48 protein-coding genes and 1 tRNA gene (2 of these 49 running past the window's edge) are annotated in these 57,671 nt (G+C 50.6%); 33 read left to right on the top strand and 16 right to left on the bottom strand.

Going from position 1 to position 57,671, the window contains the following annotated elements; genetic code table 11:
- Both C7T94_RS02255 and bla read right to left on the bottom strand, forming a co-directional pair.
- On the bottom strand, positions 1-722 hold the 5' portion of the coding sequence (locus C7T94_RS02255) for an MFS transporter (protein ID WP_107213229.1). The gene continues 520 nt to the left of window position 1, outside the view; the window shows 722 of its 1,242 coding nt (coding positions 1-722); it begins with the start codon at positions 720-722; its stop codon lies beyond the left edge, outside the window.
- Between the two features lie 203 nt (positions 723-925).
- Positions 926-1,792, bottom strand: coding sequence for a subclass B3 metallo-beta-lactamase (gene bla / locus C7T94_RS02250; protein WP_107213227.1), 867 nt, complete (start codon positions 1,790-1,792; stop codon positions 926-928).
- A 180-nt stretch (positions 1,793-1,972) separates the two neighbouring features.
- On the opposite strand from bla, the gene C7T94_RS02245 reads away from it, so the two are divergent.
- Entirely contained in the window at positions 1,973-2,203 is a 231-nt protein-coding gene (locus C7T94_RS02245; RefSeq protein ID WP_107213225.1) for a hypothetical protein, read from the top strand.
- 214 nt (positions 2,204-2,417) lie between these two features.
- On the opposite strand, the gene C7T94_RS02240 is transcribed toward C7T94_RS02245, so the two are convergent.
- The gene (locus C7T94_RS02240) at positions 2,418-3,998 is read right to left on the bottom strand and encodes a PQQ-dependent sugar dehydrogenase (protein WP_107213224.1); all 1,581 of its coding nucleotides are present in this window, start codon (positions 3,996-3,998) and stop codon (positions 2,418-2,420) included.
- A gap of 147 nt (positions 3,999-4,145) precedes the next feature.
- On the opposite strand from C7T94_RS02240, the gene C7T94_RS02235 reads away from it, so the two are divergent.
- The 4 genes from C7T94_RS02235 to C7T94_RS02220 all read left to right on the top strand — a co-directional run bounded on the left by C7T94_RS02235 (position 4,146) and on the right by C7T94_RS02220 (position 6,074).
- Entirely contained in the window at positions 4,146-4,733 is a 588-nt protein-coding gene (locus tag C7T94_RS02235) for a TetR/AcrR family transcriptional regulator (protein WP_107213222.1), read from the top strand.
- A gap of 46 nt (positions 4,734-4,779) precedes the next feature.
- On the top strand, positions 4,780-5,241 hold the full coding sequence (locus C7T94_RS02230) for a hypothetical protein (protein ID WP_107214629.1): 462 nt from the start codon (positions 4,780-4,782) through the stop codon (positions 5,239-5,241).
- A 40-nt stretch (positions 5,242-5,281) separates the two neighbouring features.
- The gene (locus tag C7T94_RS02225; RefSeq protein ID WP_107213221.1) at positions 5,282-5,596 is read left to right on the top strand and encodes a DUF3817 domain-containing protein; all 315 of its coding nucleotides are present in this window, start codon (positions 5,282-5,284) and stop codon (positions 5,594-5,596) included.
- 199 nt (positions 5,597-5,795) lie between these two features.
- The gene (locus tag C7T94_RS02220; RefSeq protein ID WP_162618515.1) at positions 5,796-6,074 is read left to right on the top strand and encodes a hypothetical protein; all 279 of its coding nucleotides are present in this window, start codon (positions 5,796-5,798) and stop codon (positions 6,072-6,074) included.
- A gap of 47 nt (positions 6,075-6,121) precedes the next feature.
- Here the strand turns inward: C7T94_RS02220 and C7T94_RS02215 are convergent, their stop codons facing one another.
- Together C7T94_RS02215 and C7T94_RS02210 are read right to left on the bottom strand one after the other, a co-directional pair.
- Positions 6,122-6,622, bottom strand: coding sequence for a GNAT family N-acetyltransferase (locus C7T94_RS02215; RefSeq protein WP_107213217.1), 501 nt, complete (start codon positions 6,620-6,622; stop codon positions 6,122-6,124).
- A gap of 166 nt (positions 6,623-6,788) precedes the next feature.
- Positions 6,789-7,412 carry a GyrI-like domain-containing protein gene (locus C7T94_RS02210; protein WP_107213215.1) on the bottom strand — a complete coding sequence of 208 codons (624 nt, stop codon included), beginning with the start codon at positions 7,410-7,412 and terminating at the stop codon, positions 6,789-6,791.
- Between the two features lie 248 nt (positions 7,413-7,660).
- On the opposite strand from C7T94_RS02210, the gene C7T94_RS02205 reads away from it, so the two are divergent.
- Positions 7,661-8,080: a VOC family protein gene (locus C7T94_RS02205; RefSeq protein WP_107213213.1), complete on the top strand. Its 420-nt coding sequence runs from the start codon at positions 7,661-7,663 to the stop codon at positions 8,078-8,080.
- A 53-nt stretch (positions 8,081-8,133) separates the two neighbouring features.
- On the opposite strand, the gene C7T94_RS02200 is transcribed toward C7T94_RS02205, so the two are convergent.
- Positions 8,134-9,126 (bottom strand): helix-turn-helix transcriptional regulator, encoded by a 993-nt coding sequence (locus C7T94_RS02200; RefSeq protein ID WP_107213211.1) that lies wholly within the window; start codon positions 9,124-9,126, stop codon positions 8,134-8,136.
- A gap of 108 nt (positions 9,127-9,234) precedes the next feature.
- Here C7T94_RS02200 and C7T94_RS02195 point away from each other — a divergent pair, with 108 nt between their 5' ends.
- Both C7T94_RS02195 and C7T94_RS02190 read left to right on the top strand, forming a co-directional pair.
- Positions 9,235-11,613, top strand: coding sequence for a TonB-dependent receptor plug domain-containing protein (locus C7T94_RS02195; protein ID WP_204353193.1), 2,379 nt, complete (start codon positions 9,235-9,237; stop codon positions 11,611-11,613).
- A gap of 13 nt (positions 11,614-11,626) precedes the next feature.
- Positions 11,627-12,874: a hypothetical protein gene (locus C7T94_RS02190; RefSeq protein ID WP_239494905.1), complete on the top strand. Its 1,248-nt coding sequence runs from the start codon at positions 11,627-11,629 to the stop codon at positions 12,872-12,874.
- A gap of 92 nt (positions 12,875-12,966) precedes the next feature.
- Here the strand turns inward: C7T94_RS02190 and C7T94_RS02185 are convergent, their stop codons facing one another.
- From C7T94_RS02185 to C7T94_RS02175, 3 genes are all read right to left on the bottom strand, one after another.
- Positions 12,967-13,467 carry a cupin domain-containing protein gene (locus C7T94_RS02185; protein WP_107213206.1) on the bottom strand — a complete coding sequence of 167 codons (501 nt, stop codon included), beginning with the start codon at positions 13,465-13,467 and terminating at the stop codon, positions 12,967-12,969.
- A gap of 117 nt (positions 13,468-13,584) precedes the next feature.
- Positions 13,585-16,062, bottom strand: coding sequence for a TonB-dependent receptor (locus tag C7T94_RS02180; RefSeq protein ID WP_239494904.1), 2,478 nt, complete (start codon positions 16,060-16,062; stop codon positions 13,585-13,587).
- A 61-nt stretch (positions 16,063-16,123) separates the two neighbouring features.
- The gene (locus C7T94_RS02175; protein WP_107213204.1) at positions 16,124-16,954 is read right to left on the bottom strand and encodes an AraC family transcriptional regulator; all 831 of its coding nucleotides are present in this window, start codon (positions 16,952-16,954) and stop codon (positions 16,124-16,126) included.
- A 210-nt stretch (positions 16,955-17,164) separates the two neighbouring features.
- Between C7T94_RS02175 and C7T94_RS02170 the strand changes: the two genes are divergently transcribed.
- From C7T94_RS02170 to C7T94_RS02160, 3 genes are all read left to right on the top strand, one after another.
- Positions 17,165-18,013 carry an NAD-dependent epimerase/dehydratase family protein gene (locus C7T94_RS02170; RefSeq protein WP_107213202.1) on the top strand — a complete coding sequence of 283 codons (849 nt, stop codon included), beginning with the start codon at positions 17,165-17,167 and terminating at the stop codon, positions 18,011-18,013.
- Positions 18,014-18,256: 243 nt separating this feature from the next.
- A complete protein-coding gene (locus C7T94_RS02165) occupies positions 18,257-19,261 on the top strand; it encodes an aldo/keto reductase (protein ID WP_107213200.1) in 1,005 nt (334 codons plus the stop codon).
- 8 nt (positions 19,262-19,269) lie between these two features.
- Positions 19,270-20,157 (top strand): helix-turn-helix domain-containing protein, encoded by an 888-nt coding sequence (locus tag C7T94_RS02160; protein WP_107213198.1) that lies wholly within the window; start codon positions 19,270-19,272, stop codon positions 20,155-20,157.
- 218 nt (positions 20,158-20,375) lie between these two features.
- Here the strand turns inward: C7T94_RS02160 and C7T94_RS02155 are convergent, their stop codons facing one another.
- Complete coding sequence (locus C7T94_RS02155; protein WP_107213196.1) at positions 20,376-20,756, bottom strand: hypothetical protein; 381 nt, start codon at positions 20,754-20,756, stop codon at positions 20,376-20,378.
- Positions 20,746-21,933: an FAD-dependent oxidoreductase gene (locus C7T94_RS02150; protein WP_107213194.1), complete on the bottom strand. Its 1,188-nt coding sequence runs from the start codon at positions 21,931-21,933 to the stop codon at positions 20,746-20,748. Before C7T94_RS02150 ends, C7T94_RS02155 begins: the two co-directional genes overlap by 11 nt.
- Positions 21,934-22,019: 86 nt before the next feature.
- Here C7T94_RS02150 and C7T94_RS02145 point away from each other — a divergent pair, with 86 nt between their 5' ends.
- A complete protein-coding gene (locus C7T94_RS02145) occupies positions 22,020-22,976 on the top strand; it encodes a helix-turn-helix domain-containing protein (RefSeq protein ID WP_107213192.1) in 957 nt (318 codons plus the stop codon).
- A 1,194-nt stretch (positions 22,977-24,170) separates the two neighbouring features.
- Here the strand turns inward: C7T94_RS02145 and C7T94_RS02140 are convergent.
- Together C7T94_RS02140 and C7T94_RS02135 are read right to left on the bottom strand one after the other, a co-directional pair.
- Positions 24,171-24,261 (bottom strand) — tRNA-Ser (locus tag C7T94_RS02140).
- Between the two features lie 92 nt (positions 24,262-24,353).
- Entirely contained in the window at positions 24,354-25,895 is a 1,542-nt protein-coding gene (locus C7T94_RS02135) for a trypsin-like peptidase domain-containing protein (protein ID WP_204353192.1), read from the bottom strand.
- Positions 25,896-26,049: 154 nt separating this feature from the next.
- Between C7T94_RS02135 and dapF the strand changes: the two genes are divergently transcribed.
- The 11 genes from dapF (at position 26,050) to C7T94_RS02080 (ending at position 40,960) form a co-directional block, all read left to right on the top strand.
- The gene (gene dapF, locus C7T94_RS02130; RefSeq protein WP_107213188.1) at positions 26,050-26,844 is read left to right on the top strand and encodes a diaminopimelate epimerase; all 795 of its coding nucleotides are present in this window, start codon (positions 26,050-26,052) and stop codon (positions 26,842-26,844) included.
- A 156-nt stretch (positions 26,845-27,000) separates the two neighbouring features.
- Positions 27,001-27,576, top strand: coding sequence for a TetR/AcrR family transcriptional regulator (locus C7T94_RS02125; protein WP_107213186.1), 576 nt, complete (start codon positions 27,001-27,003; stop codon positions 27,574-27,576).
- A gap of 17 nt (positions 27,577-27,593) precedes the next feature.
- Entirely contained in the window at positions 27,594-28,763 is a 1,170-nt protein-coding gene (locus tag C7T94_RS02120; protein WP_107213184.1) for an efflux RND transporter periplasmic adaptor subunit, read from the top strand.
- 25 nt (positions 28,764-28,788) lie between these two features.
- Complete coding sequence (locus tag C7T94_RS02115) at positions 28,789-31,968, top strand: efflux RND transporter permease subunit (protein ID WP_107213182.1); 3,180 nt, start codon at positions 28,789-28,791, stop codon at positions 31,966-31,968.
- 11 nt (positions 31,969-31,979) lie between these two features.
- Positions 31,980-33,380 (top strand): efflux transporter outer membrane subunit, encoded by a 1,401-nt coding sequence (locus C7T94_RS02110; RefSeq protein WP_107213180.1) that lies wholly within the window; start codon positions 31,980-31,982, stop codon positions 33,378-33,380.
- A 136-nt stretch (positions 33,381-33,516) separates the two neighbouring features.
- A complete protein-coding gene (locus C7T94_RS02105; RefSeq protein ID WP_107213178.1) occupies positions 33,517-36,414 on the top strand; it encodes a DEAD/DEAH box helicase in 2,898 nt (965 codons plus the stop codon).
- A 94-nt stretch (positions 36,415-36,508) separates the two neighbouring features.
- Entirely contained in the window at positions 36,509-36,748 is a 240-nt protein-coding gene (locus C7T94_RS02100) for a YtxH domain-containing protein (protein WP_107213177.1), read from the top strand.
- Positions 36,749-36,823: 75 nt separating this feature from the next.
- Positions 36,824-38,215, top strand: a complete 1,392-nt coding sequence (locus tag C7T94_RS02095) for an MBL fold metallo-hydrolase (protein ID WP_107213175.1) — start codon at positions 36,824-36,826, stop codon at positions 38,213-38,215.
- Between the two features lie 63 nt (positions 38,216-38,278).
- Positions 38,279-38,974, top strand: a complete 696-nt coding sequence (locus C7T94_RS02090) for a class I SAM-dependent methyltransferase (protein ID WP_107213173.1) — start codon at positions 38,279-38,281, stop codon at positions 38,972-38,974.
- Positions 38,967-39,866 carry an arginase family protein gene (locus C7T94_RS02085; protein WP_107213170.1) on the top strand — a complete coding sequence of 300 codons (900 nt, stop codon included), beginning with the start codon at positions 38,967-38,969 and terminating at the stop codon, positions 39,864-39,866. Before C7T94_RS02090 ends, C7T94_RS02085 begins: the two co-directional genes overlap by 8 nt.
- A gap of 92 nt (positions 39,867-39,958) precedes the next feature.
- On the top strand, positions 39,959-40,960 hold the full coding sequence (locus tag C7T94_RS02080; protein WP_107213168.1) for an LLM class flavin-dependent oxidoreductase: 1,002 nt from the start codon (positions 39,959-39,961) through the stop codon (positions 40,958-40,960).
- A 149-nt stretch (positions 40,961-41,109) separates the two neighbouring features.
- On the opposite strand, the gene C7T94_RS02075 is transcribed toward C7T94_RS02080, so the two are convergent.
- The 3 genes from C7T94_RS02075 to C7T94_RS02065 form a co-directional block, all read right to left on the bottom strand.
- Positions 41,110-42,270: a M28 family metallopeptidase gene (locus C7T94_RS02075; protein WP_107213167.1), complete on the bottom strand. Its 1,161-nt coding sequence runs from the start codon at positions 42,268-42,270 to the stop codon at positions 41,110-41,112.
- A gap of 64 nt (positions 42,271-42,334) precedes the next feature.
- On the bottom strand, positions 42,335-44,746 hold the full coding sequence (locus tag C7T94_RS02070; RefSeq protein WP_107213165.1) for a TonB-dependent receptor: 2,412 nt from the start codon (positions 44,744-44,746) through the stop codon (positions 42,335-42,337).
- Between the two features lie 11 nt (positions 44,747-44,757).
- Positions 44,758-47,133 (bottom strand): TonB-dependent receptor, encoded by a 2,376-nt coding sequence (locus tag C7T94_RS02065; protein ID WP_204353191.1) that lies wholly within the window; start codon positions 47,131-47,133, stop codon positions 44,758-44,760.
- 516 nt (positions 47,134-47,649) lie between these two features.
- On the opposite strand from C7T94_RS02065, the gene C7T94_RS02060 reads away from it, so the two are divergent.
- The 10 genes from C7T94_RS02060 to C7T94_RS02015 form a co-directional block, all read left to right on the top strand.
- Positions 47,650-48,351, top strand: a complete 702-nt coding sequence (locus C7T94_RS02060) for an N-acetyltransferase (RefSeq protein WP_107213163.1) — start codon at positions 47,650-47,652, stop codon at positions 48,349-48,351.
- Positions 48,352-48,357: 6 nt separating this feature from the next.
- On the top strand, positions 48,358-49,548 hold the full coding sequence (locus C7T94_RS02055) for an argininosuccinate synthase (protein ID WP_107213161.1): 1,191 nt from the start codon (positions 48,358-48,360) through the stop codon (positions 49,546-49,548).
- Between the two features lie 91 nt (positions 49,549-49,639).
- On the top strand, positions 49,640-50,632 hold the full coding sequence (gene argC, locus C7T94_RS02050) for an N-acetyl-gamma-glutamyl-phosphate reductase (protein ID WP_107213159.1): 993 nt from the start codon (positions 49,640-49,642) through the stop codon (positions 50,630-50,632).
- A gap of 358 nt (positions 50,633-50,990) precedes the next feature.
- Complete coding sequence (locus tag C7T94_RS02045) at positions 50,991-52,142, top strand: aspartate aminotransferase family protein (RefSeq protein ID WP_107213157.1); 1,152 nt, start codon at positions 50,991-50,993, stop codon at positions 52,140-52,142.
- A gap of 56 nt (positions 52,143-52,198) precedes the next feature.
- Positions 52,199-53,155, top strand: a complete 957-nt coding sequence (locus C7T94_RS02040; protein ID WP_107213155.1) for a Rossmann-fold NAD(P)-binding domain-containing protein — start codon at positions 52,199-52,201, stop codon at positions 53,153-53,155.
- Between the two features lie 18 nt (positions 53,156-53,173).
- Complete coding sequence (argB, locus tag C7T94_RS02035) at positions 53,174-53,968, top strand: acetylglutamate kinase (protein ID WP_107213153.1); 795 nt, start codon at positions 53,174-53,176, stop codon at positions 53,966-53,968.
- Positions 53,969-54,139: 171 nt separating this feature from the next.
- On the top strand, positions 54,140-54,943 hold the full coding sequence (gene proC, locus C7T94_RS02030; RefSeq protein WP_107213151.1) for a pyrroline-5-carboxylate reductase: 804 nt from the start codon (positions 54,140-54,142) through the stop codon (positions 54,941-54,943).
- A 39-nt stretch (positions 54,944-54,982) separates the two neighbouring features.
- Positions 54,983-56,050 (top strand): M20 family metallo-hydrolase, encoded by a 1,068-nt coding sequence (locus C7T94_RS02025; RefSeq protein WP_107213149.1) that lies wholly within the window; start codon positions 54,983-54,985, stop codon positions 56,048-56,050.
- An 11-nt stretch (positions 56,051-56,061) separates the two neighbouring features.
- Positions 56,062-57,393: an argininosuccinate lyase gene (argH, locus tag C7T94_RS02020; RefSeq protein ID WP_107213147.1), complete on the top strand. Its 1,332-nt coding sequence runs from the start codon at positions 56,062-56,064 to the stop codon at positions 57,391-57,393.
- 9 nt (positions 57,394-57,402) lie between these two features.
- On the top strand, positions 57,403-57,671 hold the 5' portion of the coding sequence (locus tag C7T94_RS02015; protein WP_204353190.1) for an endonuclease/exonuclease/phosphatase family protein. The gene runs 514 nt beyond the window's last position; only the first 269 of its 783 coding nucleotides appear in the window; its start codon is at positions 57,403-57,405; the stop codon falls past the right edge of the window.

The raw sequence follows: 57,671 nt of genomic DNA, 5'->3' as shown, positions 1-57,671 counted from the left end.
AGAATACCGATGACGTACCAGGTAGGCAAGCCAATGCCAATGCACTTCATGTATTTGCGAAAGCGGCTGCCGTCAGTAAAAAAAGAGAAGAAATTTCCGCGGCTTACATGATCTTTAGTCTTCATGTCTTTGAACATGCCCGATTCGAAAATGCCGATGCGCAGCAGCAAAAGCAGGATACCCAGTCCGCCGCCGGTAAAATAAGCATAACGCCAGCTGAACAGCTCAACGGTAAAATAGGCTGCCACTGCGCCAAGCAAACCCACCCCTGCCACAACAGAGGTTCCGAGTGCCCTTAGTTTTTTGGGAAGACTTTCAGACACAAGTGTAATGCCGGCACCCAGCTCGCCGGCAAGGCCTACCCCGGCAACAAAACGCAACAATTTGTACACGGTTACGTCCTGTACAAATCCGCAGGCAAAGTTGGCAATCGAGTATGTAATAATTGAACCGAAAAGCACCGATAGCCTTCCTTTTTTGTCGCCAAGTACGCCCCAAAGAATTCCTCCGATGAGCAAACCGCTCATTTGCCAGTTGAGAATGCTGGCACCTTCGACACTCCTGGCGGTTTCGTCCAGGCCAAGTTCGGTCAGGCTCGGAATCCGCACAATGCCAAAAAGGAGGAGGTCATAGATGTCTACAAAATAGCCGAGCGCAGCTACGATTACAGGGGCACTCAGCAGGTACTGCCAGGCTTTTTTATCAGGTGTTGTCAGGTCCATTGGTTTAACTGTGTCCGTTCGGTCCGGCTCATGGTCAGTGCTGCCGGGACCGTTAAGATACGTTTTTTCTGGTTGCAATGTCAAGGCACCGTTGTCCGGTTGCAGGCAGGAAGTCGTTTGTTACCGCATGCAAAGTCTCGCAGGCAGGCACGCTGCAACCGCGCCGGCTTGGTAACTGCCAGCAGGAGCGATGTTCGAAGGAACTATTTCCCGGTTAACTTCTTCTGTACGGCGGCTTCCAGCGTCTTCAGTGCCGCGTCGTAACCGGCACGGTCAGCGAAGCGTGCCGGATTATAGCGATCGCCGGGTTTCCGTTTTTCATGGAGACCGAACTGGCTGGCATGAGAGGCCACCCAGATATCGAATCGTAGCGCTCGCATGTCGTGCAGTGTATGCTGGTAATCTGTAGCAATTTCAGGGTATTCCGGAATGGCATTGAACGGCTTATCGGTAACTACGCTTGGCATGTTTGCAATAAGTATGGTATAACTTTGTTTTCCGTCTTTCGTTTTCAGCAGGTAACTTGCTGAGCCCTTTGTATGGCCGGGATGGTGCAACATCTGCAATACTGTGCCGCCAAGCGTAATTATTTCCCGGTCGCGAAGCAGGCGGTCGGCGTTTACCGGCAGGTAACTGACTGTTCCGCCGAGCGCGTAATCTGAAGCGCCACCATCGGCAAGGACTGCGGCATCTGCCTGGTTAACGAGCATCTTCGCGCCGGTCTCCTTTTTAATCGCCGCCATGGCTGCAACGTGATCGAAATGTGCCTGCGTGGTCAGCAAAATTTTAATGTCAGACATTTCGAAGCCCAATTGTTTCATGCTCCGGGCAATCAGCGCTTTCGAGTCGGCAAGGCCGGTGTTGATCAGCATATGCCCTTTCGGTGTGGCAACGAGGTAGCACGCCAGATCATGAGTCCCGACATAATACAGGTTGCCGGCTATGCGAAAAGGTTCTGTCGGCGCCGACCATTCGGCCGGGCTTTTCGGTTCTGAGACCTGCTGCGCCATAAGGGCCGTTGCCGAAAACATCAGGCAGATCCAGGTCACTAGTCTCTTTTGAAAGTTCATAGGGCAGAAGTTTTTGCGAAGATACGTATTTGCTAAAAACCCCTGCGATTGCAAGTCTTGGTTATGCCCGGTCGGGACCGCCTGTGCCTGTAATAATGAGGGGCAGCAGGCTGTTGCACAGGTGTGAACCCAACTGCCCGAGCAGCCCTCATAACAAGAGACTGCGCGTGTCAGGGCCTGATGAGTAAAATGAAGTCGCGTATGCTGCGCGGTCCGGAGCAGATTAAAGTGAATTTCGGTGCCCGTCCACTCATCTTGATCAAAAAAACGCAGGTAACTATCGGCAACCAGCCGGGTAATCCCCTTGTTTACCTCATACCTGGTAACCTGCTGGCTGGGGCGTTGCAGGTCATTATGCAGGTAGATAAATTCATCGACCTCTTTTTCGACCCTTCCCTGCAGCCTTTCTGATCACCATCCGCATACATTCTTTATTGCTTTGAAGACAACTTCTGGTGTTTTGTTGTCCTTAAGCGTGATGGAAAAGACCTACGCATTCATACCCGTTTTTAATTGCAAGATCGAGCCATTCCTCAGCCAGGTGCGATTAGGATAAATGGACAAGGTCTTGCAGACGGTTGTGATGACAGGGGGCGGTTCGGCAGATTCGTTGCCCAAATTTATCCTATCTGCGGCCCGCCCGGGCAGGAGGTGCCTGATTGTTACCGGGCCGGGTTTGGCTACCCGGTTGCCCCGTGCCCGAACCCGGGTTCGCCTGTTTACCAGCCGCCATGCCCTGGTACGTAAACTCCATGATCGAGCCGGGATGATAAATAGCTTCAGGATTTTCTTTTGCCGGGTTTGACGAGGTGGCCGTGCTGTCTATTGCCAGGTATATTTTTTTGCCGTCAGCCGAAATGGCTATGTCCCGGTAACGTACCTTGTTCTTAAAGTAACAAATGGTATCACCACTCAGGCGGTCGCCCTGTTCAGACAGTTTAAGCCTGATCAGTTTATTCCCTTTCAGCGTCGGCAAAAGGAGGGAATGCTGCCAGCCCGGAATCGCGGTGGCGGTATAAACAGCAATGCTGCTGGGTGCCTCCGAAGGCCACTGCTGGTCTTCTTTTCCGGCTAACCGCTCTTCGTATAATTTGGTCAGGAGTGCGCGGCTGTTCGGATACAAGGAACCGATGGGATCCCGGTAATCCGGACCCAACTGTGTGGCAGTTGCTTTTTCGCTGCTTATCAGTGGATAAGTGGTGTTCCACTGCCCGGGAAGTGCGGTGTGGGCACTGGCACTTGCCGCAAGCCCGTCATAATTCCCGTCTGCAAAACCGATGACCAGCGGGTGCCCATAATTTTTGCCTTTTTCAATGATGTTGATCTCATCATCTGAAAAGGGCCCGTGCTCGCTTTGATACAGGTAGCCTTTGCCATTCACATCGGCGTAAGCAAGCCCCTGCGGGTTGCGATGGCCGGTGCTCCAAACGGCATTCTGGCGGCCAGCATTAAACGGGTTGTCGTTAGGGATCCATTTGTTACCGGCATCAGCGTCCCGGTCAGGTTCGGTATTGAAGCGCAGCACTTTACCTTCGTAAGATTCGCTCAATTGTGCGCGGTTTGGCTGGCCTGCATTGCCAAACTGCCCCGCGCCCATATCGCCGGTGCTGTAAAAAAGATAAAGCTTCCCATTAACCGGTGCCAGTGCAAGCCTGCCGCCATTGTGGTCATTGCTTTGAGGAATGCTGTCGCACAAGGTAACCGGACTGTCGAGCTTTTTTGCCGCTGTGTCATACACATACCGTACAATGCGCCCTCTGAAACGGCAGCCACCAAAGTTACCGATACAGCCGCTGCCAGACTGGTCTGCGCCTTCAAAGCGATACACATACATCAGGTATACAAATGGTTTTCCCTGCAGCAACTGAGGGTGCAAAGCCATGCCCATCAGTCCGCCCTGCGGCCAGGGTTTGCCGCCGGCCAACTTCCCCATCTTGTCATAACGGGGAAATTCCCGCCGGGTATTCAGATCCAGCACGGTCGTCTGAACGCCGCCAATCGGGTCAATTCGACTTACCCTGTAACCCTTTGACTCGGTAATCCACAGGTGGTTGTCTGGTCCGTAAGTTATTTCCCAGGGATCACTCAGTTTACTCGCAATAACCCGTGTGCTGAACCGCTCCCCCAGCGGACCTGTAACGGTTTGCGCACTGAGCACATTTGCGCCGAAAATCAGCATAACAAGGAGGGTAGGTTTTTTTTCCATACAGCCATAACACCGCCCGGCCCTAAGTAGTTCTGCACAAAGCCTCGGGAAAAAAAAACCGCATGCAGAGATATTGTCATAAATACAACCTCCTGCTGGTTTTTTTGAATTAATCAGTATGTTTGCAAAACATACTGATTGGTATTTATGTCGAAAGCGCAAACAACGCGGTCAAATATTTTGCTTCAGGCATTTGGGCTGATCTACCGGCAAGGTTACCAGGCAACCAGCATAGATGACATCATTGCGAAGACCGAGGTCACAAAAGGTGCATTCTTTTATCACTTTAAGAACAAGGAAGAAATGGGCCTGGCCATTGTGAACGAGATCATGTACACCGGCCTGATACCCTATATGAAAGATATCCTGGACCGCCCAGGCAATGTTCGGGTCAATCTTTACCAGATGATGGAAAACCTCCTGCACAGCGACGTTTTTTTTAACGTGGAATATGGCTGCCCGGCAGTTAATTTGATAGACGAAATGGCCCCGCTCAACAAATCGTTTCATCAGGCGCTTTCCAGGATCATGAAACAATGGCATGAGGCTATTGCGGCAGCCATCGTAAGAGCCCAGCGCAACGGGCAGCTAACTGATGCGCATCGGCCCGGGCACCTGGCCACCTATATCATTGCGAGCTACTCAGGTATACGAAATACGGGAAAGATTATGGGTAAAGCAGCCTATGCAGCCTTTCTGGATGAATACGAAAAATTTTTAAACCAATTAACCTGATTTTTTTTTCACTAAAAACATACCATTTGGTATGTATCTTAATTTTATGTACGCTACCCTTCTCATTCTTCATTCACTATGGCGCTGGGCCGTTGTCATTAGCCTGTTAACAACCATTGTCATGGCTTACCGGGGCCGTTCAGGCAAGGTGCCTTTTACGCCCGCGGCGAACAACTGGCGGCACTGGACGGCGACAATACTTCATCTGCAAATGCTTTTGGGCATGGCGCTGTATGTGCAAAGTCCGGTTCTGACGGTGCACATGGCCAGCCATCCTGGTAAGCTGTTGAGCGAGCCTGTGTTTTTCAGGTATCTTCACCTGGGCATGATGTTGCTCGCTACCGTTCTGGTAACGATTGGCTCGGCCAAAGCGAAGCGCATGCAAGGTGATGAAGCCAAGTACCAAACCATGCTAACCTGGTTTAGCCTCGGTCTCGCAGTGATCATAATTGCCATTCCCTGGCCGTTTTCCCCCTTATCAGGAAGGCCGCTTTACCGGACCTTTTGAAAAGCACGGAGGCCTTCATCTATTTAAATTAATTAATATCATGTATAATTTGTTAAAAACCCCGCTGGGGCGTCTGCGCCTGGCAGGTTACCTGGAAGGAACGTCCCTGGTCGCCTTGCTGTTCATCGGCGTTCCGCTTAAATACCTGGCAAACGAGCCGGCGCTAGTCAGGGCGCTGGGGCCTGTGCACGGCCTGCTGTTTCTCTGGTTTATAATTAATACCATCAGCGTAGGTACAGAACAACAGTGGAAGTTCAGGCAAACCACCATGAAGGTGTTGTTTGCCTGTTTGATCCCATTTGGGACCTTCTACATTGACAGGCAGCTATTAAAACCGCTTCACAGGCCGGCCTGAGCGGCGACCTATTCAGTGTTTTTTAACTGCATTAAAGGGAATAGGCACCCCGGGTAACAACCTGTTTCCCTTTCAGGCCATCGGCAGAAACAGCGGTCAGGCCATTTTCTCCTGGCCCCTTTTGCACCGGGGGTACTGGCACAGCAGCCCCGCCGGGGAGGAGAAGTGGCCGCACATTCTTGAACGCTATAACCACCTCATGATGGAAGAATATGCACCGGTCAGGGCGTTGAATCGTGCGTATGTTTACGCCAGGGTTCATGGTTATAGTGCGGGTATTGAAGAGGCAGAAAAGCTGCGGCTGTCAGAAAACCACCATTACCACGGTTTGCTGGCTGAGCTCTACAGCAAATCGGATATGCAGAAAGCGCTGTTTCATTGTGCCGAGGCGATTAAATTATGCAAATCTGCCGTCGCAAGGAACCTGCTTCAAGCCAGGCTGGAAAGCCTCAGATTTTCGGCAAACAGCAACAGTTAAAAAGCATGCCCGGGTCGCAACGAAACGTCGGGCCGCCCAACAAAAACTTACAGGACCAGGTCGTAGCGCAACTCCACCAATGATTTTCCAAATGCTGCTGACGGTTTTTCTTCGGCCAGACAAAAGCCCGCCTTTTCGTACAGCCTGACCGCCTGCAGTTGCTCATTGGTTGTCCAGAGATATGCCTTTTTATAACCCCGTTCCTGCATAAAGGCCAGGAAAAGGTCCAGCAACTTTTTTCCCAACCCAATGCCGCGGTAAGCTGGCAGAAGGATAAAAAACCGCAGTTGAAACCCGTCCTGCTGCTGCACCCCCGCAAGCGAGCCGACGATGCCGCCCTCATGTTCACAGACCCAGACGCGGTCTTTTCCCGCAACGGATGCCGCGGCCAACTCGGCCAGGCCCTGCAGCACGTATTTTTCAAACGGCAGCCCGTAACCGCATTCCTGCCGGTAAAGCTGGCCATGGAGGTAGGCGATATAGCCCAGGTCTCCAGCCTGTAAATCGGTGCGGACCTGCACGTCCGCTAATTGTAGTGTTCTGTTCATCAAATTTTTAAAATGGGCTGCAGGCTGTATTGGAAACCAGCATGTAAAGCGGTCGTTGGCGCAAAGCGGTCGACAGGACGACTGCCGGGGTTTAGTTGCGCAAATATCGCAAATGCCCCGATTGTGCGAAAAAAAAACCTGGTGAGAACCTGCAGCAGGATGCCTGTTACCTGACCGGTTCCCTGAGAATGGTCTTCAGCTTGTCGGGTGCGGTTCTTCTGAAGTCTGAAAGGTAGATTTCATGGTGCAGGCCATTTTTTGCAAACCCTTGTTCCTGAATCACGCTGGTAATCTCCTTTAACGTTTCCAGTTCTGTAGCGAACGGTCCCACGTGCAGCATCTGGACACATTTACCTTCGTGCAGGCAGCAAAATTCAACATTATGTATAAGTGGCAACCGTTTTTTGCGAAATGCCGCTTTAACGGCACTCTTTACATCATTTTCTGTAACATATTCGGGCAGCCGGATCAGCAGGCGGTAACCCCATTCACTTCTGGGAATTTTGCCTGGCGCCTCCCAAATGGCAGGCCGACCGAACCTGTCCTCATCAAACCACCATAACCCTTCGAGTTTAGAAACAGCAAAGTCCTTTCCTTCCGTTTTAAAACGGGCTTTAATGGTATAGGCAGTTATATATAAGGCCTTGATGTGCTGTGTAAAGGCTTCGTCTGAGGGGTCACCTTTGCCGGTCAGCGAGATAAACTGTGCCGGTTCGATCTGTACAATTTCGGGTTCACTCACTGCGCTGAAGTAAGTTTTATACCTTTTTGTTAAATCCAGTTTTTCCATATCTTCTTATCGCTTTTGGTTGGCAGAATTCGCCGCAGGGCAAAAATGGAGCGGGCAACTGACAACGGTATGTCAGCGGCAGAAAACCGCATCGCGTGTTTATTTGATTAACCATACAAAACAGCCGGCGCCCATTCAGGCTATTTTCAGACTGCACCTGGCCGATTTTTGGCGATATTGCGTTCTTTAGCTAGGCGCTTTAATAAACGGGAGTTTTCCGCCCGTGACCTGAAAAGAACAGCAACAACATGAGCCAGAGAATTGCACACGTGACACTGTTGGTCGGTGATTATGACGAGGCCATTGAATTTTATACGAAAAAGCTTGACTTCGTATTGCTGGAAGATACCCGGTTGTCTGAAGAAAAAAGATGGGTTCTGCTTGCTCCCAAAGGTGCCAGGGCGTGCTGCCTTTTACTGGCGAAAGCGGCAACTGCAGCGCAAACGGCAAGAATAGGCGACCAAACGGGAGGCAGGGTATTCCTGTTTCTCTTTACCGACAACTTCTGGCAGGATTACCACACACTGCGTGACCGGGATGTCAGGTTTGTCCGGCTCCCGGAAGATCAGGAGTATGGAACGGTAGCCGTGTTCGAAGACCTGTATGGGAACAGGTGGGACCTCATCCAGCCGGGAGAACACAACAAGGGGCTAATTCGGCGTCGGTAGCCGCGAGCCTGACATCCCGGTAAAGCTGTTCCGGTTGGCAAGGGCAATGCCGATCAGGCCTTTCCACGGAGCCTGTTTGGCGGATAGCCATAGGTCTGCTTAAAAGCAATGCTGAAGTTGGAAAGGGAATTGTAGCCTGACAAGCTGCTTATTTCCTGTATACTCATGTCTGTATCGAGCAAAAGTTCGCGGGCATGACCCATTCTTGCCTTTTGCAGGTAACCAAAAATAGTGTCATTGAAAACCGCTTTGAAAGCGCTCTTCAACTTGGTCTGGTTCATGCCAATCCTGCGTGCGAGATCAAGGATGGTTAACGGCCGGTTTATATTTTCCCTGATCAGCAGCGCTGCATACCTGATGCGCTCTACATCGCTGCTTGAGAGATCCAGATAGTGACTTCCATTAATGGCACCTTCGTGCATAAAAGCGATCAGTTCAAGTATTTTTGACTCCAGGTAAATTCTGCGCGTAAGCCCCTCGTAGGCGCAATTTCTGATTGCCTGTATACACCTCAACATCTTGGTATTTACTTTAACGGCTTCTTCTGAAAGCACAGCACACTCATTCTTTTCGATCCTGCGCAGGAAATCGTCCATTAACCGGCACTCGCCGCTGAAACCAAACAGGAGCGCGTGCGGCAGATGAACGTCAAAGGTGTGATAATCGATGCCTCTTGCGAATCCGATTTTCGCATGGTTCTCTTGGGGCGAAAGAAAAGTAATGTTACCAGACATGGCTGGTGCAATATCCTTTCTAAGCACCTTGTTCTCAAAGTAAATGGGATGGTCAGAAAGGTTGATGTGGAGCTCCAGCAAAGACGACTCGCCTTTACCGAAAATGGTTACGTCATCGCGCAGCTGATAATTGCTTTGAAGTATCGTGATGTCCCGGTTAACCGCTGTCTCCTGAAAGCTGATCTGGCCCTTGGTCGTCTGCAGCTCCAAACGGTCGGCGCTTTGCCAGGCGGCCAGCGGTACCTCAGCTTCTGCCCTGCTTGCCGATGCAAGAAAGTCGCTGAAATCGCTGCCTTCAAATGTAAACCTCATGACCAGTCGTTTTCCATAACAAACACTTCCATTTTCATAAATCGCGGAGATACCAAAATAGATACATTTGCACGATTAATGCAATTTATAATTAGTTTAAATAAAATTTTGACGAAAGGTTTACTTCTTTCTTTACTGATCCTGGTTTGTGCAGCCGCAGCTGCATGCCCTGTGGCGATTCGCATTCAGCACAGCGATGGCAAACCGGCTTCAGGCATTGATGTCTTTGTTGATGGCATTCTGAAGGGATCAACCAACTCGGCCGGGGTATTGAACGCAGATCTCGCGAATGGCGAACACAAATTGGTTCTTCGCCGCCATACAGCTGTGGTTAAACAAACGTCTGTTCATGTAAATTGTGCCACGCAGGGAGGGTTATATATTGAACTGACAGATGCCGAAGCCGGCAGCGTCTCTTTGAAAGATGTAACTGTGAAAGCGCTCAGTGCAAAAGAAACGATCGATTTGTCGCCGTTTTCGGTGCAGGCCATTGATCTGAAAAATTCTTATGACAAAGGTGGCGATGTCAGCGAATTTCTGAACCGCGCTTCCGGCGTCAGGCTCCGCAGTGATGGCAGCGTGGGTGCGCAGGTGCAGGTCAACCTGGGTGGCCTGCAAGGCAAGGCTGTCAGGTTGTTCAGGGATGGCATACCGGTAGAGCTGTTTGGCCATGCCTTCAGCCTGGGTACCATTCCGGTAAACATGCTTGACCGTATCGAGGTTTACAAGGGCGTCATGCCATTATACCTGGCTGCCGATGCTTTGGGCGGCGGTGTAAACCTGGTATCCCGAAAAGACACCCGGAACCTGGCAGAAGTGTCTTATGAAACAGGTTCTTTTAACACCCATAGGGCAACTTTTAACGGCTTGTGGAAAAATAAGGCCAGAACCTGGTATGTTGGCACCAGCAGCTCGTTCAATTTTGCCGATAACAATTACAAGGTGAATGTGCCTGCGCTGGCAGGCAGTTTTAAAGACGTAAGGCGGTTCCATGATGCCACCCGCAGCTATTACATAGAGGGTTATGCAGGCATTCAGAACAAAAGCTGGGCAGACGATTTGCGGCTTACCTTGATCGGAGCAGATTTCTTCAAAGAAATACAGCATGATGCGAAGATGGATAAGGTGTACGGGCAGGCTTTTTCCCGCGAGCACAATTATACAGCCCTGCTGAACTACAAAAAAGCCTTTTTTAACAGTAAACTAAAAGTAAACGCTGTAGGTACCTATAGTTTCTTTGATACGAGGTTCGTTGATACGGCAACCGTACGGTACAATTGGGATGGCGATATCATCGGCCGCAACCTGCGGCCTGGCGAGGTTAATCTTGGCAACAACCAGCAGATCGACTACAATTTCGTCTCGGCCAGGCTCAACCTGTCTTACGACCTGACGGCGCGGCATGCGGTAGATTTCAGCAGCATGTATTACCAGCAGAACCGTAAGGGAAGCGATCCGCTAGGTGCCATCACCGCGCTGGAGGCCATCGATGTGCTGAGTGTTCCGGCTACCTACCGCAAAGACAATACGGCCCTTGGTCTCCGCTCGTCCTGGCTGGGCAAGGAAATGGAAAGTATTGTGGCGCTTAAATATTACCATTATAAAAGCATTGGCTACACAACCGATAATTTTGGCATGGGTTACCGCTCGGCCGGAAGCGAAGACCAGCTTGGTTACCTGGGCGGCCTGCGCTGGAGCAGAGGCAGCTACCTGCTGAAAGCATCTTACGAGTATGCGACCCGGCTGCCCGATGAATATGAGGTTTTTGGTGATGCGCGGCTGGTCAAAGAGAACATGAATCTCAGACCGGAGAAAAGTCACAACATCAACCTGAACGGCGAGTACCGGCTTGGCAGCGCAGACCGTTTGCTGACCTTGTCGGCAGGACTCTTCTACCGCAAGGTTAAAGACGGAATTTTTCTTCAGCTGGATATTCCTTTCAACCGTTTCATCAATTACGAATCGACGAGGGTAAAAGGTTTTGAGGTGGAGGGCAGTTATGTAGCGGGCAGACACGTAGATTTTGGTGCCAACCTGACCTATCAGGATATACGCCAGGTTAACATTCCGGAGGCGATTTTCAGGATACTGGAAGGCTCGCGCGTTCCCAACGTCCCCTACTTTTTCGGGAATTTCTGGCTGAATACCCATTTTAACGATGTATTGCGTAAAGGCGACCGCATCGAATTCAACTGGAACGGAAATTACACGCACCGGTTCTTTTTGCAGGCTATACCAAAAGACCAGGAACCCGGCCTGTTCGAAAAGGTAACAAGCGTGCAGACCTCCCTCATCATTCCTCACGACGGCAGATTCGGCCAGTTAAACAACAATGCCGGCATCTATTACCATTTTGCAGGATCCGGCCTCAGCCTTTCGGGAGAGTGCCGCAATATCGGCAACGCCAGGTTGTACGATAATTTCAATGTGCAGCGCCCGGGACGGGCTTTCTATCTAAAACTTTTATACAATTTCTATAAACCATAATACCATATCTGATATGAAATGTAATCGATTTTACGCAATGGTGCTCGGGCTCTCCGCACTGACTTTTCTGGGCTCCTGCAGCAAAAGTGAAGGCCCAGGACCGGAACCTGACGGTGACCTGCCGGCCAATGAGACATGGGTCATCTACAACGCAAATGCAAACTGGAGCGGCGGCATATATGCACTGAAGAGCAACAAGGCAAGGGAGATCAAACTGTCGAATATTCCTTTCTTTCAGGTAACCAGCTCGCTCGGCGGCCGTACACTGGGCAAAACGCTTTATAAAGTAAACAGCGCTTCGAATGCACAGGGCATTTTGAAAATGAGCATAAACGGCGAAGGCAAAATCGTTGAAGATAAGTTTCTTCCCTCTTTATCTACCGCTTATATTTCAAACTACCTGGTAGCAAGCCCAACAGAAGGTTATTACTGGGATGACGTTCGTGGTGGCTTAAAAGTGCAGACATTTAACCCCACCACTATGGAGCGTACCGGCGAGATTGATTTCAGCTCGCTGTCTGAGGGTTTGCCAAACGAATCGGCGGGGCAATTGATCATTGCCAAACGGGACGATAAACTGTATGTAGACCTGTTGCTCGGCACGAAATTAAGCGGCGACTGGCAGGTATCGCCAAAAGAAAAAGAAGTTGCCATCGCAGTTTACGACCTTACGCAAAAGAAGATCCTGAACGTAACGAAGTTTGCCGGTACAACCAACCTGGGCGTATTTATTGATCATGTGCTCTGGGGACTCGACGAGAAAACGAAAGACTTGTATTTTGTTGCTGTAGGCGATATGAAAAGACAACCGACAAATTACACCTCGAAGATTCTGCGCATCAAAAGCGGTTCAAATGAGTTTGATAAGGATTTTTCGCTTGATATCAAAAACTACCAGTTTCCGGCAGAATTCAACCGGTTGTTCGTGCATGACAGTAAAATTTACACCACCATTCCGTCAAGGGCGGTATCTTATTACGGCGGCGCACAGCACGGCGTTTCTTACCGCAGCGATGTATGGTACTGGCATGAGATTGACGCTGCGACCAAAAAGGCCAAACGCCTGAATATTCCTGCCGACAGCTTTTATGGTACGCAAAATCCTTTCCTGCACAACGGATGGATCTATTTCCTGTCTAACAATACCTCAGAAGCGTATGCCGGCGTAAACCAGTATAATCCTGCAACCGGCGAGGTCAAAGAAACCTTCCACCTGAAAGAAAGCGGGCGGCTGAACGGATTCAACATCATTACCGAATAAATTCGCGCCGATTACGGCGAATATACAATGCCCGGGCACCAATGGTGTCCGGGCATCTTTGTGTATGCTCGTCAGAGAAGAGGGGTTTCAGGTTATCCGAGTGCATCAGGCGGGTATACCCGCTGCCCATGCCGCTGTGCAATTTCCTGCAATTTTCTTGCGGCCTCGTCGTCTATTTCAGGTAGGGGCAAAAACTCTCCCGGCGCAACAGGCTTGCCAATTTCTTCAAAAAAAAGTTCCAGCCCGGCAGGTACGACGGTACACAGCAAATGCGCATTGTGCCCGGTTTTGTTTTTAAAGCTATGGATCAGGCCTCCCTTCGGGATGTTGACAAAAGAACCCTTTTGTGCCACATAGGTTCCCGCTTCTGACCTGACCTCGATCTCGCCATCGACCACAAAAAAGGACTCTTCAAAATCGGGATGCGCGTGAGGACCCGGCCCTCCGCCAGGGGGGATAAGCATATCAATGGCGGCAAACGCGCCGCCAGTTTCTTTACCGCCAACTAAGATGCGGTATGTGTCGCCGACAACAGAAAGGCTATGGCCAGCCTGTGGCCCCAGTGTGACCGGCATGCGCTTTTGATTTTCCATAGGTAAGCAGGTTTTAAGCAAATGTAATTGTTAATGTCCTGACAAACAACAACATGGTCTATCTGAGTGTTGTGATGTCTTGATTGGGTCCCGGCTGCCGGAATAACCTGGCCGTCCCTAAAATTCTTTGTCGCCAAATTCGCTTGCCGGCAGTTTCATTTTACCCCTCAGCTTGTTCAGGTTGAAGCTAAGGTTCAGCATGACCACATCGGTTTCATAAATGTAATTGGTCGTGGTGTAAAAATCATTGCCCCACGTGGTAATGCGCTGGCGATTGGATCGTTTCATGCCCAGGTCAATATTTTGCCACTGCAGCGTTGCGGCAAAACGGCCGTTCATGAATGATTTCCGAAGCGACGCGTTGGGTACAAGAAACCTGGAGTCCTCGCCCTGTGCCGTCGGCCTCCTTGACAGGTAGTTTACATTTCCCTGCAGGTTCCAGGCCGGGCCCAGCCTGAAATTAGTGTTGACGTTGATCGAATATACCCAATTGGCGTTTGAAACATAAGAGGTAACGCCCAGGATGTTCAATGAGCCATTGATCTTGTAATTGTAAATATTACCGCCCAGGTACAGGCTCCACCAGCTTGCCGGCTGAAGGTTCGTGCCCGCTTCAAGGCCAAAAGACCTGGCGCGGTCGGCATTCGTAAACACGCGGTTCAGAATGGTGTCGGCATACACGCTGTTTACCCGCTGAATCGGATTTTGAATATTTTGATAATACAGGGTGCTGAAAAACGAGCCTTTGCTGAACGTCCTGACCAAACCAAGCTCAGCCAGGTCTACAAACTCAGGCAATAAGTCAGGGTCGCCCTGCTCCAGGGTTTCTGAATGTTCACGCTCGGGTATCGGGTTCAGTTCGAAATTGGTGGTGCGCTGCACACGTCTGCTATAGCCGGCTTTGGCCTGCCAGCCCTCTTTAAAAGTGTACAACAAGTTGGCCGAAGGGAACAGGTTAGATAGTTTCAGCTGATGCGGAGTGGGATCGTATGATAAATTAACTGTCCGCGCAGCATACTCATAACGCAGTCCGGCCGTGTATTCCAGCTTGCTTTCCCTACCGGAATATTGCGTGTAGAATGAGTTGATCTGATTTTTAGCCCGCGCACTGCCCCTAAAACGTGCCGCATCTGGCTGTGACACCGCCGGCGTAACAAAATAATCAAATTGTCCGTCCTGTGTATCGTACCTGAACTGGTAGCCGCTCTCCAGTTTGCCTGTGCCGATAGCGGTTGCGTAATCCAGCCGTAACCGGTAGCCATTGATCGGGTTTTTGTAAGGGTTCAGCACGTACTGGATGGTGTCTGCCGTGTTGGGATATTGCAGGTTGCGGTTTTTGCTGTTGCCATACAGGTTGGCATGTTCATACAGCGCAGATGCGGTCAGGGTCGATTTGTTGGCGAACGTATGGGTATAGTCCAGGCTTCCAAGCGAAAAGCCGCCCTCCTTTGTTTGCAGGTTGGAGTTAAAATAGGTTATGCTTTTTTGCACGGCCTGTGTAGTCAGATCTGCAGTGCTGTTGGTGTATAAAATATCTGCCAGCCGCGACTGGAAACGATGCCCAAGAAACAAGCCGGCTGAAAACGTATTGCGGGCATCTGCCTTGTAACTTGCTGAAAAGCGGCCCGCGTAATTGTATTTATCAAAGCTGCGTTCTCCGTTCGAGGGAAAACGTGTAATTGTATTGTTTAAAAAGTTCAGCGTGTACACATCTCCCTCGCGGTAACCGGCAACATCTGCGCGAAGGTAATTGCCGCCGGCTGATAGGTCCCATTTGCCTTTACGGTAGTTGAGCGTCAGGTCGCCGCCAAAGCGTTTTGGCTGTTCTTGATTGCCGTGGTCGCCGGTGCTGGGTAATCCGGCCTGGGCATTGGCCGTCATGGTGAAGCCATCGTCAGCTCCTTTTTTTGTGGTGATGTTGATGATACCGGCTTTGCCATCGGGGTCATATTTGGCCGATGGTGCGGTAATCAGTTCAATGTTTTGCAGGCTGTTGGCAGGCAACTGGCTAAGTACGGTTTGCGCATCTGTCAGTACCGGTTTGCCATTTACCAGCACCAGGAAACCGGCAGAGCCGCGCATGCTGATCTCGCCTTCTCCGTTTATGGTAACTGAGGGGAGGTTTTTCAGCACATCGATGGCGGTACCCCCGCGCGCACTTTCAAATTGGTCTGCACGGTATGTTTGTTTGTCGATCTTGTTCAGCGCATCGGCGTGGCGACCCGTAACCTGCACCTGGTCAAGCGCCGTTTCGCTGAGCGACAGCAGGATGGTGCCCGCCTCAATCTGGCCGTTCCCGGTTAAATTGAGTGTGCCGGTCATTTTGGTGTGATAACCCAGGAAAGCAACCCTGAGCACATAATTTCCCGGTGTTAATCCCGAAAACGCAAATGCGCCGCTGGCTTTTGTAAGCGATCCGGCAACCACGGTTGAGTCTGCGGCTTTCAGTACGGAAACACTGGCATACGCTATCGGGCGTTTTGTCTGCTGGTCAAAGACCAGGCCCTTTATGGAACCTCCCTGTGCAAACAACATCTGCGATGACATCATTACAATGAACAAGGTAAAGGTGATCGTTTTTATAAGCGAAATCATGATGCAAAAATATCATGCGGAAAGGTAGCTCCATTGTACAATACGCAGAAACGATTGTACATTACCCCTTTGTTGAGGCAAGATGGCGGTAGGCCCCAGGCGTCAGCGCAGTATTCTGCTTAAAAAATTTAATGAAATGCGGAGAGTCCGCAAACCCGAGGTCGGCCGCTACCTCCTGAATCGCTTTGCCGGTGGCTGATAACAGCAGTTTCGCTTCGAGCAGGATACGCTCGTTAATAATTGTAGCGGGCGTTTTACCCACGGCTTTTTTGCAGGTTTGGTTCAGGACAGCTGTGGTAATGTGCAGCTGGCCGGCATAAAAGCCCAGATCGCGCGTTTGCGAAAAGTGGGCGTTTACTAGCTGTTTATACCGCTGAAAAACATGGTCGGAACCGCTGACGAGGGATCGCCTGGTGTTCGACAATTGCTGAAGTTTCGTAACCAGCAAGTGCAGGTAGGCGCGGTAAGTTCCGGGATCACTCAGGCCCGATCTGAACTCCTGGTAAAGGACAGCCGTAAGAGCGAAAACCGTTTGGTCTGCTGCCGGCAGGGAAATCTGCGCCGGGAACCTGAACAGCAGATCCAGGTCGTCCTTTTTAAGTAACTCTTCCCTGAAAAGAACAACGAAACCCCTGGGTATGGATGAAAAGTTCCAGCAATGTGTCTGACCGGGCCGCAGGTAATAACATTCGGGAGCGGTTACTTCGAACTGATGGCCGTCAACATCATGAAAACCTGCCCCCTGGTTTAACAGGACAAGTTCATGGTAGTTGGCATGCCGATGCGGCCTGGTAGGCTTGATCACCTCTTTCATGGCGCTGACCTTAACCAACCGGTCGGGCTCCATCTTGTCCTTCACCGGAATGCCGTTTTCTGAAAGTGGCGTATGCATCTGAACGTAAAGTTAGCAAGAAAGAGCGAAAGGTGAATTTAGAAATGGCAGAGATTTGCCGGGCATTAATTTACCGGCTTAACCGAACTGTACTTTTGCATTACTGAGCGGTCTGTATTTAAGCGTGTTGCATCAGATTGCTTTTTCCCGGCTCCTTGTTCATGCAGCTCTTCCGTAGCCTCTGAAAGTATTTTGTACCTTTAAAAAATCATGAAAGTACTCGTAACCGGATCTGCTGGTAAACTTGGTTTGGCGGTTATGCAGAAACTAAAAGCTGCCCACCTGCGGCCGGTTGGCGCAGACCTTATTGAAAGCCCCGCTCCGAATCTGATCCTGGACATCAGGGATAAAGAAGCGGTCTTAAGGGCTTGCCAACACGCAGATGCGATTATTCACACGGCCGCTCTCCATGGCAAACACTATGACCTCGGTTTCCCCAGGGAAGAGTTTATCGATACGAATGTCTACGGAACCTTGAACCTATTAAATGCTGCTGTGAAACAGGGTGTAAAGCGCTTTCTTTACGTCAGTACAACCTCGATCTATGGGAATGCCATGGCCGATCCTGCCCAGGCGGTGTGGGTGGATGAACTAGTACAGGAACAGCCCAGGGATATCTACGATATAACCAAACAAACGGCCGAACAGCTGTGCAAAGATTTTTTCGACAAGGAGGGTTTACAGACATCTGTTTACCGGGTAGGCCGCTTCTTGCCGGAGGAACCCAATCTGCGGGCAAACCACAGGTTGTACAGGGGCCTTGACGCGCGCGACGGCGCGGAGGCCTTGTACCTGGCGGTGAATCATGATTTTAAGAATTTTGAGATCTTCAACATTGCCAGCAGCAGCCCTTTTTCCAGAGAAGATCTCGTTACGCTTAAAACCAACCCGGCAGAAGCAATTAGCAAACTTTACCCGCAAGCTGCCGCATTTTACAAGGCAAAAAACTGGTCGTTTCCTGACAGCATCGACCGGTTGTACGTAATCGATAAAGCCAGAGAACGATTGGGTTACCTGCCACAGTTCACGTTTGAACATCTGTTAACTGAAGACCAGTAATCATGCTATTGATCCGGCCCGGGGAATAAACAGGCAGCCTTTGGGCAAGCAGCGTTTCATAACTTATGGTATGCCCGGCTCTAGCCCATCTTGGTTTGGCAGAAAAATCCTTGATTGGTTACGGGGTCGCCGGTTTAATATTCACAACGCAAATGCACGGCTGCGCCGATCATTCTTCGATTTGCTTACAAGCTTCAGGGGTTTGCATACATGCGGCCGCGCTGGTTTACTGATCTTTGAATCATGGAAATAAAACAAATAGCACTAGGCAGCCAGGGTTTGGTTGTGCCGGTGGTCGGCCTGGGTTGTATGGGCATGACCGGTTTTGAAGAGGCGCATATGTATGGTCCGGCAGATGAGCAGGAAGCCATCGCAACAATTCATCGTTCGCTGGCGCTGGGCGGTAATTTTTTAGATACGGCAGATTTGTACGGGCCGCTGAAAAATGAACAGCTTATCGCAAAGGCCATCAGCGGTCAACGCAGCCGGTATATTCTGGCGACTAAGTTCGGCTGGGAGATTGATGACAACAATAAAGTGACCTGGGCCATCAATGGGAAAAGGGACTATGTAAAGAAATCTTTAGAGCGCTCTTTAAAAAACCTCAATACTGATTACATTGATCTGTATTACCTGCACCGGCTGGATAAAAATACACCTATTGAAGAAACGGTTGAAGCCATGGCTGAACTGGTTAAGGAAGGTAAGGTAGGTTACATTGGCCTGTCTGAAGTTTCCTCTGAAACGGTTAAGCGGGCGCATGCCGTGCACCCCGTCACCGCAGTACAAAGCGAGTATTCTTTATTCGAAAGAACGGTCGAAGAACGCGGGGTACTGGCAACATTGAATGAACTGGGTATCGGCTTTGTGGCTTATTCACCATTGGGCCGGGGGTTCTTGTCGGGACAGATCAAAAGCATCGATGACCTGCCCGAGAACGATTTTCGCAGGGCGATCCCGCGGTTCCAGGGTGAGGTATTTAACAAGAACATTGAATTGGTCAGGGCAATTGAAGTGATGGCCGAAGCCAAGAACGTCACCTCTTCGCAGCTGGCTCTGGCCTGGATCATAAGTAAGGGGATTGTGCCCATCCCGGGAACGAAACGCCGCAAATACCTCGAGCAAAATCTTGCGGCAACCGCCATTGAGCTGACTGAGGCAGATCTTATCCGGCTGGAAAGTATCGTGCCGCTGGGTACAGACACCGGCGCACCTTACGATGAGTTCAGTATGGGCTTAATTGATTAATTTCGTTTATGAATGCCATTAACTCGATATCAGAATTTCACCGGTTGCTGTCATTGCCCGAACCCCGTCATCCACTGGTAAGTGTGATCAACCTGGCTGAAAGTGTGTTTTTGGAAGACGCGATCTGGAAAGGTTTTGTTAACCGCTTTTATTGCGTGGCGCTCAAACGTGAAGCGAAAGGCAAGATCAGGTACGGACAGCAGCACTATGACTACGATAAGGGCGTATTGAGTTTTACCGCGCCCAACCAGGTGCAGCAACTGGATCTTCAAAATATGGAATGCGGGTCTGGTTATCTCCTGATCTTTCATCCGGACTTTCTGTTGCAACACCCCCTGGCGAACAGCATTCACCGTTATGGTTTTTTCGATTACGCGGTGAATGAGGCGCTGCACCTTTCGGCCGAAGAGGAAGATGACCTGATTGCCATCTTGCATAAAATTGACCGGGAGTGCCGGCATATTGATAAGTACACCCAGGAGATCATGCTGACGCAGATCGAGAGCCTGTTAAAATACTCGAACCGGTTCTATGAGCGGCAATTTCTGACCCGGAAGAATAACAATTCAGCATTGCTGAGCAGGTTTGAGCAATTGATCGATGACTATTTTAACAGCGAGGTGCAGGGTTTGCTCACGGTGCAATATGTTGCCGGGCAGATGAACCTGTCGCCGAACTACCTGAGCGACCTGCTTCGGGTGCATACCGGACAGAACACACAGCAACACATTCATGAAAAACTGATCGCGAAAGCCAAAGAAAAACTTTCCACGACCAGCCTTTCCGTTAGCGAGATCGCCTATGCACTGGGCTTTGAGCATGCGCAGTCTTTCAGCACGCTTTTCAAAAAGAAGACGAACGTATCGCCGCTGGAATTTCGCCAGGCGTTTAACTGATGGCAAAAAGAAATCGTGCTGTGAAATATTCTTGCTGAAACCTGACAGGCCATCCTGAGGAATTGGCGTGGCTCCGCCATCCGCCGTCCTCTGCCGCTCTCCGCTGCGCTACAGGCTCAGGGGGTTCGCAAGAACTGAATGCACCGGCGGTGACCACCGGGAACGAACATCGATGACCTTGGGCTTTCTAAACGTTGAACGCAATCGTATTTCGCCATTTATGACTGTTTGCGTGGCAATTTACCTCCCAACAAAATAGCGGGACCGATAAGAATGATCAATGGAAGCCAAAACCAAATTGGGTAAATTGTATTGAACCACAACCATCCTATAACTGCGATGATCGCTATACAGACAACAACACGGGCTTTGAGGTTACCTCCCGTCCAAGCGGTAAGGATCCCGCCAAGCATTCCGCTTGTAGCCAGGCAGCCCAATTTAATGACGAGTTGAATAACTTCAGCGCTGCTTACGTCAGGATGGCCCAACGCATTAAGCGATTGTGGAAATACCATTCCTTGAAGCTTGGCAAATACAGAGCTTAGCAACCCGACAGACCCAATTCCTATGGCTATCGATAAAATTTGTTTAAGTTTCATTGCTGTGGATCGGTAAAAATTTCAGTTGGTTTTCAGTCAGTACAAGTTGATCGGTCATCATTCTGCTAACCTCATCTTCAGTTGCCGAGCCAAATAGCGCTGTAAAACGCTTCAGATCTGCTTCGTTATCTGGTATGAACGACCTGGCATTGTTCCTGGCATTTCCCTGGAACTTGCTGATGATGGGCTGCATCAGCGAATTATAACGTTGAAGAGCTTCGTTTAGACCATCGGGTAATTGTGCCAGAAAATGAGACAATACTTTTGCGCCGTAAATTGATAACGATGCGCCCATTCCTGACAAAGCGGTAGGGCAATAGCCAGCATCGCCTAACAGCACAACGTTCCCATGAACCAGGTTTGGCGTGTGTACCATGCCCATTTTATCAGCGAACATCAGTCCGCCTTCCAGAAAGCGGCGTATTAAATCCTGAACTTCTGTATTGTAATCCTTAAATGAATCTTTCAGCAACTGCGGTGCCTCGGCATGAATCTTTGATATGTCATCGACACTGTGGATATAACATTGAAGCGCTACTTCTTCTTTACTAACCGGATAAATGGAAAGCATTTTACGAATATCCAGGTAAGTTCGGATTGTTCCCAAACGATAAGCATGGCGAGTGCTTAACCGGCCACCCATGTACAAAAGGTTAAAGTCTTCCAGTTGACTGCCTGGAAAATATTTTGTTCTGGTAGACGATCGCAGTCCTTCGGAAACGATCACCAGATCCGCTTCTATCAGGGTTCCGTTTGATAATCTGATATTGACTTTTTGCGCTTGCTGCTGCAGATCCTCAATCGTCGTATCGAACAAGACCGGGATGTCACTTTTGATATTGTCATATAACACATTATGTAGTGCGCCACGGGTAATAAGTATAGACTGACTGGTATTTTGATTGACCTTCTTATAACTGATACTGCGGATCATCGTCCCGTTCGCATTCATCCAGTCCATAAACTCAGAGGGGGTCGATTCTTTGCGCAGGGCCTTTGTAAGACCAAGTTCATCCATAATTTCAACACCAAAACTTTTGAGTGAAACCAGAAAGCCAGATTTGTTGAATTGTTTAGCCCGGTCAATTACCGTAACATCATGTCCTTGGTTATATAACAGCCTGGCCGCAGTTAAGCCGGCAATTCCACCGCCGGAAACCAGAATTCGCTTTTTCATATTTCATACTGAATTTAGTGTATTGCAAAAATATGATTAGCTTTAGGCATAAAATATCCCTATATCTACTATTAATAGTCCATTAAATGAATAAGGACACTAAACAGCGGGCGATGCTGGATCTGGCTACAAAAATCGGCATGCCGGTTAAGGAGCAGGCATACATGATTGCTACCCTGCAGATACAGGAGATTCGTGTCGTTGATTTGCTGCCGGATATGCTGGTAATGATTCGCTCATTGTTGGCAAAGAAGGATCTGACGTTTCAGCGCAGCCCGATAACCACAATTGAAAACGGATTGTTAATTTCGTTCCAAAATGTTTTTCATGAAGACCGGATCGCAGGCAGTCCGACACGAGCCTACCTCCAGGAACGCCCCCATGTTCGCATTACACCGTCTCATTTGGATAGCAGCGTCAATTTTTCGGAACAAACGCAAATAAGGCAGATTACAATCCTGATCGAGTCGGCTTATTTGAAGCGGTTTTTAGGCCAGGATCAGCAACGCTTCAGCTACCTGTTTAACGTAGAACACACGTTCTGGATAGAAGAATTCATATCGCCGGAAATAGCAGCGCTGGTTGACGAAATGACGCATAGTGGCCATCAACTTGCCCTTACAGATGCCTTTTTCCGCCTGAAATGCCTGGAAATGCTATATCATCTGTTCAGCAATCTTTCACGCAGGGAACCGGTGTCGCATCAGCACATAAGTAAAAAAGAAATTGACGCCGTATATCAGGTCAGGAATGCGATAGCGGCATCGCTGAATGAAGTCTTGCTGGTTGATGATTTAATCCGGTTAAGCGGTATGAACGAGCTCAAATTGCGCAAGCTTTTTACGCAGGTATTTGGCAAAGGCTTGTACGCTTACCATCAGCATCTCCGCATGGCGGAGGCGGCACGGTTACTGAAAGAGGAGAAACTCTCTGTCTCTGAAACGGGTTACCGGCTGGGGTTCAGCAACCTCAGTTACTTCGGAAGACTCTTCGAAGAACACATGGGCATGAAGCCCAAGAAGTGGTCCCAACAGCAGAAGTAATAGTGATATCTTGGACTTAATGATTAAAGGCATCATTGAAACATGTCTTTGTGCAATCCGGCTGATGAGATTGAAGAGCTATGCTGAAAATAAAAACACTTGGTGCGTGTTCGAGCTGTTGCGGTGATACTGAGGGGAGTTGCAGCAAAAACGAAGCGGTCATTGCCGCTCCATTTTTTCATTTACGCATTGACCATTGCTAAGCGGTCTGCACCCAGTCATTATTCCTTGCTCTTTCGTCTTTGCTCCTGATTACCTTATTGTTGCTGTGATTACCTCCGCGCCGTTCTCCGCTGCACTGCGGCCGGCGCCGCGGTGATCCCTGAGGGGGGTGGCTGCAACGAACCGAAGCTTTGCTCACGCTTGATTTGACAAAGTTACCTCCGCGCCGTTCTCCGCTGCACTGCGACCGGCGCCGCGGTGATCCCTGAGGGGGTGGCTGCAACGAACCGAAGCTTTGCTCACGCTTGATTTGACCAAGTTACCTCCGCGCCGTTCTCCGCTGCACTGCGGCCGGCGCCGCGGTGATCCCTGAGGGGGGTGGCTGCAACGAACTGAAGCTTTGCTCACGCTTGATTTGACCAAGTTACCTCCGCGCCGTTCTCCGCTGCACTGCGGCCGGCGCCGCGGTGATCCCTGAGGGGGGTGGCTGCAACGAACTGAAGCTTTGCTCACGCTTGATTTGACCAAGTTACCTCCGCGCCATTCTCCGCTGCACTGCGGCCGGCGCCGCGGTGATCCCCGAGGGGGGTGGCTGCAACGAACCGAAGCTTTGCTCACGCTTGATTTGACCAAGTTACCTCCGCGCCGTTCTCCGCTGCACTGCGGCCGGCGCTGCGGTGATCCCTGAGGGGGGTGGCTGCAACGAACTGAAGCTTTGCTCAGGCTTGATTTGACCAAGTTACCTCCGCGCCGTTCTCCGCTGCACTGCGGCCGGCGCTGCGGTGACCCCTGAGGGGGGTGGCTGCAACGAACCGAAGCTTTGCTCACGCTTGATTTGACCAAGTTACCTCCGCGCCGTTCTCCGCTGCGCTGCGGCCGGCGCTGCGGTGATCCCTGAGGGGGGTGGCTGCAACGAACCGAAGCTTTGCTCGCTCCGCTCGCCGGTTTTTGTTTTTTGCCGCTTTTGCTGAAGCTGCACTTCGCAACGCTGTAAAAAACAAAAACCCTGCTTTCAGCGGGGCTTCGGTTCGTTGGCGGAGAGAGAGGGATTCGAACCCTCGATACCCTTTAGAGGTATACACACTTTCCAGGCGTGCTCCTTCAACCACTCGGACACCTCTCCTTTTTTTAACCGGGCCACAAAACTATCATTTTTTCCGACGTAAAAAAAGCCCACCGCATCCGGTGAGCTCTTTCTTTACTTTTTCCTTCGCGTTATCGCGCCTGGTAATTATAACTGATGGTGCCATTCGGGCTTACTCCCGTAATATTGACCATGTTGTTCTTGGTTTGCGGCAAAGCCTTCTCCACATCGGCTGCACTGTTTACCGCAATGCCGTTTACCGATGTGATCAGCAGACCCTGCGGAATGCCATACATGTCAAAAGCTTTACCAGGCTGTACGTTGGTTACAACCACGCCGTTTTTGACATTGTAACGGGCCTTTTGCTCAGCGCTGGCTGGTGCAAAACTGGCTCCTGCGCTGACCGCAGCTTTCGAGCCTGAATTTGCATTGGCTGCCAGTTTATTCACACTTTCTCCTTTCAGGGTCACATTGAAATCCTTCATCTGGCCATTGCGCAATACAGTCAGTTTCACGCGGTCGCCGGGATTCATGCGGCCAATTTTTTCCTGCAGATCAGGAGCATCTGACACCACTTTGCCATCTACCTTTTTAATGATGTCTCCTTTTTGGATACCTGCTGCCGCTGCACCGCCATTAGGCACCACTTCATTTACATACAGGCCGTTCAGGTCTTTGATGTTCAGCTGCTCCGCGGCTTCTGCATCAAGTGCACGGAAACTCACACCTACATACCCACGTTTAACGGTTCCGAAACGCATGAAGTCATCAAGGATCTTTTTGGCCAGGTTGACCGGGATGGCAAAACCATAACCCTCGTTGCGGCCAGATTGTGAAGCTATCGCTGAGTTGATGCCGATTAGCTCTCCATTTGCATTCACAAGCGCACCCCCGCTGTTGCCGGGATTGATTGCCGCATCTGTCTGGATGAATGATTCAATGCTTTGATTGGCTGCACGCTCAGGAACTTTGCCCGAACGCATGTACTCTTCATATTCCTCTTCTGTAAGGGGTTGCTGCTGGTCTTGCGCCAGGATACCGATCTGGCGGGCCTTTGCACTGACAATACCAGCGGTAACGGTGGTCTGAAGATCGAGCGGATAACCGACGGCCAGCACCCATTCGCCGACCTGCACATTGTCAGAGTTGCCCATTTTCACCACCGGCAGGCCCCTGGCCTCAATTTTCAAAAGGGCAAGGTCTGTATTCGGATCTTTACCGACCACTTTGGCTGTCATTCGACGCTTGTCAGTCAGAATGACGTCGATTTTCTCCGCATTATCTACAACGTGGTTATTGGTTACGATATAGCCGTCTTCAGACAAAATTACGCCTGAGCCGGAAGCTGCCCGCGGTGCACGCTGCATCCGCCTGCCGCCGCCGCCGAAGAAATCGTCGAACATGTCAAATGGCGAGCTGCTCCGGGCAGAGCGCCCGCTTGCGCTATACGTGGTCTTAATGTGAACAACTGCCGGCGAAACTGCCGCCGCTGCCTGTACAAAGTCTTCTGCTCCTGCAGATGATATTTTTAAGGGATTATTTGCAAAGTAAACTTTTTGCTTTTCCTCCAAAGATGCATTTTCTGCTTTATGCTCAAGGAGTTTATATCCTCCTATGGCTGCCGCGCCACCTATAAACGCGGCCAGAACTGCATAACTCATTATCTTTTTCATATAGCTCCTAATTTTCTTTTTGCGTTGTGATGATCAAATTTAGCACCATATCAACGATATTTGTATCACAGCAACCTCTATTTTTCTGTTAAATTATGTTAAATGAAACACTTAGCTAAAGCATTTGGTTTCATCTGACACACCAAAGCAACATATGAATACTGAAACTCAGCCGCTTCATTTTTACAAATACCAGGGTGCTGGAAACGACTTTATTCTGGTCGATAACCGCAGCTTATTCTTTAATTCTGATGATTATGAGGCGGTTTCGAAACTTTGCGACCGGCGCTTTGGTATTGGCGCAGACGGACTCATGCTGCTGCAGAGCCATCCGGAATTTGATTTCGAAATGGTGTATTACAATGCCGATGGTATGCCGGGAAGCATGTGCGGAAATGGCGGTCGCTGTATCGTTGCCTTCGCAAAACAGCTGCGACTTATTGACCGCGAAACGAACTTTTTGGCAGTTGACGGCCCGCATTATGCCAAAATTTCACCCGAAGGGAACTGGGTGGAGCTCCAGATGATCAATGTGAACCAGATTAACCGCGACGGCGAAGCATGGGTGCTCGATACCGGTTCGCCGCATTATGTCCTTCAAACCCAGGGGCTGGATACGCTCGATGTATATAGTGAAGGCAAGGCCATTCGAAACAACGAAACCTACGGTGCCAAGGGCATTAATGTCAATTTCGTCGAGGACTTCGGCGACCATCTGTTCGTCAGAACTTTTGAGCGCGGCGTCGAGGACGAGACATATGCCTGTGGTACCGGCGTTACAGCGGTCGCCCTGGCTCATGCCGCCGCCACTGGTAAACACGGGCACATCAGTACCCCGGTCAAGGTTCTCGGCGGAAACCTGCGCATTGACTTTGACCATCATCACGGGCAGTTTACAGGCATTTTTCTTTGTGGCCCCGCAGAACTCGTTTTTACAGGAACACGCTGAGCCGGCCGGCTAAAACAAGCCGTCAAAGTGTAACAATTACACTTACTTAAATTAATCGTTTGATTAAATGATGATTCTCTGACAGAGCGAAGTCGCGAATCCACCTACTTTTGGCGTTTGACAAAATTGTTAAACACTGGCGATAAAAAACGGGGCATGGAAAAAGCGACGGAAGAGCTGATCAAACAAACAGCAAAAGACATCTTTTTCAGGCAGGGGAACCTGCACGCGACCACGCAGGAGATTGCTGATGCAGCCGGCGTAAACCGCACGCTGCTGAATTATTATTTCGGCTCGCGCGATCTGCTCTTTGAGCAGGTTTACAACGAAGCGGTAGAAAGCAAACGCAGCCAGCTGGACGAAGCACTTGCTGCCAAACTGCCTTTCAGGGAGAAAATTGAGCGTTTCATTGAAGTTTACCTGCGCGAAGTGCGGCAGTACCCGTTCAAGGAATCCTTTCTGATCACCGAGATCAGCAACAAAGATTTCATGCAGCACAAAAAAAAGAACGCCAACCTGATCGCGTTTCTTGACGAGATCGCCGCCGAGATGGAAAAAGGAACAATTATGCGCATGGATCCCATGCATTTCCTGGTCAACCTGTTTTCCATGCTGTCTTACCCGGTCATAATGGGGCCGCTGTATCGACGGCTTTTCGACCTGAGCAACACCAAATACGAACGTTTTATAGACGAACGAAAAGACGTCATCCTAAAATCCATTTTCATATAAAAGAGCATATAACAAACATGAAAACAATACAGACTTTCATTTTCACCCTGGGCTGTTCAGCCCTGCTGCTTTCTTCATGCGGCGGCAAGAAAGAGGACAAGGCTGCCCAGGCAGGTGCCGACCAGCCCCAAAGCTACCCTGTCGTTACCCTCACCAGTCAAAGCACGACCCTCGAGAGCGACTATCCAGCAACGCTCGAAGGACAGCAAAATATTGACATCAGGCCGAAAATTGATGGCTTTATCGAAAAGATCTTTGTCGACGAGGGGGCCACGGTTAAGCAGGGGCAGCCGCTGTTTTCCATCAATGCGCCGCAATACGAGCAGGAAGTTCGTACAGCCAAAGCAGCTGTAAACAGTGCCGAAGCCGAAGTAAACGCAGCAAAACTTCAATACAATAAAACCAAGCCGCTTGTTGAAAAAGACATCATCAGCAAGTTTGACCTGGAATCTGCTGAGTACAACCTGAAAATCAAGCAGGCCGCCCTGGCCCAGGCACGGGCCGCCCTGGCCAATGCCAATGTAAACCTCGGTTATACCCGTGTGGTCGCTCCCGTAAATGGGGTCATTGGCCGCATTCCGTACAAGACCGGCGCGCTGGTTAGCAGCCAAAGCGCTGAACCGCTCACAACCATTTCAAACATTGCCAAAGTTTACGCGTATTTCTCCCTGAATGAGAAACAGATCCTTGATTTTTCTCGCGACTACAAGGGCGCAACGCTTACAGATAAAATCCGCCAGATTCCCTCGGTATCCCTGATTCTTTCAGATGGCACGGTGTATGCGCAAAATGGCCGTATCGAGACCGTAAGCGGGCAGATCGACACGCAAACCGGGTCGGCAAGCATGCGGGCTACATTTCCAAACCCTTCCATCCTGCTCAGAAGCGGGGCAAGCGCTTTGGTACGCATACCCAAACACCTCGATGCTGCCATTCTGATTCCGCAGAAGTCTACATCAGATATCCAGGGTAAAAAATTCGCTTACCAGGTAGACCAGACCGGGGCGGTAAAGGCTGTAGAAATCGAGATCATGGCCAATACCAAGGGTAACTTTTACGTGGTAACTAAAGGACTCAAGGCGGGCGATAAAATCGTGCTCGAAGGGTTCTCCGGTCTGAAAGACGGCACCAAGATCAAGGCCGAGGAGCGCCCCGCAGACAGTGTGTTCGCAGAACTGAAAAACTAACCGTTAACACCGCAACCAGAAAATCATGTTTAAAAAATTCATAGAAAGGCCGGTATTGTCAACCGTTATTTCCATCATCATCGTGATCCTGGGAATTCTCGGACTGGCAACACTTCCGGTCTCACAATATCCTGAAATTGCGCCGCCAACGGTCCAGGTTCAGGCCTCTTACCAGGGAGCCAATGCCGACGTTGTCATGAACAGCGTTGTCGTGCCGCTGGAAGAGCAGATCAATGGTGTAGAAGACATGGCATACATGACCTCTACGGCCGGCAACGATGGTACAGCAACCATATCCATTACATTTAAGCTGGGTACCAATCCGGACCTGGCAGCAGTGAACGTACAAAACCGTGTCTCGCGTGCCACCAGCCTGCTCCCGCAGGAAGTAACCCGTGCCGGTGTCATTACCTCGAAACGGCAGCCGAGTAACGTGCTGATTTTTGCACTTTATAGCGATAACCCGTCTTACGACCAGAAATTTCTTCAGAATTATGCAGAGATCAACCTGGTTCCGCAGATTAAACGGATTAACGGGGTGGGCGATGCGAGTGCCTTCGGCCGTTCGGATTATACGATGCGCCTTTGGCTTAAGCCCGATGTCATGACTGCCTATGGATTGATTCCGGCAGACATCAGCACAGCCCTTGCGGAACAAAACATCGAAGCGGCGCCGGGGCAGTTCGGTGAAGAGGGCAACCAGTCATTTGAGTATACCCTGAAATATACCGGCCGGCTGAAAAGCGAAACTGAGTTCGGCAACATGATTATCCGCGCCAGCGAAAGCGGCGAGGTTCTTCGCCTTAAAGACGTGGCCCGGATTGAAATGGGCGCACAAAGTTATGCCAGCACTGTTCGTGTAAACGGCAAGCAGGGGCTTGGTGTGGCCATCAACCAGACCGCCGGTTCGAATGCCAAAGAAGTGATTGAAGGATCGCTGCAGGTGCTGGAAAACGCTTCTGCCAGTTTTCCGAAAGGAATTCACTACCTGCCGTTGGTGAACGTGAATGACTTCCTCGATGCCTCTATCGACAAGGTTGTCCATACCCTTATCGAAGCGTTTATCCTCGTGTTCCTGGTCGTGTTCATTTTTCTACAGGACTTTCGGTCTACGCTGATCCCGGCCATCTCGGTTCCTGTGGCCATTATCGGTACATTTTTCTTCCTGAACCTGTTCGGTTTCACCATCAACCTGCTTACGCTGTTTGCGCTCGTGCTCGCCATTGGTATTGTGGTCGATGATGCGATCGTTGTGGTCGAGGCGGTACATGCCAAACTGGATCAGGGGTACAAATCGGCCAGGAAAGCAACGGTCGATGCGATGGAAGATATTACCGGGGCCATCATTTCGATCACGCTGGTCATGGCTGCGGTATTCGTGCCTGTTAGTTTTATCCAGGGCTCATCGGGTGTATTCTACAAACAGTTCGGCCTTACGCTGGCCATTTCGATCATTCTCTCGGCGATTAATGCCCTGACCTTGAGTCCGGCGCTGTGTGCGCTGTTCCTGAAACCGCATGCTGATGACCATGGCCACAAGAAAAATTTCATACAACGTTTTTATACGGCTTTCAATACCTCTTTCGACCGCATGACGAACCGGTATAAAGGTGCCGTATCTTTCCTGGCTAAGAAGAAATGGATCGCAGGTGTCATTATACTTGGTTTTACCGCGGTGCTGGTCTGGACCATGAACACCACGCCAAAGGGATTTGTGCCGAACGAAGATTTAGGCACCATCATGTCTGACATTTCCTTACCCCCGTCTTCGTCCAAAGAACGCACGGATGAAGTGGTGCGGAAAATTGACAGCATTGTGCGCACGGTTCCTGAAGTAAACAGCACCCTGCGGGTTGTTGGTCGCGCTATGATCAGCGGCAGCGGCAGCGCATACGGCATGGTAATCACCAGGCTGAGCCCCTGGAACGAGCGGGACCGCGACGTGAAAGCAATTATAGCAGAGCTCTTTGCAAAGACGGCCAGCATTAAAGAAGCACGTGTGATCTTCTTTGCTCCTCCGACCATTCAGGGCTTCGGCACCAGCGGCGGCTTCGAATTTCAGCTGCAGGACCGCACCGGGGGTGAAATTGCCAAGTTCAGCAACACCGCCAATGAGTTCCTGGCTGAGCTTAGCAAGCGTCCGGAGATCCAGTATGCTTCGACAGCGTTTAACGTGAACTTTCCGCAGTTCCTGGTAACGGCCAATGTTGCCAAGATCAAACAGGCAGGACTAAGCGTTAATGATGTGCTAGGGGTCCTGCAGGGCTATTATGGCGGTGTGTATGCATCAAACTTCAACAAATTTGGCAAACAATACCGGGTGGTATTCCAGGCCGACTTTAAATACCGTACCAACGAGGAAAGTCTGAACAACATCTATGTGCGTACGAAAGCGGGAGCCATGGCACCCATTACAGAGTTTATAAGCCTGAGCAAGGTTTACGGGCCGCAAACCATTTCAAGGTTTAACCTGTATACCTCGATCCAGGTTACCGGAAACCCCAAGCCAGGGTTCAGCTCTGGCGATGCGCTTAATGCGATCAAAGAAGTTGCTGCGCAAAAACTGCCTGCCGGATATGGATACGAGTTCTCAGGTCTGTCGCGCGAGGAGCAGTCTGCCGGCAGCCAAACGGTCTTTATCTTCATGCTTTGCGTGGTGTTCGTATACTTCCTGCTGGCGGCCCAGTATGAAAGTTATGTGCTGCCGTTTGCCGTGCTTATTTCCCTGCCTGTCGGCCTGACCGGTACGTTCATTTTTGACAAAATATTTGGCATTGACAACAACATCTATACGCAGATCACACTTATTATGCTGGTGGGCCTGCTGGCCAAAAATGCCATCCTGATCGTAGAATATGCACTCGACCGGCGCCGGAAAGGAATGGACATTGTTCCCGCGGCTATAGAAGGGGCTACCGCCCGTTTGCGGCCCATCCTGATGACTTCTTTTGCCTTTATCCTTGGCCTTTTGCCGCTCATGCTGTCAAGAGGTGTAGGTGCGGCGGGCAACTCGTCCATCGGTACAGGCGCCGTAGGCGGAATGCTTTTCGGTACCATCTTTGGCATTTTCGTTATCCCTGCACTGTTCATCATTTTCCAGATGCTGCAGGAAAAGGTGAGCAACAAATCGCCGTTTGAAGCAGATATGGAAGCTGCGCGTGCAGAAGATGCCGCTGAGCGCCCTTCGCGTAATGATCAACATTAGCATTCACAAACATGACACAGTTTAAAAAATATACCTTACTTTTTATGCTCCTGCTGCTGGGTGCCGGCGCCTGTGTAACCAGGCAATACGAACGCCCGGCCGTACCAGACAAGGGCTTGTACCGCGATGTGCAGTCTGCAGACACGAATTCGATTGGGCAAATGCGGTGGGACAGCCTGTTTACAGACCCTGTACTCCAGTCACTGGTTCGCGAAGGCCTGGAAAAAAACCTGGACCTGAGGTCGGCCATGGAACGCATCAAATCTGCCGATGCGGCGCTGCGCCAGAGCCGTGCAGCCTTTTTGCCGAGTCTGAGTGCCGACGTGTCGGTTGCCGACAACAAACAGTCGCGCGCCGCACTCAACTTTCCGCCGGGCATCAATATCAACCTGGAAACTCAGACCTACCGCGCGCAGCTCAGCACTTCCTGGGAAGCCGACATCTGGGGTAAACTGAGCAGCGGCAGGCGTGCTGCCCTGGCTACCCTGCTTCAGACCGAGGCGGCCAAACGTGCCATACAAACACAGCTGATCAGCAACATAGCCAACAATTATTATGCACTGCTGGCGCTCGATAAACAGCTGGCCATTACCGAGGAAACGATCCGTATACGCATACAGGATGTGGAAACGATGAAGGCTTTAAAAGAAGGCGCGGTTGTGAACGGAGCGGCGGTTGTGCAGAGTGAGGCCAACCGGTATGCCGCCGAGGTGACCGTTCCTGATCTGAAACGCAGCATTCGCGAAACAGAAAATGCGCTGAGCATTCTCCTGGCCCGAGCACCCGGCACGATTGTGCGCGGCAAACTGGAAAACCAGGTCCCGCTGGCTAGTCTGGAAACGGGTATTTCGAGCCAGCTGCTGCAAAACCGCCCAGATGTTCAGCAGGCTGAATTCGCATTTCGTGCGGCTTTCGAGAATACAAACGTTGCCCGCACGTTCTTCTATCCGTCATTAACCCTGACGGCAGCGGGCGGGCTGTCATCCCTGCAGCTGCAAAACTTCTTTTCTCAATCGATATTCTACAACATTGTTGGCGGCCTGACACAGCCCATTTTTAACCGCGGGCAGAACAAGGCCAGGTTGCGCAGCGCCCAGGCAAGCCAACAGATTGCCTACAACGATTTTCAGCAGTCGCTGCTCAATGCCGGCAATGAAGTTTCGAATTACCTGTACGCTTACCAGGCTGCGACAGACAAGCAGGACAGCCGCAGCAAACAGATTGCATCACTGACCAAAGCTGTAGATTATACCAAGGAATTGCTTCGCTACAGTTCAGCAACCAATTATACAGACGTGCTGACCTCAGAACAGGCGCTGCTGTCTGCCCAGCTGGCCGGAGTAAACGACCAGCTGCAGAAATTGCAGGCGGTTGTGAACCTTTACCGGGCGCTTGGTGGCGGCTGGCGTTAGCAGGTACAGAACTGAACAACTAAGGCCCCGCAGTTTTTTTCAGAGCTGCGGGGCTTTTTTTTGATTGTTCGTTCAATTTGATGTATGTTTAAAGGTTTTTTTGGAGCATAGCTCCGTGACTTTTACCTGGTCTGCCATGTTACTTGCCGATACTGAAAAACCCTGCCGAATGGTTTACTCACTTTGTAAACATGAATTTCTCGGCTACCTCATTGAACCTCATGTTGTTCAGCTGAATCCGCAGGGCGATTTTTCATTGAGTTATCAGCGGGTTTTTACACATACGGCAAAAGACTATGACTGCAGCCTTGACGCGACAGACATCAGGCTCATCAAAATACTGGACGAGATCGAACAGGACTACCTGATCAAAAAGTACCACAAAAAAAGCGTGCGCTCCAGTGAGTTTTTCACCAAGATCTTTGATGAGAAGTTTTATGAAAATGTACGCCCGAGAATAGAGAAAAAACTCGCAGAAGCACTCGAGATCCTCAAGACAAAAGACAGCCTGTACCTGATGGGTAAAGACGGCTGGCCGGTAGAACGGAAAATCGGCCTGGCTGCAGAAGCGGCCTCGGTCCTTTTCCATTTCAGAAGAAATGAAACCGAAACGCGCTACTTTCCGACCATCAAATACCAGGGGCAGCGGATCGAATTTATGTTCAAAGATGCACAGGTGGTCAGCAACCAGCCGGCCTGGCTCCTGCTGGATGATGTGCTTTACTATTTTGAACAGGGTATAGAGGGCAAGAAACTGCAGCCTTTCCTTGGCAAAAGGTATATCGCCATTCCAAAGGCTACAGAAAAGACCTATTTCGAGAAATTTGTCGGTCCGCTGATCGAAAAATATAACGTTTATGCCGAAGGCTTTGAGATCCGTACCGAAAAGTATGAAGCCCGGCCAATCCTGAAAGTTATATATGTGGATGGCGGAATATCCCAGATACAGGTTTATTTTCGTTATGGCGAGTATCTTTTTGCCATGGGCAACGATCGGAAAGTCACAGTGCGCCTGGAGAAAGACGGCGACAATTACATCTTTCACAGGGTGAAACGGTCGCTGGACTGGGAAAAGGAAAAATTTGCCATCCTGACGCGGCTTGGCCTTAAAAAAACAAGCGCATTATTCAGCAACCTGGAGGTTTCCGGCCTGGCAGAAGATGCCGATCAAAGTTATGCCGTTCTGAACTGGATCAATGAGCACATTGAGGAACTGCAGGGTCAGGGCTTCGATATTGAACAGCAGACAGGGCAAAAGCGCTTCGTGATCGGTGCCAACAAGATCGACCTGGAGGTAAAAGAAGGCAACGACTGGTTCGACATTTATGCGATCGTTTATTTTGGCAAGTACCAGATTCCGTTCATCGAACTGAAACAGCACATCCTGCATAAACGGCGCGAGTTCATGCTGCCCGATGGCGAAATTGCGATTATTCCCGACAAGTGGTTTGCGCAGTACGGAACACTGTTCAGCCTGGCCGAGTCGGGCAAGGCGCTTAAACTGAAAAAGCACCACATTGGCCTGGTCAATGAGCTGGCCGAAGACAGCATTACCAATGTTACGCTTCAGCGAAAACTGCAGCGCCTTAACGACTTTGAGCAGATCGATGATACGAATCTGCCAATACATTTCAGGGGAGACCTGCGCAGCTACCAGAAAGCGGGCTACAACTGGTTCGGATTTTTGCGCGAGTACAATTTCGGCGGCTGCCTGGCCGACGATATGGGGCTTGGAAAAACCGTGCAAACGCTGGCCATGCTGCAAAAGGTGAAAGAGGAGAACGAGCAAAACAACAGCCACCACCCCTCACTGATCATCATGCCTACCTCGCTGATCCACAATTGGACAAATGAGGCGAAGAAGTTCACCCCTAAACTGAAAATACTTGCGCATACGGGTACCAACCGGGCCAAAGACCTGTCGCTGTTTGGCAGGTACGACCTCATTATTACCACTTACGGCGTAACACGGATCGATGTAGCGCTGCTCGAGAATTTTTATTTCAACTACATCATTCTCGATGAAAGCCAGAACATCAAGAACCCCGGCTCTAAGTCGTTCAAATCGGTACGTGCGCTTAAATCAAAATACAGGCTTATTTTGAGCGGCACGCCGGTCGAAAATTCAGTGGGCGACCTCTGGCCGCAGCTCACATTCCTGAACCCGGGGTTGCTGGGCTCACAGGCCTTTTTTAATGAAGAATATGTGCAGGCCATTGAGAAGAAAAAAGATGAGGACAAGGCACGGAAACTTCAAAGCATTATCAAACCTTTTGTGTTGCGGCGTACCAAGGAGCAGGTTGCTGCCGAGCTTCCGCCAAAAACCGAACAGGTGTTTTATTGCGACATGAGTGAAGACCAGGCGGCCTATTACGAAAAGACAAAGTCTGCCTACCGCAATGACCTGCTAGAAAGCATGGATAACGGTACGTTTGCGCAGAAACAGGTACAACTCCTGCAGGGGCTCACAGCCCTCAGGCAACTGGCCAACCATCCGCTCATGATCGACCAGGCCTACGCTGCAGATTCGGGCAAGTTCGAAAACGTGGTGCATACGCTCGATAATGTGTTGAAGGGCGGGCATAAAGTGCTGGTCTTCTCACAGTTTGTTAAACACCTGGAAATCTTCCGGAAACATTTTGAAAGGGAGCAGATTGCATATGCTTACCTGGATGGTGGTACCCGTAACCGCGGCGAAGTTGTTTCGAGATTCCAGGAAGACAGCAACCTGAAGGTCTTCCTGATCTCCCTCAAAGCAGGTGGTGTTGGCCTCAACCTGACCCAGGCAGACTATGTATTCATCTTAGACCCCTGGTGGAACCCGGCGGTCGAACAGCAGGCCATAGACCGTACCCACCGCATTGGCCAGGAAAAAAAGGTTTTCATCTATAAGTTCATCGCTAAAGACACCGTCGAGGAAAAGATCCTCGCCCTTCAGAAACGGAAAAAGTCACTTGCCAGTGCCCTGATTACGACCGAAGAAAGTTTTATTAAATCGCTAACCAAAGACGACATCAGGGAAATTTTAAGCTAGGTAGGCTTCACCGGCAAACCTGAAAAAACCAGAAGCTCAGAACCTTTTGCAGCCTGCATTGTTTGCTAGGGTAGAAACTCTAAAAACCCTGGTTATGACAAAGGAAACAAAAATACTTACAGGCGTACTTGCAGGAGCTGCCCTCGGCGCTGTTGCCGCCTTGCTGATCACATCAAGCAAAAATGAGGAAATGAAATCGAAAGTGACCGACTGGTTTTGTGACCTTTTCGACTCCTCTAAAGAAAAAATTTCGTCTCTGGCAGACCGCGTTACTTCTGCCGCGACCGATGCTGCCCAGGCAGCAAAAGACAAATATGCCGAAGTGAAACCCTAATCACTTCCTGCATCCATTCGAAAAAGGGAAATCTATTTGGGTTTCTCTTTTTATTTACCACCTATTTCAGACAATATGCATCTCTCTTTTCATGGTGCCGCACGTACAGTGACCGGCAGTAAACACCTTATTGAATTAAATGACGGTACCGCTATTTTACTCGACTGCGGCCTGTTCCAGGGTATGGGGCAGGTAACCGATAAACTAAACGGATATTTTGGTTTCAATCCGCAGCGGGTAAATTACGTGGTACTCAGCCACGCCCATATTGACCACTGCGGCCTGCTGCCCAGGTTGGTTGCCGAAGGCTTCGAAGGCAAAATATTTGCTACTGCGGCTACCATGGATCTTTGCCGGGTTCTATTGATGGATTCAGCACATATCCAGGAACAGGATGCAGAATACCATAACCGCAACAGCAAAGAGAAGACCGAGGCGCTTTATACCGAAGACGATGTGACCAAAACCATGTCGCTGTTTAAGATCGTCGACTATAATGAAGACTTCGAGATCAGCGATGCGGTTACCTTACGCTTTACAGACGCGGGGCATGTGGTAGGCAGTGCCGCGGCACACCTGAGCATCAGGGAAGGTGACAAAAAAATCCGCCTGTCTTTTAGCGGCGACGTTGGCCGGTATGGCGATTTGCTGCTTAAAAGTCCGCAGCAGTTTTCGCAGGCAGATTACATCATTATGGAGTCAACCTATGGCGATAGCCTGCATAAGGACCTGGAACCGATTGAAGACGCTTTGCTCGAATACATACACCAGACCTGCGAGGTTAAAAAAGGCAAATTGATCATTCCGGCCTTTAGTGTAGGTCGTACACAGGAAGTGCTGTATGCACTGAACGGCCTGGAGCTGAAGGGCAAACTGCCAGATGTTCCTTATTTTGTAGACAGCCCGCTGTCATTGCAGGCTACAGAGGTGCTGAAAGACCACCCTGAGGTGTACAATAACGGAGTAAAAGAGGTCATGAAGCGCGATGCCGATCCTTTTGCTTTTAAAGGGCTGCGGTTTATAGAACGTGTCGAAGAGTCAAAAGCGCTGAACGCAGATCCGCGGCCATGCGTGGTCATTTCTGCTTCGGGAATGGCTGAGGCCGGCCGGGTCAAACACCATATCAGGAACTGTATCAGCAACCACCGGAACACGATCCTGCTGGTAGGCTACTGTGAACCAACTTCGCTTGGCGGCCGCCTGATGGCAGGAGAAAAAGAGGTCGATATTTTTGGAGAACGCCTGCAGGTACAGGCCGAGGTGGGGGCCATAAAATCCATGAGTGCACACGGCGATTGTGAAGACCTGCTGCATTTCCTGTCATGCCAGGACCCCCAGATGGTGAAACAGGTTTTTCTCGTTCACGGGGAGTATGAAGTTCAGCAGAAATTTGCGCTGCGGATACGCGCCAAAGGTTTCAAACATGTGGCCATCCCGGAATACCACGAACGTTTCGAGCTGGAATAACCTGATTCGTGTTCAGACAGGATATACAACTGTTTTCTGGTAAACATTGCCGACCTTTAGGATATGGATGTCTTTAGCAAAGCGCTGCTCGATTTTTACACCACAGGCCGCGGCGATACATTATGGCTCAACAACTCGTATGGCGAACCTGAAGAGATGCCCGTTGATGTCTTTTTTCGAGGCAAGGGTGATATGCCGGAAATCGAACGCATTGCTTTGCGCATGTGCCGCGGCAGTGTGCTCGACATTGGCGCCGGTGCAGGAAGCCATGCGCTGGTGCTTCAGCGAGACGGCCTGCAGGTAACCGCAATCGACATCGCACCCGGTGCGGTCGAGATCATGAAAAAACGGAAAGTAAAGCGTGCCTTTGAACAGGATATTTTTCAGTATACAGGCGAACGGTTCGACACATTGCTGCTGCTGATGAACGGCATCGGGCTTTGTGGCTCTGTTAACGGTTTTCTTGATTTTTTGCGCCATGCGGCGCAATTGCTCGCGCCTGGCGGACAATTGCTGTTCGACTCATCAGATATCAGGTACCTGTACGATGACCTGCCTATGCCCGGATCATCCTATTACGGCGAAATTGCCTACCAATACAATTACAAAGGCGAAAAAGGCCCCTGGTTCAACTGGCTTTACCTGGACCGCGTACTGCTGCAAACCCTGTCGGCGGGCAATGGCTGGGACTGCAAACTGGTATACGATGACGGAGAGGACCAGTTCCTGGCCCGGCTTACCCGTAAAAGCGATGGCTAAGGCCCTGCACATCTTCGAATTTCCAAGCAACCTGGGACTAAAACAGCTGCATGCTGCAGCGCCTGGCGTTCGCAAATTGCCTGAGCGGCTCAGGGGCCTTGGTCTGCATGACTCGCTTAGCCCCGCGGCCGTGTCTGCCTTGCCGCCGCCGCCGTATACCATGAACCTGGACCCGGTTACAGGCATCCGCAATGCAGCGGCCATCAGGGAATATGCCAGCAGGCAGGCAGAGCTGCTCAGACCCGCATTCGCTGCGCATACCTGCGCTCTTTTGCTTGGCGGCGATTGCAGCATCCTCATCGGCAGTGCTTTAGCCTTGAAGCAACAGGGTGGGGGCGCGCTCTTTTTCCTGGATGGCCATACCGATTTTGTCACGCCCGACCAATCTGCGACCGGTGGTGCCGCCGGAATGGACCTGGCGCTTGTTACCGGTCATGGCCCGCATCTTTTAACCAATATACAGGGCCTGGGGCCTTACTTTGCCGAAGAGCAGGTTTGGTGCGTGGGCAACCGTTATTTTGATGCGGGCTACCTCGAGCCGCTGCAGCGCTCTGCCATTACTTACGTCGATCTGCCGGAGCTGCAGAAAATGGGAATGATAGCTTGTGCCGAATCTTTTATTCGCTTTCTGGACGAAAAACAGGTGCCCCGGTTTTTCATCCACCTGGACGCCGATGTGCTGGACAATGCAGTCATGCCCGCCGTAGACAGTCCGCAGCCCGGGGGTCTTTCATATGTCGAATTAGGTGAACTCCTATTGCCCTTGCTCACCGATGCGCGTTGTGCAGGCATGGAAATTACCATTCTTGACCCTGACCTGGACCCGACAGGTCAAAGCACAACGCTCTTTTCCGAGCAGCTTATCGCATTGATGAAGCATGCGGGTTTTTAGCGCACATCAGCCAACAGTCAAATTGTCTTAAGTAAAAAGTCATATTGCTTGCGGGCAGGCGGTGCCGGCCTGGATCAGCCGTATATTTGATCATGCAACAAATTAAGCTAAGCGTGCTGGATCAGTCTCCGGTTCGCAAAGATGCCAATGCCCGCCAGGCTATAGAAGAAACGACTTTGCTTGCGCAGCATACCGAAAAGTTGGGCTACCACCGGTTCTGGGTTTCAGAACACCACAACACAGATAGCCTGGCCGGCTCTACGCCCGAAATTCTGATCGCGCATCTGGCCAACCATACACACCGCATTCGCCTGGGCTCTGGCGGCATCATGCTGCCCAACCACAGCGCCCTGAAAGTAGCCGAAAGCTTCAGGCTGCTGGAGGTCATGCATCCCGGACGAATAGACCTGGGAATAGGCCGGGCGCCGGGTACCGATCGCATTACGGCCTCGATCTTAAATCCGGCCAACAATTTCAGTGAGCAGGATTTCATTGCGCAGCTAAACGACCTCGGTAATTTTTTTCACGACATACCTGATCAGAGCAATATGAACGGCAAGATCAAGGCAATTCCCGTCGCGGAAACGGTGCCCGCACAGTGGATTCTGAGCAGCAGTGGCCAGAGCGCCCTTTTTGCCGCGCATTTTGGTATGGGATTCTCGTTTGCCCATTTCATCAATCCCAATGGCGGTCCGCAGGCAGTTCAGTATTACCGGGATCATTTTAAGCCCTCTGCAGATCTGAGTGCACCCGAAGCCAATGCAGCATTCTTTGTATTCTGCTCTGAAGACGAGGAGAAGGTGCAGCAGCAATCTGCCCTACTGGCGCACCGCTTTTTGCAGCTCGAAAAAGGTCAGGGGCTTGGCAAACTCGGTTACGACGACATCAGGGATGTACAATATACCCCGGCCGAACAGGAGCGCATCGATTACAATAAAAAACGGATGGTCAATGGAACACCCGATCAGGTTAGGGAACAACTGACCAGTATGGCGGCGGCATACCAGGTAGACGAACTGATGGCTGTAACCATTACCGAACACTTTGAAGACCGGCTGCGTTCGTATGAGCTCCTGGCCGATATGTTTTTATAGCTGGGTAATCAGCAGCCAGAACATCCACCCTGGCTGCTGCGTGATTTTATTGTTAATAAACCCACCGCAAGTAACGCAGAAATAAAATGCTCCGCTAGGCTAAAATGTTGTTTTTTGCAGCCCGGGCGCTTACAAGCAAACCAAACGCGTTATTTTCCCATCTGGCGGTCAAAAAAGCCTGTGATCAGTTTGAACACGCCCTCGTAATGGGTCATAGGTAAGGTCTCGGCTTTGTCATTAACATCATGATAAGCTTTTACACCGCCCATTGTATACATGAAAAAAGCCGGTACACCTTTTTCTGAGAAATGGAAATGATCGCTGTTGGCCGCTTTGCCCCGGCGGGCCAGCCTGGGCAGGAACCCGCCCGCGCTGTTGACCTGCTCAAGCTGTTCAAAGGCCCGGGGGTAAAGACTGGCGTTTACAACTGTAGCTCCCTCTTCACCGGTGCCTACCAGGTCCAGGTTCAGCAAAAATCGGATCGACGACAGGGGAACAAGCGGTCTCGCCGTAAAAAATTCTGAGCCCAGCAGGCCGGCCTCTTCCCCGGCAAAGAACACAAAGACCACGCTGTAATCCGGTACGTTGCGCGCGTAATGCCGGGCCAGGCTTAACAAGGTCGATACGCCGCTGGCGTTGTCATTTGCACCGGGAAACCAGGTGCGGTCTCCCATGCCACCCAGGTGATCATAGTGAGCGGTAAGCACGAGCAGCGAATCGGGCTTTGAACGCCCGCGCACCATACCGCAAACATTGTACGCCTGAAATGCCGGCACGAAACGGTTCTCAATATCCATGGAAAAGCGCTGTGGCTCCCCTTTAACGGTTTGACGGTTCAGGTAAATGACGGTGTAAGGGGCTACTTCTCTGGCGACCGACCAGGTAAGCTTATCCTGGAAAATGAACACGGTCTTTGTTGTGGCAGAAACGTACGTGATGCTGTCTTTTTTGCTGAGCGCCTCATTATTCAGGCGTTGGCCGATGCTTTCGTTACCAACCAGAAAATCGACACCGGGCCGTAGCGACTGTCCATTCAGCGTCAGGTGCATCTTGCCCGGAAAGGTGTTAACGGGGTAAGTGAATTCTTGCAGGTAAGAATCCCCGTTCAAGGCTTTCAGGCCGGCTGTTTTCAGCTGGAGCGCGAGAAATCCAGCGGCTTTTTTCATGCCATCGCGCGTATAGCCCCGTCCCCAGAAAGCCGCTGAGCTCAATTGCTTGAGGTTTGCCTCGGTAAACGCCCGATCCTGCGCTGCAGCAGGCAGCACGGGTAAAAGAAAGGCAAAGAGGGCCAGGCGACATGCAGCAAACATAAAAGCTATTTTTTACGAATATACCGCAATACAGTATTTGCGCAAAAAATAGCTCTCCAGGCGTCTAAAACCTGAGCGAAAGATTGGCCAGAACGCTTCTTGGCAGCTGCGGCTCAATAGTCGTCCAGCCTTTAAAATACCGCTCGTTGGTCAGGTTATCTGCCTTTACACCCAAACGGTATTTGCCAAAGTTGTAAAAGAGGGTTGCATTGGCAACGGTATAGGCCGGAATGGTGAATGCACCGGTAACCGTATTGTTCGTAATCAGGTTTTTGCCTGCGTAGTTGCCGCCCAAGCCTGCACCCAGGCCTTCAAGAGGTCCGCCCTGAACCTGGTAGCTGATCCAGACATTAGCCAGGTCGGCCGGGCCGGCGCTTACCGGCCTGAGGCCTTCAACATTCGCAGCAGACCGGGTCATTTTGCTGTTGTTGTGGCTGTAACCAGCCACGATGTTCAGGCCCGAAATGGGGTTGACCTGAAGGTCGATCTCGAAACCGCTGCTTTTCTGTGCACCGTCCTGGACGGTAATGTTAAGTGGCGTGCCGTTGCGAACAATCTGTTCGCTGCGCGTCATGTTGTCAACCCGAATGTCGTAATAACTGGCCGTCATACCCAGCCGGCCGTTAAGCAGGTCCAGCTTGACCCCGCCTTCGACCTGGTTGGCCTGCTGCGGCTTGAATATGCCTGAAACATCCGGAACCGGTTGCACAACAGGCGCCACGTTCTTGAATCCGTTCATGTAATTGCCGAACAGGGAAACACGGTCTTTGAGCACCTGATAGACCAGCCCGAACTTGGGCGAAAAAGCAGTTTGCAGGTAACCGTTCGGGAGTGAATTGCCAGACACCTGGTCAAAACTGGGCTTATTGTCGAACCGGTCTACCCGCAGGCTGAGCATGGCCATCAGTGTTTCGCTCAGGTTCAGCACATCTGAAACATAAGCACTGTATACATAATTGCTGTTCCTGCCCTTAGTCGGTGCTGCGGTGCTCGCGGCCAGGCGGCTTTCTATGGCCTGCCGGTTCATGCTGGCATAATTGGCTGGATTGCCCAGGGTGCTCACCTTGTCAAAGACGATGTAAGGAGAATTCGCGTTGACCGTACGTTGGGCCAGGTAGTCGACACCAATGACCACGCGGTTGCGCAGGCCGCCGATTTTAAAATCGCCTGTAAAGTTTTGCTGCAGGTTGAAAGCTGAACTTGCGGCGTTGAGGTAGGCCACATAGCGCGACAGTTCAGCGTCTGTTGGCCCGATGAACATGACATACTGGTACAGGCCGTCACTTTTGCGGTAACTTTGCGAAAAACTTGTCTGCGAGCGCCACTGCTCAGATAGCCGGTGGGTGAGTACCCCGTTCAGATTGGTGCTCGGTGTTTTGACCGTAATGTCATTGTTCGTATACGATTTGCTGAAATCCATGTTCAGTGCTTCGGGGCTGCGGGCAATCAGCGCACGGCTCCGGTTTAAGAACACCATAAGCGGATTGGTGGCTTCGGCCTGATAAAACTCTGCATAAAGGTTCAGCCGCGTCCGCTCGCTTATGCGGTATTCAATAGCTGGTGACAATGTTAAAGTTTTTCGGAATCCGGCGTCCTGGAAACTCTCCTGGTTGTGATAGGCGGCATTGACACGCGCAAGAAGTGTCTTCTTCTGGTTGATGGGGCCGGTAAGGTCTGCTGTAAGCCGATTGGTCCTGAAGCTTCCTGTAGTATAACCAAGCTCGCCGAAAGCCTGCTCCTGGGGTCTTTTGGTCACAAGGTTCAGCAGCCCGCCAAAATTGGTCAGTGCACCACCAAAAAGTGTTCCTGACGGCCCTTTGATCACTTCGATTTTTTCAATATTTACAGGGTCTATATCTCCGTTCGTCAGGCTGGCAATGCCGTTTACCATGCTCGGCTGTATGGTAAAACCCCGAAGCTGGTAAAATGCTGCACCGTCGCCGGCCCTTCCCGTAGATGACCACAGTTTATCAATGCCCGAACTGTTCTTCAGCGCATCGCTGAGGTTTACAACCACCTGTTCTTTCATCAGGTCTTTGCTGATGCTGGTGTAAACCTGCGGGTTTTCCAGGTTTGTGAGTGGCATCCTGGCTACCCCTTCACTGCTTTTTACAGCGAATTTATTTGCCCGCTCCCCGCGTATGTGAATGTCTTCGAGTTGACTCAGGTTCTCTGACAGGCTGAAATCTGCCTGCACGGCCCCGGCGGTAACACTTACGGTTTGTTCTGTCGCCTTCAGGCCGATGGCCGAAACACGCACCACATAGGTTCCTGCTCTGAGCCGTAGAAAATGGTAGCGGCCAGCGTCGTCGGTGTAGGTTTCGAGGCCCTTTCCCTTCAGACGTACGGTTACGCCGCTGGCCGCTTCGCCGTCTGCAGTAATGATTCGTCCTTCAATGCTGCCAGCCGGTTGCTGGGCAAGGGCAGTCCAGCTAAAACAAAAACAGATAACAATCGTAAAAATGGTTTTGAGCATGTTCTAAAGCCTTAAAATTTATAAGATACACTTACCCGGAAGTTTCGTGGGGCCTCGGCCTGCCAGTAATAGGCACTTAGCCAGGAATAATACGAGCCGCTGTACAGGTAGTCATTAAGCAGGTTGTACACATTGGCATTGATGCGCAGTTTGTTGTTCTCCCAGAACAGGCCGCCATCAACCTTTATATAGTCTGGCAGGCGCTCCAATCCTGCGCTCCAGGTGTCTGTTGCCCGGTCTGCCAAGTAGGTTAATCCGGCCGAGATGCCGGTTCCTTTTAGTGGACCCCGAGTCAGGTTGTAACTGATCCAGCCATTGGCGGTATGTTTCGAGAAACCGGGTACCATGTCGCCAACTTTAATAGTGGTTACACCAGGGGCTACTTCGGTTACCTTAGAGTCGGTATAGGCATAATTGGCCATGATTTTCAAACCTTCGGTAATTGTTCCGCGCACATCGAATTCAATACCCTGCGCCCGCTTTTCGCCGAGAACGATGCTAAGGCCGGAGTTCGGCGGACTGTTCGGATCTGCAGTTAGTTCATTCTGTTTCAGGATCCTGTAAACAGAGAGCGAGGTATTCCAGTTTCCACCAAACCAGTCCTTCTTCAGCCCCGCTTCCATGTTGTTTCCCGTAATTGGCCTGACCGCCCCGCCACCTGCAAGTTGTCCGCTCTGGGGGATAAAGGCCTGGTCGTACATTGCGTAAACCGAGGCTGTTTTGCCGAGCGAATAACTCAGACCGGCACGGGGCGTAAAATGCCTGCCCTGCTGGTCAGCGCCGCCCCAGGCAGATTGCTTAACCCAGGTGTACCTTCCGGCCAGTGTTAACCGGAGGCGGTTAGCAAAGAAACCAAGCTCGTCCTGCACATAAACTGCGGCATAGCGCTGGTCCATTAATCCGCCCGCGGCTTTAGCGCGTTCAGATAAGGGTGTCTGGCGGTCAAAATTGGCAAAACCATTTGATGGCAGCCCGTAATATGGATTGTTCAATGAGAAGGGTGCAGTGGGCAGATCAAGGTCGTGCGACTGGCCCCAATCTGCTTCGTAATCTTTGCGACCCGCATCAAGACCGCCAAGTATGCGGTGTTGAATGCCGCCGGTCAGGGCTGTTCCGGTTACAAACAGCTGGCCCAAGGTCATTTTGCTTGCAGCGTCCCAGATGGCCATGTTCCTGATCAGGGTGCCATCGCTGTTCACTTTACTAGGCCAAGTGCTCGTGCCGACCTGTTTGTAATTAAAGTAAGACCCCTGGGCGGTCAGTTTCCAGGCCTCGCCCAGGCCCTGTTCAAGCATCAGGTAGACGCTATGGTCATTGATGCGCGTAGGCTGGATGCCCGAAACGCTCATTGTAAATGAAGCGGGTTGGGTAGCATAGCCACCGGGGCCGAACACGTAAAACGACCCGACCTCGCTCATTTTTGCGTGCTGCAGCGTGTATTCTGCAGTAATTTTGGTGCTTCTGGAGGCCTGGTAAGAAAGCACGGGGGCAAAGCTGTAGCGGTTGTTAAATTCACTGCCGCGAAAAGACTTTTTGTTTTGCCCGGCCAGGTTGATCCTGTACAGCAATTTGCCATTAGCAGTGGCTTTGCCGTCCAGGTCTACCGCTGTACGGAACATGTCGTAGCTCCCCAGCGTTACGGTGGCTTCACCTTTGGCCTGTCCAGTTGGCTTTTTTGTAACCACATTGTACAGGCCGCTCGGATCGCCGGTGGCAAGCATAAAGCCTGCCGGCCCTTTAACGAACTCGATTCGGTCTACAAAACTCATATCTTCGGTAAGCGGCCCCCAATAAGACGCCACTACGTTAAACCCATTTCTGAAGGCCTGGATCTGTGAGCCACGCATCGTGATATTGGTGTACAGGTCTCCCCAATGTTCGACCCTTACCGCGCCGCTTACATTTCTGATTACCCCATCGCTCATACTGACCACCTGCTGTTGCGACAGATCGGCCGAATTGACGACCTGGATATTCTGCGCCACTTCAAGAAGCGGGGCCTGCAGGCGCAGGCTTGAAGAAGGCTCGGTTGCAGTGCTTTTCCTGCGGCCGGCCACATTGACATCGTCCAGAAAACGTTTGTCCTCCTGCAGGGTAAAATCCAGCGTTCTGGTTTCCCCGTCCTTAAAAGTAACCGTCTGTTCCTGAGTATTCAGGCCTACGGCCGATACCCTGACCGTATAAGAGCCTGTCTTGATGCGGTTAAGCAGGTAGCGACCGTTTGCATCAGTGCTGGTTGCATTCCCTTTGCCTTTCAGGCTCACGGTTACGCCCGGCGCCAGATGCCCGTCTGCGGTAGACACAGTTCCTTTCAGCGTCCCCTGCTGTGCCTGAACAGAAACGGCGGCGCAAATAATGGCGGCTAAATTAAGTAGGTATTTCATCATGTTTATTTGGACTAATTCTAAATTGATGCAATGTTAGAAACAAAAAATTAGTTGCGCAAGAAAAAGTGCGATAAATCAGTTGGCAGAAATTGCGTATGAACGCATTTATCCGGGTATGAAGAACTTGGCAACAAACGAAAACACCGCTTTCGGGATTGGCGATGAGGCTTTATGAGTACGCCAACGAAAGCGTTGTTTTATGCTGATTTTTGTAAAAAAATGTTCAGGGAGTTGCTTAACTCAGAATTTATTTAAACATTTGCATCACAATACAATTAACATCAGATTGAACTGGCAAAATACATATCAAATGACTGCGTTCCAGGCTTCTCTTAAAAGCCAGGCGAACGCATTGATGTGCCGGCGTACTCCGATTTTATTAGCCCCCAGATTCCGGCAACACTACACGAACCGTATTTGAATCGTTTAGGCCGGCCGATCAAAGACAATGGATAAGTTTTCATATCCACCCACTCAATTAATCCAAATTTTAATTTTTCTTCGTTATCATTACTAATGAATATTAACGAATTCATCGTGCAGGTGGCACTTCCTGAACATCGTGTATTTGCAGAAGAGATCTGTGATGAGATGGAAGTCTCCGCAAAAGCCAGGGGCACAGGCATTGCAAAACGTTCTCCGGAGTATGTTGCAGGCAAAATGGCAGAAGGAAAAGCTGTCATTGCCTTTCATAAAGATGGAACATGGGCAGGCTTCTGTTATATTGAAACCTGGAGCCACGGGCAGTTTGTTGCCAATTCAGGCCTGATCGTCAATCCTGCTTTCAGGAAGGTCGGTCTTGCGCATGCCATCAAGTACAAAATATTTGAACTTTCCAGGCAGAAATATCCAAAGGCCAAGATCTTCGGCCTTACAACGGGCCTGGCCGTAATGAAGATCAACTCTGACCTTGGCTACGAACCGGTTACCTACTCAGAACTAACCCAGGACGAAGAGTTCTGGAAGGGCTGTCAGAGTTGCGTGAACTTCGAGATCCTGAAGATGAAAGAGCGCAAGAATTGCATGTGTACGGCCATGTTGTATGATCCCGCTACACAGAAGCACGACGCCGCGAAACGTTTTGCCGAAGAGCTGGAGCGTAAACCCAAACTTTACGAGCGTTTTATGCGCATCAAGCAGCGTCTTGTCTTAAAGCCCAAACCGAAAAACCCGGGAATGAAGGTGCTTTTGTTTTTATTTACCTTTTTATTTAAATAGCTGATAATGAAGAAAAAAGTTGTTTTAGCATTCAGCGGGGGGCTCGACACCTCGTTCTGTTGCATTTACCTGGCCCGCGAAAGAGGACTCGAAGTGCATTCGGTCATCGTTAATACGGGCGGCTTCAGCGATGAAGAACTTCAGGAAATTGAAAAACGCGCTTACGCGCTGGGCGTGGCTTCACATGCGGTGGTAGATGAAACAGAAAACTATTACCAGAGCTGCATCAGGTACCTGGTATTTGGAAATGTGCTTAAAAATGCAACTTATCCTTTGTCTGTCAGCGCCGAGCGTGTAAGCCAGGCAACAGCTATTGCCAATTATGTTAAAAAGATCGGCGCAGATTACGTGGCTCATGGGAGTACCGGCGCTGGTAACGACCAGGTTCGTTTTGATATGATTTTCAATATCCTCATTCCAGGAGTCGAGATCATTACGCCGATCCGCGACCTGAAGCTTTCCCGCGAGGCAGAAATCAGCTACCTGCATGAGCATGGAGTTGAATTTAACGCCGAGAAAGCAAAGTACTCGATCAACAAAGGACTTTGGGGCACCTCTGTAGGTGGCAAAGAGACCCTTACCTCACACGATACGCTTCCGGAAGAAGCCTGGCCAACCCAGGTAACCGAAACGGGTTCCAGGCGCCTTGAGCTTACTTTCAGCAAAGGCGAACTGGTGGCCATAGACGGGGAAGAAATGGCCCCGGTTCGGGCTATTCAGAAGCTGCAGGCCCTGGCACAGCCTTTTGGTGTTGGTCGCGATATTCACGTAGGCGATACCATTATCGGCATAAAAGGGCGTGTCGGCTTTGAGGCTGCCGCACCACTGGTCATTATTAAAGCACACCATACGCTGGAGAAACATACGCTCACCAAATGGCAGCTTAGCTGGAAAGAGCAGCTCGCTTCGTTTTACGGCAACTGGCTTCATGAAGGGCAGTTCCACGACCCTGTTATGCGCGATATTGAAGCTTTTCTAAGCAGCACGCAGGAGGTGGTAAGCGGAAAGGTCTTTGTTGAATTGCAACCTTACCGTTTCCAGGTTATCGGCATTGAGTCTGATCACGACCTGATGAGCAACAAATTTGGCAGCTATGGCGAAATGAACAACGCCTGGTCTGGCGAAGATGTAAAAGGATTCTCAAAGATATTTGGTAACCAGGTCATTATCTGGCATAAAGTGAACCAGGAAGATTAGCAAGTAAGGCCTGTCTCAAAGCCGGCCAAACCTGCAGGCTGAAAACCGGGGCTTCGTGTTCCATGTTTCGCCGCATAAAAAGACCAAACCAATGAATAGTTTTGAAAAAATAAAGGTTGGAATTGTAGGGGGTGCCGGATATACAGGCGGCGAACTGCTGCGCATTCTGGTGCACCATCCAAAAGTGGATATCACCTTTGTGCACAGCAACAGCAATGCCGGCAACCCGGTTTATGATGTACATACCGACCTTCTCGGCGATACCGACCTGGTCTTTACCGACCAGCTGTCAGACGAGATCGATGTGTTGTTTCTATGCGTAGGGCACGGCGATGCGAGAAAGTTTCTCGAGGCCAACAGCATCGCGCCGCAGGTCAGGATCATTGATCTGTCGCAGGATTTTCGCCTGCAACAAAACGCGGAACTGCCGGGGCGCAGGTTTATATACGGCCTGCCTGAATTAAACCGTGCCGGCATAACCGCTGCAGAAAATATTGCGAACCCCGGCTGTTTTGCTACGTGTATCCAACTGGCTTTATTGCCGCTGGCGGCTAAAGGGCTGTTGAAAGGCGAACTGCATATCAATGCAACCACCGGCTCGACCGGTGCAGGGCAAAGCCTTTCTGCGACCTCTCATTTCAGCTGGCGGAACAACAACCTTTCGGTATACAAAGCATTTGGCCACCAGCACCTGAATGAGATCGGTGAGAGCATCAGGCAGCTGCAGCCAGGATTTGCAGAGCCCATCAATTTCATCCCGCAGCGCGGCGATTTTACGCGTGGTATCTTAGCCGCGATCTATCTTGATTGTGCGCTGACTGAGCAGGAAGCCATTTCGCTTTACGAAGACTATTATGCCAACCATGCTTTTACCCATGTTAGCCGAAAAAATATAGACCTGAAGCAGGTGGTAAATACGAATAAGGCACTGATCCATGTAGAAAAACATGGTGACAAATTGTTTGTAATCAGTATTATCGATAACCTGCTTAAAGGAGCCAGCGGCCAGGCGGTTCAAAACATGAACCTGTTGTTCGGCCTTGATGAAAAGGAAGGATTGAAACTGAAAGCAGCCGGATTTTAGTCATGGCGATAAGTTATCAGTCTTAAGGGGTAAACAAGATGGCGAAGCACTACGGAGAAACGACAGCCGGGAAAAAGGCACATTTATTCACTTTGTTTGTACATCAAGCGAATGCATTCTTTTTGAACGAAGCAAACTTTGCACGGCCCGGTCAGCGGCGGCGGGCTTCGGCCTCCGTATCTCCTCAAATCGCCAGAGGTTGTAACAGAAATTTACAACCCTATTCGCCGGGACCATGATGTGCCCCCTGGTTTTGCAAACAGGGACGTATACATCCGGATGCCGGAAAGCCCGGACCATATTATGCACCGGGCCAACCAACTTAAAACGTATAGCTTAACATTACAACACGACAAACATGAATTTATTCGACGTATATCCACTCAATGATATTGAAATAACCAAAGCCGCCGGCAGCGCGGTTTGGGATGCCAACGGACAGGAATACCTTGACCTGTATGGGGGTCATGCCGTGATCTCGATCGGACACACGCACCCGCATTATGTGCGCAGGCTGACCGAACAGCTGAACAAGGTCGGCTTCTATTCGAACTCCGTCAAGATTCCCCTGCAACAACAGCTGGCAGAGAAGCTCGGACAGGTTTCGGGCAAGGCCGACTACCAGCTTTTTCTTTGCAACTCTGGTGCAGAAGCCAATGAAAATGCCCTGAAGCTTGCTTCATTTTATAACAACAGGAAAAAGGTGGTCGCCTTTAAAGGCGCATTTCACGGCAGGACATCGCTTGCCGTAGCCGCTACCGACAATCCGAAAATTGTTGCACCTGTTAACCAGACCGACAACATCATTTTTTTGCCGCACAACAATGAAGTGGCGTTAGAAGAAACATTTGCCGCTCAGGGGCATGAGATTGCGGCCGTGATTATTGAAGGGATCCAGGGCGTTGGCGGGATCGTCGAAGCTTCAAAGAGTTTTCTTCAGAAAATCAGATCACTTTGTGACCAGTATGATGCGGTGTACATTGCAGACAGCGTGCAGTGCGGCTATGGCAGGACCGGTCACTTTTATTCGCATGACTATGCGGGTGTGCAGGCCGATGTTTATACCATGGCTAAGGGCATGGGCAACGGGTTCCCGGTAGCAGGCATTTCGATTGCACCAAAATTCAAGCCCTGGCATGGCATGCTCGGTACCACTTTTGGTGGCAACCACCTGGCCTGCGCGGCGGCACTGGCAGTTCTGGAAGTAATTGAACAGGAGAACCTGATCAGCAAGGCGAAGGAAACCGGTGATTACCTGGTCGGCGAATTGAAAAAGATAGCAGGCGTGAACGCCGTTCGCGGCAGGGGCCTGATGATTGGCATTGACCTGCCCGAGGCGCTGAGCCAGGTTAAAAAGAACCTGCTTTTCAAACACCACATTTTTACCGGAGAAGCGAAGCCAAACGTGATCAGGCTGTTGCCTGCTTTGACGCTATCAAAAGAGGAGGCAGACGTTTTTCTCACTGCATTCAAGGCTGAGTTGGCAACACAGGCACAAGCAACGTATTAATCAGCGAAGGCACCAGGGCGAAAGTTTTGGTGCCTTGTTTTTTACCTAATAAAACTATGAAACTATTCTCTTCCGTTCACGACGTTACAGACATCAAACAATTTGTGCAGGATGCACTCGACCTGAAATCAGATCCGCATGCGCATGCCGCATTGGGTAAAAATAAAACGCTTGGTCTTGTGTTCATGAACCCCAGCCTGCGTACCAGGCTGAGCACGCAGAAGGCTGCTCTGAACCTGGGCATGAGCGTGATCGTCATGAACATGGACAAAGAGGGTTGGGCGCTTGAAACACAGGATGGCGTAATTATGAACGGTACAACGGTAGAGCACATTCGGGAGGCAGCTGCGGTCATGGGCCAGTATTGCGACATCCTTGGGTTGAGGTCGTTCCCAAAACTCCAGAGCCGTGATGAAGATTACAGCGAGGACTTCTTTAACAAGTTTGTGCAGTTCTGCGGTGTTCCGGTGATCAGCCTGGAAAGTGCCACACGCCATCCGCTGCAGAGTTTTACAGATTTGATCACCATCAGGGAGACCTGGAAAGGCGCGGGAACACCTAAAGTTGTGCTGGCCTGGGCACCGCATGTAAAAGCCCTGCCGCAGGCCGTACCCAATTCATTTGCCGAATGGATGAGCAAAGCACAGGCAGAAGGTATGGTCGACTTTACCATTGCCCAGCCTGAAGGGTATGAATTGGATGAACAATTTACCGGTGGTGCAAAACTGGTTTATGATCTTGACGCCGCCCTGCGGGGAGCAGATTATGTATATGTTAAAAACTGGAGCAGTTACAAGGATTATGGAAAAGTGCTGCCGGCATCAGGAAACTGGATGCTGACCAATGAGAAGCTCCGACTGACGAACAATGCCGGTGTCATGCACTGCCTGCCGGTAAGACGCGACCTGGAGCTGGCTTCAGAAATCCTGGACGGGCCTAATTCGCTCGTTATCCGCGAAGCAGGCAACCGCCTCTGGGCTGCACAAGCGATACTAAAGAAGATGTTAAGTTAACTTTTGAAGCCGATCATCATGAATAAGGAAAAACTGACCGTGATCAAAATAGGCGGAAACGTCATTGATAATTCTGAAAACCTGCACAATTTTCTTGAAGATTTCCATGCGCTTCCGGGGTTTAAGATCCTGGTGCATGGTGGTGGGAAAGTGGCGACAGACCTGGCCAAGTCGCTTGGCATCGAAGCGACGATGGTCGAGGGCCGGCGGGTAACCGACATTGAAATGCTCCGTATAGTAACCATGGTGTATGCCGGCCTGATCAATAAAAATATGGTTGCCCAGTTGCAGGCGCGGGGGTGTAATGCCATCGGGTTAAGCGGCGCAGACGGAAACGTGATCAAAGCACAGAAACGGCCGGTCAAAGATGTAGACTACGGTTTCGTAGGCGATCTTCACGATGATTCGGTAGCAACCGGAACATTGGAGAGCCTCCTCCGGGCAGGACTTGTACCGGTGTGTTGCGCGATTACACACGATGGCGACAGTCAACTGTTGAATACGAATGCAGATACCATCGCATCTGCCGTGGCGGTAGCCATGTCGCCCGTTTTTGACACCAGCCTGGTCTATTGTTTTGAGAAGAAAGGCGTGCTTCGCGATGTGAATGATGATGACTCTGTGGTCCGCGAGATACGTGCTGAGGAGTTCGAGCAACTTAAACAGGACGGCACGGTAGCCGGCGGTATGATCCCTAAGCTGCACAATGCGTTTGAAGCGATCAGGAAGGGTGTAGAGGCAGTTTACATCGGCAAGGCAGACGAATTGCCAGCACTGCATGCGGCCCGGTTCGGCACCAGAATGGCCCGGTAACTTAGGCGTTGCCAGGCAGCCGGAATAAGCCTCCTGTAAGTCAGCAATGTGCCGGCTGCGTTCCGCACTCCTTGTCTATTGCGCTGCACTGTTCGCCTGTTGCAGACAATAAAATAAAACGTAAAACCCGTCTGGTAACTGCTTGCAGAGCCAGTCACATAAACCTGAACCATGAAGAAAATAGCAATTATTGGAAGCGGCAACATTGGCCTTTCCCTGGCCAGGGGGCTTGTCAAAGCAGACTATGCCCGGGCAGAAGAGATCACGCTCACGCGCCGTAACCTCAGTCACCTTGACGCCTATGCGGCAGAAGGCTTTGTCGTTTCAGCAGATAACGTTGCTGCCGTGGCCAGCGCAGAGGTCGTTATTCTGGCGGTTCTGCCACAGCAGCTCAACCACGTACTGAATGAGATCATTCCGCAGGTCAAGTCGGGGCACCTCTTTATTTCCGTTATATCAGGCGTAAGCTGTGCCGCCATAAAAGCACGGCTGGGCGCCGGGATTCAGGTCATCCGCGCCATGCCCAATACAGCTATTGCTATAGGCCAGTCCATGACCTGCATTGCAAGTGATCATGCCAGCAGTGAGAACCTGGCAGATGTGATCCGGATGTTTGAAACCGTCGGGGCAGTGGTCAAGATCAACGAGGAATTGATGACTTCCGCTACCGCACTTTGCGCCTGCGGCACGGCCTTTTTTCTCAGGGCCATCCGCGCGGCATCGCAGGGTGGCGTGGAGATCGGCTTTCATGCAGATGAAGCGCTTAAAATGGCTGTCCAAACCGCCAAAGGTGCGGCCGATTTGCTTTTATTACACCAAACTCATCCCGAATCAGAGATAGATAAAGTAACTTCGCCCAAGGGATGTACCATAGCAGGGCTCAATGAAATGGAGCACAATGGTTTTAGTTCATCTTTAATTAAAGGCATCAAGCTTTCGGCAGAAAAGGCCGGAAGCCTGTATACCAAGGAATAAACGGTTCCTGACCGGCAGGGGGAACCGAACAACAATATTATGCTGCAAACCATCCAAAAAGAAGCGCTCGACCTGCTGCGCCAGTTGATCCGGATCCAGTCTTTCAGTAAAGAAGAAGACCGTACGGCCAACCTGATCGCGCAATTTCTGCAGGAGCGCGGAGTACCGGTAAACCGGAAACTCAACAATGTCTGGGCTTATAACAAGCATTTTGATGCAGAGAAACCCACCGTGCTGTTGAACTCGCACCACGATACGGTTAAGCCGAATTCCGGCTATACACGCGATCCGTACGATGCTGCAATCGAGGGCGACAAACTGTTCGGCCTCGGAAGCAATGATGCCGGGGGTTGCCTGGTGTCTCTGATTGGCACCTTCCTCTATTTCTACGACCAGGAAGACCTCAGCTACAACCTTTGCCTTGCTGCAACGGCCGAAGAAGAAATTTCCGGCAACAACGGGCTCGAACTGGTGCTGCCTGACCTGGGCGAACTCGAGTTCGGTATTGTAGGCGAACCTACCGAAATGAACCTGGCCATAGCCGAGCGAGGTTTGCTGGTTTTAGACTGCACATCGCTTGGAAAAGCAGGTCATGCGGCGAGAGAAGAAGGTGAAAATGCCATTTACAAAGCGCTCAAAGATATCGACTGGTTCAGGAACTTCCGGTTCCCGAAAGTTTCAGAAGTATTTGGCCCGCTGAAAATGACCGTGACGATCATCAATGCAGGTTCACAGCATAACGTGGTGCCTGCCAACTGCACCTTTACCGTAGATGTGCGCGTAACAGATGCTTACACCAATGAAGAAGTCCTTGAGATTATTCGTGCACATGTAGACTGCGAAGTTAAACCACGCTCCATCCGGCTCAAGCCTTCGTCGATAGATAAGGACCACCCGGTAGTAAAGGCCGGCATTGCTCTTGGCAGAACAACATACGGGTCGCCAACCACCTCAGACCAGGCATTGCTGAGTATTCCCTCGGTGAAAGTCGGGCCCGGTTTCTCGGGCCGGTCGCACATGGCAGATGAATTTATTTATGTAAGTGAGGTTGCAGGCGGAGTTGAAGGATATGTCAATATGTTAAAGCCGGTCATAAACGGCAAATAGATTTTATAAAAATGAAGATCTGGCAAAAGAATACCGACGTAGATAAACTGGTCGAACAATTTACCGTAGGTCAGGACCGTGAAATGGACCTGCTGCTGGCAAAGGCCGATGTACTCGGTTCGCTGGCGCACACGCGAATGCTGGAAAGCATCGGTCTGCTTGAAGCAAAGGAGCTCGAGGCTGTCCAGGCTGAACTTAAGAATATTTACCGGGAAATTGAAGCTGGCAATTTCAGCATTGACCAGGCAGTTGAAGACGTACACTCGCAGGTAGAATGGCTGCTCACGCAGCGTGTGGGCGAAGCAGGAAAAAAGATTCACAGCGGGAGGTCGCGCAATGACCAGGTGCTGGTCGACCTGAAACTTTTCTTCCGCGAAAGCATTGAAGAGATCGTTGGTCTGACCAGCGGACTTTTCGGTCAGCTGCTGCAACTGAGCGAACAGCACAAAGATAAGCTGTTGCCTGGATATACCCATTTGCAGATTGCTATGCCATCCTCATTTGGCCTGTGGTTCGGCGCTTACGCCGAAAGCCTGGTAGACGATATGGAAGTGATGCTTGCAGCCTGGAAAGTTTGCAATAAAAATCCGCTTGGTTCTGCCGCCGGTTATGGCTCATCATTCCCGCTAAACAGGACCATGACCACCAGCCTGCTGGGATTTGGCCAGTTAAACCACAACGTGGTCTACGCGCAGATGGGCAGGGGCAAGACCGAACGGATCCTGGCGCAAGCGATGTCGTCTGTTGCAGCAACCCTGGCTAAGATGGCTATGGACATCTGTCTGTTTATCAATCAAAACTTCGGCTTTATCAGCTTTCCGGCAGAACTGACCACCGGTTCCAGCATCATGCCGCACAAGAAAAATCCCGATGTATTTGAACTGGTCCGTTCGCGCTGCAATAAAATTCAGGCGCTGCCGAATGAGATAGCATTGATGACCACCAATTTGCCTTCGGGTTACCACCGGGATCTGCAGCTATTGAAAGAAAATCTCTTCCCGGCTATTAGCAGCCTGAAAGAGTGCCTTGAGATTACCAGCTTTATGCTGAACCACATCGAGATCAAAGAACAGATTCTTGACGATGCAAAATACAGCTATCTGTTCAGCGTTGAGGTAGTAAACGAGCTTGCCTTACAGGGCGTACCATTCCGCGAAGCTTACAAGCAGGTTGGCGAAAGTATTGAAAACGGTACGTTTAAACCGGCCATGAAATTAAACCATACCCATGAAGGCAGCATCGGGAACTTACAAAATGAACAGATTGGACAGATGATGAAGGAGGTACTTGGCCAATTTAAATTTAGTGAGGTGCATGCCGCGCTTCAGGACCTGATAAAATAAGAGAGACATATGAAAAGATATCTTGTTGCGGTTTTCTTGCTGCTGGCCCTGCAGGCGGCCGCCCAAAAAAAACCTTTTTCGTTGCGTGTAATGAGCTACAACATTCACCATGCAAACCCGCCGTCGAAACCTGATTCGATAGACCTCGAAGCCATTGCCCGCGTTATAGCCGCGCAGAAGCCAGACGTCGTTGCCTTACAGGAAGTTGATGTCAGAACAGGGCGGTCGGGAAAGATCGATGAGGCCGCGCTGCTGGCGTCAAACCTCAAAATGCATGT

It is taken from the genome of Pedobacter yulinensis, from assembly GCF_003029735.1.
GTDB classification, from domain to species: Bacteria; Bacteroidota; Bacteroidia; order Sphingobacteriales; family Sphingobacteriaceae; genus Pedobacter; species Pedobacter yulinensis.
The sequence above is the reverse complement of the archived record's forward strand: the minus strand, read 5'-3'. Positions and strand labels throughout refer to the sequence as shown.

Excerpts from the sequence above, each read along its gene's own strand:
- C7T94_RS02170 (WP_107213202.1), top strand. The coding sequence starts at position 17,165 with ATGAAAGTACTCGTAACCGGATCTGCTGGTAAACTTGGTTTGGCGGTT.
- C7T94_RS02120 (WP_107213184.1), top strand. The coding sequence starts at position 27,594 with ATGAAAACAATACAGACTTTCATTTTCACCCTGGGCTGTTCAGCCCTG.
- C7T94_RS02145 (WP_107213192.1), top strand. The coding sequence starts at position 22,020 with ATGAATAAGGACACTAAACAGCGGGCGATGCTGGATCTGGCTACAAAA.
- C7T94_RS02135 (WP_204353192.1), bottom strand. The coding sequence starts at position 25,895 with ATGAAAAAGATAATGAGTTATGCAGTTCTGGCCGCGTTTATAGGTGGC.
- C7T94_RS02225 (WP_107213221.1), top strand. The coding sequence starts at position 5,282 with ATGTATAATTTGTTAAAAACCCCGCTGGGGCGTCTGCGCCTGGCAGGT.
- C7T94_RS02150 (WP_107213194.1), bottom strand. The coding sequence starts at position 21,933 with ATGAAAAAGCGAATTCTGGTTTCCGGCGGTGGAATTGCCGGCTTAACT.
- C7T94_RS02240 (WP_107213224.1), bottom strand. The coding sequence starts at position 3,998 with ATGGAAAAAAAACCTACCCTCCTTGTTATGCTGATTTTCGGCGCAAAT.
- C7T94_RS02055 (WP_107213161.1), top strand. The coding sequence starts at position 48,358 with ATGAAGAAAAAAGTTGTTTTAGCATTCAGCGGGGGGCTCGACACCTCG.
- C7T94_RS02025 (WP_107213149.1), top strand. The coding sequence starts at position 54,983 with ATGCTGCAAACCATCCAAAAAGAAGCGCTCGACCTGCTGCGCCAGTTG.
- C7T94_RS02075 (WP_107213167.1), bottom strand. The coding sequence starts at position 42,270 with ATGTTTGCTGCATGTCGCCTGGCCCTCTTTGCCTTTCTTTTACCCGTG.
- proC (WP_107213151.1), top strand. The coding sequence starts at position 54,140 with ATGAAGAAAATAGCAATTATTGGAAGCGGCAACATTGGCCTTTCCCTG.
- C7T94_RS02040 (WP_107213155.1), top strand. The coding sequence starts at position 52,199 with ATGAAACTATTCTCTTCCGTTCACGACGTTACAGACATCAAACAATTT.
- C7T94_RS02155 (WP_107213196.1), bottom strand. The coding sequence starts at position 20,756 with ATGAAACTTAAACAAATTTTATCGATAGCCATAGGAATTGGGTCTGTC.
- C7T94_RS02110 (WP_107213180.1), top strand. The coding sequence starts at position 31,980 with ATGACACAGTTTAAAAAATATACCTTACTTTTTATGCTCCTGCTGCTG.
- C7T94_RS02180 (WP_239494904.1), bottom strand. The coding sequence starts at position 16,062 with ATGATTTCGCTTATAAAAACGATCACCTTTACCTTGTTCATTGTAATG.
- C7T94_RS02185 (WP_107213206.1), bottom strand. The coding sequence starts at position 13,467 with ATGGAAAATCAAAAGCGCATGCCGGTCACACTGGGGCCACAGGCTGGC.
- dapF (WP_107213188.1), top strand. The coding sequence starts at position 26,050 with ATGAATACTGAAACTCAGCCGCTTCATTTTTACAAATACCAGGGTGCT.
- C7T94_RS02095 (WP_107213175.1), top strand. The coding sequence starts at position 36,824 with ATGCATCTCTCTTTTCATGGTGCCGCACGTACAGTGACCGGCAGTAAA.
- C7T94_RS02190 (WP_239494905.1), top strand. The coding sequence starts at position 11,627 with ATGAAATGTAATCGATTTTACGCAATGGTGCTCGGGCTCTCCGCACTG.
- C7T94_RS02060 (WP_107213163.1), top strand. The coding sequence starts at position 47,650 with ATGAATATTAACGAATTCATCGTGCAGGTGGCACTTCCTGAACATCGT.
- C7T94_RS02220 (WP_162618515.1), top strand. The coding sequence starts at position 5,796 with ATGATGGAAGAATATGCACCGGTCAGGGCGTTGAATCGTGCGTATGTT.
- C7T94_RS02210 (WP_107213215.1), bottom strand. The coding sequence starts at position 7,412 with ATGGAAAAACTGGATTTAACAAAAAGGTATAAAACTTACTTCAGCGCA.
- C7T94_RS02235 (WP_107213222.1), top strand. The coding sequence starts at position 4,146 with ATGTCGAAAGCGCAAACAACGCGGTCAAATATTTTGCTTCAGGCATTT.
- C7T94_RS02085 (WP_107213170.1), top strand. The coding sequence starts at position 38,967 with ATGGCTAAGGCCCTGCACATCTTCGAATTTCCAAGCAACCTGGGACTA.
- argC (WP_107213159.1), top strand. The coding sequence starts at position 49,640 with ATGAATAGTTTTGAAAAAATAAAGGTTGGAATTGTAGGGGGTGCCGGA.
- bla (WP_107213227.1), bottom strand. The coding sequence starts at position 1,792 with ATGAACTTTCAAAAGAGACTAGTGACCTGGATCTGCCTGATGTTTTCG.
- C7T94_RS02070 (WP_107213165.1), bottom strand. The coding sequence starts at position 44,746 with ATGCTCAAAACCATTTTTACGATTGTTATCTGTTTTTGTTTTAGCTGG.
- C7T94_RS02105 (WP_107213178.1), top strand. The coding sequence starts at position 33,517 with ATGTTACTTGCCGATACTGAAAAACCCTGCCGAATGGTTTACTCACTT.
- C7T94_RS02230 (WP_107214629.1), top strand. The coding sequence starts at position 4,780 with ATGTACGCTACCCTTCTCATTCTTCATTCACTATGGCGCTGGGCCGTT.
- C7T94_RS02090 (WP_107213173.1), top strand. The coding sequence starts at position 38,279 with ATGGATGTCTTTAGCAAAGCGCTGCTCGATTTTTACACCACAGGCCGC.
- C7T94_RS02080 (WP_107213168.1), top strand. The coding sequence starts at position 39,959 with ATGCAACAAATTAAGCTAAGCGTGCTGGATCAGTCTCCGGTTCGCAAA.
- C7T94_RS02215 (WP_107213217.1), bottom strand. The coding sequence starts at position 6,622 with ATGAACAGAACACTACAATTAGCGGACGTGCAGGTCCGCACCGATTTA.
- C7T94_RS02160 (WP_107213198.1), top strand. The coding sequence starts at position 19,270 with ATGAATGCCATTAACTCGATATCAGAATTTCACCGGTTGCTGTCATTG.
- C7T94_RS02065 (WP_204353191.1), bottom strand. The coding sequence starts at position 47,133 with ATGATGAAATACCTACTTAATTTAGCCGCCATTATTTGCGCCGCCGTT.
- C7T94_RS02245 (WP_107213225.1), top strand. The coding sequence starts at position 1,973 with ATGAGTAAAATGAAGTCGCGTATGCTGCGCGGTCCGGAGCAGATTAAA.
- C7T94_RS02175 (WP_107213204.1), bottom strand. The coding sequence starts at position 16,954 with ATGCATACGCCACTTTCAGAAAACGGCATTCCGGTGAAGGACAAGATG.
- C7T94_RS02045 (WP_107213157.1), top strand. The coding sequence starts at position 50,991 with ATGAATTTATTCGACGTATATCCACTCAATGATATTGAAATAACCAAA.
- C7T94_RS02125 (WP_107213186.1), top strand. The coding sequence starts at position 27,001 with ATGGAAAAAGCGACGGAAGAGCTGATCAAACAAACAGCAAAAGACATC.
- C7T94_RS02165 (WP_107213200.1), top strand. The coding sequence starts at position 18,257 with ATGGAAATAAAACAAATAGCACTAGGCAGCCAGGGTTTGGTTGTGCCG.
- C7T94_RS02205 (WP_107213213.1), top strand. The coding sequence starts at position 7,661 with ATGAGCCAGAGAATTGCACACGTGACACTGTTGGTCGGTGATTATGAC.
- argH (WP_107213147.1), top strand. The coding sequence starts at position 56,062 with ATGAAGATCTGGCAAAAGAATACCGACGTAGATAAACTGGTCGAACAA.
- C7T94_RS02115 (WP_107213182.1), top strand. The coding sequence starts at position 28,789 with ATGTTTAAAAAATTCATAGAAAGGCCGGTATTGTCAACCGTTATTTCC.
- C7T94_RS02200 (WP_107213211.1), bottom strand. The coding sequence starts at position 9,126 with ATGAGGTTTACATTTGAAGGCAGCGATTTCAGCGACTTTCTTGCATCG.
- argB (WP_107213153.1), top strand. The coding sequence starts at position 53,174 with ATGAATAAGGAAAAACTGACCGTGATCAAAATAGGCGGAAACGTCATT.
- C7T94_RS02100 (WP_107213177.1), top strand. The coding sequence starts at position 36,509 with ATGACAAAGGAAACAAAAATACTTACAGGCGTACTTGCAGGAGCTGCC.